The organism is Lysinibacillus sp. TE18511 (assembly GCF_054062295.1).
Window position 1 is genome coordinate 1 of record NZ_JBSSFD010000017.1, and the last position, 57,671, is coordinate 57,671.

Annotated in this window: 56 protein-coding genes (1 of these 56 running past the window's edge); 18 read left to right on the top strand and 38 right to left on the bottom strand. The window is 37.6% G+C overall.

The annotated features are described in order from the left end of the window. Positions 1 to 486: 486 nt before the first annotated feature. The 3 genes from ACVWXS_RS13570 to ACVWXS_RS13580 all read right to left on the bottom strand — a co-directional run bounded on the left by ACVWXS_RS13570 (position 487) and on the right by ACVWXS_RS13580 (position 3,131). Entirely contained in the window at positions 487 to 1,716 is a 1,230-nt protein-coding gene (locus ACVWXS_RS13570) for an EAL and HDOD domain-containing protein (protein ID WP_374965327.1), read from the bottom strand. 308 nt (positions 1,717 to 2,024) lie between these two features. After that, positions 2,025 to 2,672, bottom strand: coding sequence for a VTT domain-containing protein (locus ACVWXS_RS13575; protein WP_374967658.1), 648 nt, complete (start codon positions 2,670 to 2,672; stop codon positions 2,025 to 2,027). A 243-nt stretch (positions 2,673 to 2,915) separates the two neighbouring features. Continuing rightward, the gene (locus ACVWXS_RS13580; RefSeq protein WP_456958589.1) at positions 2,916 to 3,131 is read right to left on the bottom strand and encodes a hypothetical protein; all 216 of its coding nucleotides are present in this window, start codon (positions 3,129 to 3,131) and stop codon (positions 2,916 to 2,918) included. A gap of 17 nt (positions 3,132 to 3,148) precedes the next feature. Here ACVWXS_RS13580 and ACVWXS_RS13585 point away from each other — a divergent pair, with 17 nt between their 5' ends. Further along, positions 3,149 to 3,394 (top strand): hypothetical protein, encoded by a 246-nt coding sequence (locus tag ACVWXS_RS13585; protein WP_456958590.1) that lies wholly within the window; start codon positions 3,149 to 3,151, stop codon positions 3,392 to 3,394. A 134-nt stretch (positions 3,395 to 3,528) separates the two neighbouring features. Here ACVWXS_RS13585 and ACVWXS_RS13590 read toward each other — a convergent pair whose 3' ends face one another. From ACVWXS_RS13590 to ACVWXS_RS13625, 8 genes are all read right to left on the bottom strand, one after another. Beyond that, positions 3,529 to 5,091 (bottom strand): fatty acid--CoA ligase family protein, encoded by a 1,563-nt coding sequence (locus ACVWXS_RS13590; protein WP_423472644.1) that lies wholly within the window; start codon positions 5,089 to 5,091, stop codon positions 3,529 to 3,531. A 143-nt stretch (positions 5,092 to 5,234) separates the two neighbouring features. Continuing rightward, entirely contained in the window at positions 5,235 to 7,169 is a 1,935-nt protein-coding gene (locus ACVWXS_RS13595) for an FtsX-like permease family protein (protein WP_402985372.1), read from the bottom strand. Next, positions 7,141 to 7,917, bottom strand: a complete 777-nt coding sequence (locus tag ACVWXS_RS13600) for an ABC transporter ATP-binding protein (protein ID WP_068985996.1) — start codon at positions 7,915 to 7,917, stop codon at positions 7,141 to 7,143. The genes ACVWXS_RS13595 and ACVWXS_RS13600 overlap by 29 nt, the downstream gene beginning before the upstream one ends. 12 nt (positions 7,918 to 7,929) lie before the next feature. Then, positions 7,930 to 8,364: a hypothetical protein gene (locus ACVWXS_RS13605; RefSeq protein ID WP_374965321.1), complete on the bottom strand. Its 435-nt coding sequence runs from the start codon at positions 8,362 to 8,364 to the stop codon at positions 7,930 to 7,932. Positions 8,365 to 8,375: 11 nt separating this feature from the next. Continuing rightward, positions 8,376 to 9,359 carry a sensor histidine kinase gene (locus tag ACVWXS_RS13610; protein ID WP_456958591.1) on the bottom strand — a complete coding sequence of 328 codons (984 nt, stop codon included), beginning with the start codon at positions 9,357 to 9,359 and terminating at the stop codon, positions 8,376 to 8,378. Further along, a complete protein-coding gene (locus ACVWXS_RS13615; RefSeq protein ID WP_368637097.1) occupies positions 9,359 to 10,063 on the bottom strand; it encodes a response regulator transcription factor in 705 nt (234 codons plus the stop codon). The genes ACVWXS_RS13610 and ACVWXS_RS13615 overlap by 1 nt, the downstream gene beginning before the upstream one ends. A gap of 104 nt (positions 10,064 to 10,167) precedes the next feature. Beyond that, positions 10,168 to 10,326, bottom strand: coding sequence for a hypothetical protein (locus ACVWXS_RS13620; protein WP_456958592.1), 159 nt, complete (start codon positions 10,324 to 10,326; stop codon positions 10,168 to 10,170). 247 nt (positions 10,327 to 10,573) lie between these two features. Beyond that, positions 10,574 to 11,566, bottom strand: a complete 993-nt coding sequence (locus tag ACVWXS_RS13625; RefSeq protein WP_427420500.1) for a lipoate--protein ligase — start codon at positions 11,564 to 11,566, stop codon at positions 10,574 to 10,576. 143 nt (positions 11,567 to 11,709) lie between these two features. On the opposite strand from ACVWXS_RS13625, the gene yhfH reads away from it, so the two are divergent. Continuing rightward, positions 11,710 to 11,835 (top strand): protein YhfH, encoded by a 126-nt coding sequence (yhfH, locus tag ACVWXS_RS13630; RefSeq protein ID WP_012292204.1) that lies wholly within the window; start codon positions 11,710 to 11,712, stop codon positions 11,833 to 11,835. Between the two features lie 337 nt (positions 11,836 to 12,172). On the opposite strand, the gene ACVWXS_RS13635 is transcribed toward yhfH, so the two are convergent. The 6 genes from ACVWXS_RS13635 to ACVWXS_RS13660 all read right to left on the bottom strand — a co-directional run bounded on the left by ACVWXS_RS13635 (position 12,173) and on the right by ACVWXS_RS13660 (position 18,774). Continuing rightward, on the bottom strand, positions 12,173 to 14,362 hold the full coding sequence (locus ACVWXS_RS13635; RefSeq protein WP_456958593.1) for a YhgE/Pip family protein: 2,190 nt from the start codon (positions 14,360 to 14,362) through the stop codon (positions 12,173 to 12,175). Positions 14,363 to 14,509: 147 nt separating this feature from the next. After that, on the bottom strand, positions 14,510 to 15,082 hold the full coding sequence (locus ACVWXS_RS13640) for a TetR/AcrR family transcriptional regulator (RefSeq protein WP_374965316.1): 573 nt from the start codon (positions 15,080 to 15,082) through the stop codon (positions 14,510 to 14,512). 124 nt (positions 15,083 to 15,206) lie between these two features. Beyond that, entirely contained in the window at positions 15,207 to 15,740 is a 534-nt protein-coding gene (locus tag ACVWXS_RS13645; protein ID WP_456958594.1) for a FixH family protein, read from the bottom strand. Between the two features lie 3 nt (positions 15,741 to 15,743). After that, positions 15,744 to 17,132: a sensor histidine kinase gene (locus ACVWXS_RS13650; protein ID WP_368637092.1), complete on the bottom strand. Its 1,389-nt coding sequence runs from the start codon at positions 17,130 to 17,132 to the stop codon at positions 15,744 to 15,746. Then, positions 17,129 to 17,812 (bottom strand): response regulator transcription factor, encoded by a 684-nt coding sequence (locus ACVWXS_RS13655; protein ID WP_083227090.1) that lies wholly within the window; start codon positions 17,810 to 17,812, stop codon positions 17,129 to 17,131. The genes ACVWXS_RS13650 and ACVWXS_RS13655 overlap by 4 nt, the downstream gene beginning before the upstream one ends. Before the next feature lie 2 nt (positions 17,813 to 17,814). Then, entirely contained in the window at positions 17,815 to 18,774 is a 960-nt protein-coding gene (locus ACVWXS_RS13660) for a YncE family protein (protein ID WP_374965312.1), read from the bottom strand. A 181-nt stretch (positions 18,775 to 18,955) separates the two neighbouring features. On the opposite strand from ACVWXS_RS13660, the gene ACVWXS_RS13665 reads away from it, so the two are divergent. Continuing rightward, positions 18,956 to 20,041, top strand: a complete 1,086-nt coding sequence (locus ACVWXS_RS13665) for a glycosyltransferase (RefSeq protein ID WP_456958597.1) — start codon at positions 18,956 to 18,958, stop codon at positions 20,039 to 20,041. Between the two features lie 191 nt (positions 20,042 to 20,232). After that, entirely contained in the window at positions 20,233 to 22,152 is a 1,920-nt protein-coding gene (locus ACVWXS_RS13670; RefSeq protein ID WP_456958598.1) for a beta strand repeat-containing protein, read from the top strand. Between the two features lie 253 nt (positions 22,153 to 22,405). Here ACVWXS_RS13670 and hemY read toward each other — a convergent pair whose 3' ends face one another. From hemY to hemE, 3 genes are all read right to left on the bottom strand, one after another. Next, entirely contained in the window at positions 22,406 to 23,827 is a 1,422-nt protein-coding gene (gene hemY / locus ACVWXS_RS13675; protein WP_456958662.1) for a protoporphyrinogen oxidase, read from the bottom strand. Between the two features lie 14 nt (positions 23,828 to 23,841). Then, positions 23,842 to 24,762: a ferrochelatase gene (gene hemH / locus ACVWXS_RS13680; protein ID WP_374965310.1), complete on the bottom strand. Its 921-nt coding sequence runs from the start codon at positions 24,760 to 24,762 to the stop codon at positions 23,842 to 23,844. Positions 24,763 to 24,926: 164 nt separating this feature from the next. Beyond that, a complete protein-coding gene (gene hemE, locus ACVWXS_RS13685) occupies positions 24,927 to 25,976 on the bottom strand; it encodes a uroporphyrinogen decarboxylase (RefSeq protein ID WP_456958600.1) in 1,050 nt (349 codons plus the stop codon). Between the two features lie 233 nt (positions 25,977 to 26,209). Between hemE and ACVWXS_RS13690 the strand changes: the two genes are divergently transcribed. Together ACVWXS_RS13690 and ACVWXS_RS13695 are read left to right on the top strand one after the other, a co-directional pair. Further along, positions 26,210 to 26,728, top strand: coding sequence for an antibiotic biosynthesis monooxygenase family protein (locus ACVWXS_RS13690; protein ID WP_368637086.1), 519 nt, complete (start codon positions 26,210 to 26,212; stop codon positions 26,726 to 26,728). Positions 26,729 to 27,004: 276 nt separating this feature from the next. Beyond that, positions 27,005 to 28,165, top strand: a complete 1,161-nt coding sequence (locus ACVWXS_RS13695) for an amidohydrolase (RefSeq protein WP_427420492.1) — start codon at positions 27,005 to 27,007, stop codon at positions 28,163 to 28,165. A 204-nt stretch (positions 28,166 to 28,369) separates the two neighbouring features. Here the strand turns inward: ACVWXS_RS13695 and ACVWXS_RS13700 are convergent, their stop codons facing one another. Both ACVWXS_RS13700 and ACVWXS_RS13705 read right to left on the bottom strand, forming a co-directional pair. Next, complete coding sequence (locus ACVWXS_RS13700; protein WP_456958602.1) at positions 28,370 to 29,554, bottom strand: ABC transporter permease; 1,185 nt, start codon at positions 29,552 to 29,554, stop codon at positions 28,370 to 28,372. Next, positions 29,538 to 30,287 carry an ABC transporter ATP-binding protein gene (locus ACVWXS_RS13705; protein WP_068986013.1) on the bottom strand — a complete coding sequence of 250 codons (750 nt, stop codon included), beginning with the start codon at positions 30,285 to 30,287 and terminating at the stop codon, positions 29,538 to 29,540. The genes ACVWXS_RS13700 and ACVWXS_RS13705 overlap by 17 nt, the downstream gene beginning before the upstream one ends. A 104-nt stretch (positions 30,288 to 30,391) precedes the next feature. Here ACVWXS_RS13705 and ACVWXS_RS13710 point away from each other — a divergent pair, with 104 nt between their 5' ends. Further along, a complete protein-coding gene (locus ACVWXS_RS13710) occupies positions 30,392 to 30,808 on the top strand; it encodes an HIT family protein (protein WP_402985356.1) in 417 nt (138 codons plus the stop codon). Positions 30,809 to 31,459: 651 nt separating this feature from the next. Here the strand turns inward: ACVWXS_RS13710 and ACVWXS_RS13715 are convergent. Together ACVWXS_RS13715 and ACVWXS_RS13720 are read right to left on the bottom strand one after the other, a co-directional pair. Beyond that, a complete protein-coding gene (locus ACVWXS_RS13715; RefSeq protein WP_423472618.1) occupies positions 31,460 to 31,759 on the bottom strand; it encodes a hypothetical protein in 300 nt (99 codons plus the stop codon). A gap of 110 nt (positions 31,760 to 31,869) precedes the next feature. Then, positions 31,870 to 32,109 (bottom strand): hypothetical protein, encoded by a 240-nt coding sequence (locus ACVWXS_RS13720; protein WP_456958605.1) that lies wholly within the window; start codon positions 32,107 to 32,109, stop codon positions 31,870 to 31,872. Here ACVWXS_RS13720 and ACVWXS_RS13725 point away from each other — a divergent pair. From ACVWXS_RS13725 to ACVWXS_RS13750, 6 genes are all read left to right on the top strand, one after another. Further along, positions 32,108 to 32,320 (top strand): hypothetical protein, encoded by a 213-nt coding sequence (locus ACVWXS_RS13725; RefSeq protein WP_456958607.1) that lies wholly within the window; start codon positions 32,108 to 32,110, stop codon positions 32,318 to 32,320. The two genes, ACVWXS_RS13720 and ACVWXS_RS13725, sit on opposite strands and share 2 nt — an antisense overlap. 923 nt (positions 32,321 to 33,243) lie before the next feature. Continuing rightward, the gene (locus ACVWXS_RS13730) at positions 33,244 to 33,774 is read left to right on the top strand and encodes a tryptophan transporter (RefSeq protein ID WP_456958608.1); all 531 of its coding nucleotides are present in this window, start codon (positions 33,244 to 33,246) and stop codon (positions 33,772 to 33,774) included. A 154-nt stretch (positions 33,775 to 33,928) separates the two neighbouring features. Continuing rightward, positions 33,929 to 34,324: a YtxH domain-containing protein gene (locus ACVWXS_RS13735; RefSeq protein WP_456958610.1), complete on the top strand. Its 396-nt coding sequence runs from the start codon at positions 33,929 to 33,931 to the stop codon at positions 34,322 to 34,324. 157 nt (positions 34,325 to 34,481) lie between these two features. After that, entirely contained in the window at positions 34,482 to 35,042 is a 561-nt protein-coding gene (locus ACVWXS_RS13740; protein ID WP_068986017.1) for an HTH-type transcriptional regulator Hpr, read from the top strand. 185 nt (positions 35,043 to 35,227) lie between these two features. Further along, positions 35,228 to 35,773 (top strand): DUF3267 domain-containing protein, encoded by a 546-nt coding sequence (locus tag ACVWXS_RS13745; protein WP_456958612.1) that lies wholly within the window; start codon positions 35,228 to 35,230, stop codon positions 35,771 to 35,773. Between the two features lie 70 nt (positions 35,774 to 35,843). Next, a complete protein-coding gene (locus ACVWXS_RS13750; protein WP_068986019.1) occupies positions 35,844 to 36,029 on the top strand; it encodes a hypothetical protein in 186 nt (61 codons plus the stop codon). Positions 36,030 to 36,424: 395 nt separating this feature from the next. Here the strand turns inward: ACVWXS_RS13750 and ACVWXS_RS13755 are convergent, their stop codons facing one another. Then, the gene (locus tag ACVWXS_RS13755) at positions 36,425 to 36,544 is read right to left on the bottom strand and encodes a YjcZ family sporulation protein (protein ID WP_083227091.1); all 120 of its coding nucleotides are present in this window, start codon (positions 36,542 to 36,544) and stop codon (positions 36,425 to 36,427) included. A gap of 144 nt (positions 36,545 to 36,688) precedes the next feature. Between ACVWXS_RS13755 and ACVWXS_RS13760 the strand changes: the two genes are divergently transcribed. After that, a complete protein-coding gene (locus ACVWXS_RS13760; protein ID WP_456958613.1) occupies positions 36,689 to 37,675 on the top strand; it encodes a peptidylprolyl isomerase in 987 nt (328 codons plus the stop codon). A gap of 214 nt (positions 37,676 to 37,889) precedes the next feature. Here ACVWXS_RS13760 and yhaM read toward each other — a convergent pair whose 3' ends face one another. From yhaM to ACVWXS_RS13775, 3 genes are read right to left on the bottom strand one after another with little or no spacing between them, the layout of a single operon-like run. Continuing rightward, complete coding sequence (gene yhaM / locus ACVWXS_RS13765) at positions 37,890 to 38,828, bottom strand: 3'-5' exoribonuclease YhaM (RefSeq protein WP_068986021.1); 939 nt, start codon at positions 38,826 to 38,828, stop codon at positions 37,890 to 37,892. Then, entirely contained in the window at positions 38,825 to 41,716 is a 2,892-nt protein-coding gene (locus tag ACVWXS_RS13770) for an AAA family ATPase (RefSeq protein ID WP_456958615.1), read from the bottom strand. The genes yhaM and ACVWXS_RS13770 overlap by 4 nt, the downstream gene beginning before the upstream one ends. A gap of 5 nt (positions 41,717 to 41,721) precedes the next feature. Continuing rightward, entirely contained in the window at positions 41,722 to 42,936 is a 1,215-nt protein-coding gene (locus ACVWXS_RS13775) for a metallophosphoesterase family protein (RefSeq protein WP_374965298.1), read from the bottom strand. 375 nt (positions 42,937 to 43,311) lie between these two features. Here ACVWXS_RS13775 and ACVWXS_RS13780 point away from each other — a divergent pair, with 375 nt between their 5' ends. Further along, complete coding sequence (locus ACVWXS_RS13780) at positions 43,312 to 43,497, top strand: YhzD family protein (RefSeq protein ID WP_368637074.1); 186 nt, start codon at positions 43,312 to 43,314, stop codon at positions 43,495 to 43,497. Between the two features lie 137 nt (positions 43,498 to 43,634). On the opposite strand, the gene ACVWXS_RS13785 is transcribed toward ACVWXS_RS13780, so the two are convergent. Next, positions 43,635 to 44,417, bottom strand: a complete 783-nt coding sequence (locus ACVWXS_RS13785; RefSeq protein WP_456958618.1) for an enoyl-CoA hydratase — start codon at positions 44,415 to 44,417, stop codon at positions 43,635 to 43,637. A 138-nt stretch (positions 44,418 to 44,555) separates the two neighbouring features. On the opposite strand from ACVWXS_RS13785, the gene trhO reads away from it, so the two are divergent. Continuing rightward, positions 44,556 to 45,527 carry an oxygen-dependent tRNA uridine(34) hydroxylase TrhO gene (gene trhO, locus ACVWXS_RS13790; protein ID WP_456958619.1) on the top strand — a complete coding sequence of 324 codons (972 nt, stop codon included), beginning with the start codon at positions 44,556 to 44,558 and terminating at the stop codon, positions 45,525 to 45,527. 83 nt (positions 45,528 to 45,610) lie between these two features. On the opposite strand, the gene ACVWXS_RS13795 is transcribed toward trhO, so the two are convergent. Together ACVWXS_RS13795 and ACVWXS_RS13800 are read right to left on the bottom strand one after the other, a co-directional pair. Continuing rightward, positions 45,611 to 45,844, bottom strand: a complete 234-nt coding sequence (locus tag ACVWXS_RS13795; protein WP_456958621.1) for a hypothetical protein — start codon at positions 45,842 to 45,844, stop codon at positions 45,611 to 45,613. Between the two features lie 96 nt (positions 45,845 to 45,940). Then, positions 45,941 to 47,689, bottom strand: coding sequence for an FAD-binding dehydrogenase (locus ACVWXS_RS13800; RefSeq protein WP_456958622.1), 1,749 nt, complete (start codon positions 47,687 to 47,689; stop codon positions 45,941 to 45,943). An 875-nt stretch (positions 47,690 to 48,564) separates the two neighbouring features. Here ACVWXS_RS13800 and serA point away from each other — a divergent pair. Then, the gene (gene serA / locus ACVWXS_RS13805; RefSeq protein WP_402985514.1) at positions 48,565 to 50,172 is read left to right on the top strand and encodes a phosphoglycerate dehydrogenase; all 1,608 of its coding nucleotides are present in this window, start codon (positions 48,565 to 48,567) and stop codon (positions 50,170 to 50,172) included. Positions 50,173 to 50,426: 254 nt separating this feature from the next. Here serA and ACVWXS_RS13810 read toward each other — a convergent pair whose 3' ends face one another. The 6 genes from ACVWXS_RS13810 to ACVWXS_RS13835 form a co-directional block, all read right to left on the bottom strand. Continuing rightward, positions 50,427 to 51,215, bottom strand: a complete 789-nt coding sequence (locus ACVWXS_RS13810; protein WP_456958624.1) for an HAD family hydrolase — start codon at positions 51,213 to 51,215, stop codon at positions 50,427 to 50,429. Between the two features lie 278 nt (positions 51,216 to 51,493). After that, positions 51,494 to 51,742 (bottom strand): DUF3006 domain-containing protein, encoded by a 249-nt coding sequence (locus tag ACVWXS_RS13815; RefSeq protein ID WP_456958626.1) that lies wholly within the window; start codon positions 51,740 to 51,742, stop codon positions 51,494 to 51,496. Next, positions 51,729 to 51,899, bottom strand: coding sequence for a hypothetical protein (locus ACVWXS_RS13820; RefSeq protein ID WP_402985336.1), 171 nt, complete (start codon positions 51,897 to 51,899; stop codon positions 51,729 to 51,731). The genes ACVWXS_RS13815 and ACVWXS_RS13820 overlap by 14 nt, the downstream gene beginning before the upstream one ends. Before the next feature lie 9 nt (positions 51,900 to 51,908). After that, positions 51,909 to 53,048, bottom strand: coding sequence for a glycerate kinase (locus ACVWXS_RS13825; RefSeq protein ID WP_456958628.1), 1,140 nt, complete (start codon positions 53,046 to 53,048; stop codon positions 51,909 to 51,911). Between the two features lie 210 nt (positions 53,049 to 53,258). Then, positions 53,259 to 54,764: a coproporphyrinogen III oxidase gene (locus tag ACVWXS_RS13830; RefSeq protein WP_402985334.1), complete on the bottom strand. Its 1,506-nt coding sequence runs from the start codon at positions 54,762 to 54,764 to the stop codon at positions 53,259 to 53,261. 180 nt (positions 54,765 to 54,944) lie between these two features. Continuing rightward, the gene (locus ACVWXS_RS13835) at positions 54,945 to 55,865 is read right to left on the bottom strand and encodes a copper amine oxidase N-terminal domain-containing protein (protein WP_456958630.1); all 921 of its coding nucleotides are present in this window, start codon (positions 55,863 to 55,865) and stop codon (positions 54,945 to 54,947) included. A gap of 289 nt (positions 55,866 to 56,154) precedes the next feature. Here ACVWXS_RS13835 and ACVWXS_RS13840 point away from each other — a divergent pair, with 289 nt between their 5' ends. Further along, positions 56,155 to 57,231, top strand: coding sequence for a hypothetical protein (locus ACVWXS_RS13840; RefSeq protein ID WP_456958631.1), 1,077 nt, complete (start codon positions 56,155 to 56,157; stop codon positions 57,229 to 57,231). A gap of 67 nt (positions 57,232 to 57,298) precedes the next feature. Here ACVWXS_RS13840 and ACVWXS_RS13845 read toward each other — a convergent pair whose 3' ends face one another. Continuing rightward, on the bottom strand, positions 57,299 to 57,671 hold the 3' portion of the coding sequence (locus tag ACVWXS_RS13845; RefSeq protein ID WP_456958633.1) for a ribonuclease H family protein. It continues 290 nt past the right edge of the window; the window shows 373 of its 663 coding nt (coding positions 291-663); its start codon lies off the right edge, out of view — the gene reads right to left on this strand; the stop codon is at positions 57,299 to 57,301.

Below are 57,671 nucleotides of genomic sequence, written 5' to 3' on the forward strand. Positions count from 1 at the left end.
CGGACACCCTTGCTCTTGGCTAACCTCTACTTCTGTCTTCGGGGTTCGGGACTTACACCCTATAGTTCATGCGCATGCCAGGCGCACACAAAAAAATAAGCTACCTTTAAAATTTTAAGGTAACTTATCAGGTGTGTTGATTAACCACTTTTATCCACCCTAATTAAATTAGAAGGCTCTGATTTCCACTGCGGGCTACTCGCTTTCCTGCGGGAGTCGAGTAGCCCTACGCTACAATCAGTTAAAAATGGGGATATATTAGCAAAATAGCCACATAAAAATCCTTTATCGCTCAATAATATACCTATTTTTTCCTAGCCAACACGCCTGGTAGCTTATTTCTATTTTTTTGGCTCTTCACCAAAATATGTACTTGACTGCATCTTTTGTTTCAACAGGGCGCTTTTTTCGCGAGTATTGGACTGAACCTCTCAAAGCTCCATGTAGATTTATACTTTTTAATCAAGAACAGATTTTTTGGTCCAATTAGAAAGATTTTTCTGCCCATTCCATTGCTTCTTGGTATAAAAGATCAATGTTTGTTAAATCAAAATTGAGTTGAGGAGCTAATACTTCTAAGCTTGACCAATCTAATTTATCTAACGCAATACTAAATTCAAGATAAGGTGTCATTTCAGTTGAATTACCTAAAATCGTTTCTGATATAGCTTCTGAAAAAGGTAACTGTTGCAAAATAACATTCATCGGTCTTTGCAATAAAGTATCTATCAATGAAAACATCCCAATTAAAAAATATTCAGAAAAGTTCTTCTTATAGGAAAGCTTAGCTAATTTCTCACATACTTTTGCTCTAAATAACGATGTACGCATGACTTCTTTAAAAATATCATTATCAGCATTCATATCAATTTCTCGCATCGCTAATAAATAAATCCACTTTCGTAAATTTGATACTCCAAGTAATACAATCGCTTGTTTGATCGAACGAACCTTGGATTTAGAGCGCTTCTCTGAATTATTAACCATTTGCAATAATTTATACGTCAATGAAATATCACGCTCAATATTTTCAGCTAATAACTGGATATTAGGTTCCTCTTCTTTTAATAGGGTAATAATATATAAATATTGAATCGTATTAGCTGGTATATCGGTTGCTGTAATTATTTCGGGCTGCTCAAAAAAATAGCCTTGAAATAATTCATAGCCAGAATGCTTTGCTACTTCAAATTGATTACGTGTCTCGACCTTTTCAGCGAGCAATTTTATGTGAGGGAAATTTTCTTTCACTTTATTTTCAATTTCCATTCGCTCCAGTAATGGTGACAATAAAAAATCAACTTTTATATAATCGATATAAGCAAATAACTCATCATAAACTTGTACTTCATCATTCAAAATAAAATCATCTAATGCAATAGTAAACCCATATGATTTCAATTCAATGACTCTCTCTACTAACTGAGGTGTAAGAGGGACGTCCTCTAAAATCTCAATAACAACTTGTGATGGATTCAAGTATTCATTTATCTGACTCATCAGCAAGTTTTCTGTAAAGTTAACAAAACTAGGCTTACCTTTTGTTACCTCTTCAATACCAATTGAAAGAAATGAGTTTACTAGTACGTCAATTGTTGCAGCATCTGGATCTACCTTCGGAAAAGTATTCACGTTTTTGCTACGATATAATAATTCATACGCAACGATTTGTTCATGAAGGTTAAAAATAGGCTGTCTGCCGATAAATACTTCCATTTCGTCGCCCTCCATTTTCTAGTAATCAATATTATAACATTTTTCATTCCTGTCTGCTTATCATTCAAGGAATTGTCTAAAAGTCTCCTTACAATAACTAACACCCTATATAGGACAATGGCTCATCACCATAACGTATGGTTGATTTCCGTTCCGGCTGTCAGCTTCCTAGAGTTGCCCAACCTCAACTCCAATCAACTTATACATGGCATACGTTTTAACAAATGTCATCCTTAATTTTTGATGATGAGCTAAAAAAATAAGAACAGTCCTAAGTGATTTTTTATCACATTTGGACTGTCCTTTTGTTATTTTCCACTTGCTTTTGATTTAATAGCACCAATAACTGCTGGTACAACTGAAATAAAGATAATTAATATAAGAACCGTTGAGAAGTTTTCTTTAATAATCGGAATATTACCAAAGAAATAACCTAGGAATGTACAGCTAAATACCCATAACACTGCACCTACAACGTTATACATTATGAAGTAGCTATACTTCATTTTACTTGCGCCGGCAATAAACGGTATGAATGTGCGGATGAATGGCATAAAACGCGCGATAACAATTGTTTTACCACCATGTGTATTAAAGAATTTTTCTGCTGCCTCCATACGTTCTTTTTTAACGACTCTACCAAGGAAGCTCTTTGGTGGAATGGATGTTCCTACTTTATGACCAATATGATAGTTCATCGTATCTCCCAAAATTGCTGCTGCTAAAAATACTGGAATTAGGATCCACATATCAAATGAACCCATTGCTGCTGCAAACGTACCACTTGCAAAAAGCAATGAATCACCTGGTAGGAACGGGAAAATTACGACACCTGTTTCAACAAAAACAATTGCAAATAAAATTAGATAACTCCAATTACCAAAATCACGAATGATTTCCTCTAAATGCACATCGATATGCATAATAAAACTAATTAATTCCTTGATGAGTTCTATCATTTTTCTGTATACTCTCTTTCAATTAAATTTTCTAAAAGCTTTGACGTAGCTAAACACCTAAGGGTTCCATTTTTGTTTACAGTCTGAGATGTTACTCCCTCACTATATGACAAGCCTTTAAAAAGTATGTAGTTTTCACAAGTTTGATTTTATCACTTACAGACTTCTACACTCAACTTATTTAATTTAGAGACCATACCTTTTCAAATAGATCAATTATGCAATAAATAAGAGCTAGGGCTATTCACCATAATCGAACGGAAAAAACTTATAACAGTGACGCGATTGTAAATCTGTTGCCGCTGACACTTCGTTTTCGCGCAGTAAACATTTGCCACTGACACTTCGTTTTCGCGCAAAAACATTTGTTGCTGCCGCTTTGCTTTCGCACATATAAAAAAACATTGTTGCTGAAGTTTGCTTTAATATATTAAAGTGAAATGCCAGAAGAAACATGCTATGTGAAGTGTTGATTGGAGTGGAGGCTGGGCGACTCCTTGGGGATCAGCGATAGGGGAACGAAGGCTAAGAGCATCACGTCCTGTGATAACGCCTTCGTGACCAACATCGTGTTGGCCCGAGACCCTGGAGCAAAGCGAAGCGGCTCATCGGACGCCCCCAGGAAGCTCTGCTCTGCGCGAAAGCGAAGCGTCAGCGGCAAAGCGCCCAGCCGGAACGGAAATCAACCCCTTATTTTGCCGAACGGCGTTCACTTTTGAGATACATAATAATTTATAAAATCTTTACGTTATCGCTGATTGGAGTAGGAGGCTACTCGACGCTCTCCACAGAAAAGCGCGAGAAATCAACGTTTCTAAAATTGATTTCTCGCGCTTTTTCAGGTTTTGAGCAGTTATGTCCTAGCCCCTACTTTATTATCTTTTAATGACCGACGCAAAATTTTCCCTGTCGTATTTTTCGGTAATTCATCCATAATTTCGATTACTTTAGGAACCTTGTATTTCACCATATGTTTTGCACAGTATGCAAAAAGGTCGTCTGTTGAAGTTGCATCCGCATCTTTCAAGACAACATATGCATGAACTGCCTCTCCTAAATTAGGGTCTGGGAAGCCTACAACTGCCGCTTCTACAATATTATTATGAGCAAAGAGTACTTCTTCAACCTCTCTTGGATATACATTAAATCCGCCTACAATAATCATATCTTTCTTACGGTCAACGATGTAGAAGTATCCTTCTTCGTCAACTTTAGCTAAATCCCCTGTATATAACCAGCCATCACGTATAGCCATCGCTGTTTCTTCAGGCAATTTATAATAGCCCTTCATAACATTAGGTCCTCGAACAATTAGTTCCCCTACTTCGCCAACAGGCACTTCTTGGCCATTCGCATCCACTACCTTATTTTCAACATTGGAAATGTTTGTCCCAATAGAACCTGCTTTACGATCACGATCCAATGGGTTAAAGCACGTCACCGGTGAAGCTTCTGATAAGCCATAGCCTTCCGAAACACGCACATTAAATTTCTTCTCGAAATTATGTAATAGTGCTACAGGTAAAGACGCGCCACCTGAGATCGCTAGGCGTATTGTTGAGAAATCTTCAGGGTTGCCTTCTGGTAATTGATACAAGAAGTTATACATAGTTGGTACACCTGCAAAGACTGTTGCTTTTTGTTCCTTTGTTAAATTAAAGACTTCAGCTGGACTAAAACGTGGTACAAGTAAAACTGTTGCTCCACTCAATAAAGGTGCATTCACGACAACAGTTAACGCAAATACATGGAAAACTGGTAATGTAGCAATAATACGATCATTTGCTCTATAGCCTAAATAATGCGCCACATCTCGAGCATTAGAATAGACATTTTCATGAGTCAGCATTGCGCCCTTTGGAGTACCTGTTGTACCTGAAGTATATAAAATAATTGCATTATCGTCGTCAGCTACATCTATTGGTTGGCAAGTGCCCGATGCACTGGCTATAACTTGTGAAAACAAATGCGTTTTTGCCTGTGCCTCTTCAGATAAAGTAGCTACTTTTTCAGCAACATCTGCTGTTGTTTCACAAACAACAAATGTTTTTACTTGTGGGAAAGCTTGTACACCCATTTCTACTAACGGAAGAAGTGCATCAAGAGCAATAACAGCTTTTACATCACCATTATGCAAAATATATGAAATTTCATCCGGTGTATAAATTGGATTAATCGGAATTGCGGTTGCCCCTATACGCATTGTTGCATATAACGCAATTAAATAATGTGGTGTATTGCCGAGTAAAAACGCCACATGGTCCCCTTTTTCAACCCCTAATTGTTGTAACCCCTTAGCAAAGCGACCAACTGAGTGTTCAAACTCACCGTATGTCGTATCTTTCCCCATAAAATGATACGCAATTTTATCCGGCTGCTCTACTGCTTGTTGACGAACACATGAAACTAAATTCAATTACACCATCCCCTTATCGTATAAAATGAATCGTTATTCAGTAATATTATATAAGAAATATATCTAAAAGACAATGAAACTTTTTATTTCATGTCAAAAATTACGTCAAATAACTCATTTTTTTCTCTTTCACGCATTTTTTGTCATGAACGAATATGCGAGATGTATCGCCAACGAATCAAATAAAAATAGATTACTTGTATTAAAACAAAAAAACCAAAAGCAAAGAAAACTTCTTTTACAATCGAAATATTAGCAATATCCTTTAAGATGCCTTGAACCATAATAAAAGCAAAGGCACTATGCATCATTGCAACACCCCACGGCAAGAAAAACTGTGGGAATAAATGGCGATTCACAAGCTTTTTGAGCTCTGTATCTGTTAAGCCCATTCGCTTTAAGACATCGAATTTACGCTTTTCTCTTTCAAGAGAGGCATGCAATTTAAAGTAAACAAAGCTACCTGCTGCTAATAAAAATACACTTGCTACTAAGACACCTACTAATGTAAATAATGAATAGGTAGCTAGTATATAAGAATAATTTAATCCTGCATTTTCAAAGTAATACGGGCTAAATTTACCCTTCTTTTCAATAGATTGAGATGCTGTTAACTCGTCTATGTCCTGGCCGATATCTTTCGATTCTATCCACTGAGGAATATAGAAAGTAAATAAGTGATAGGTTGGCTGCAAAACATCTTGATCGGCAATCGGCTTAATAAGCCTTGCAAAATCCTCGTCACTTATCACGATTGAATTTACGCTAACAATAGAGCCTGGGAATACTATTTTAGGATATACACTATCAATAGTTAACGGGATAGCGTTTTCTTCTAACACCGTATGCACAACTTTATTTTTTAATTTTTTCAAGGATTCTTCTGAATAGGGTATAAACACTGCCTGTCCTGAAGACAAGTCAAGTAATGGATAACTAAAGGACGACAGCAATACATTCATATCTGATTCTCTAAAGACTTCAACCTCATTATTAGTAAAAGAAGACGTTTGCTTTACAACAACAAAGCGAGATAAATGGTAGGACAGACCTTTCTCCTCTAATTGAATTCGTAAAGAGTTGATATGATTTCGTTCATACGGATTGTCGACATCTCCCTTATAGACAAGCCCTAGAGGATTTAAGCGATCATACTGTGTCGTATAAGAAGACATCGTTGCTAAAACACCGACAGATAAAAATGCCATTGTAGACACCATCGTTACAACAAAAAACATTTTCACATTATCCTTCATAATATGTGTTTGCTCAGCTAACGAAAGGAGACGATAGCGTTGCCAATGGTATTCGCGTTTGCCTCGAGCTTTATCTATAAAACAAGGTACTGTATCACTAAAAAAATAATATGTTCCAAAGGCTGCTGAAAGCGGGATTAATAATGATAAACCAATTAATGATGTATTCGACACGACAAATGCTAGCACATAGGCTGATAAAATAAGAGCAATCCCATATACTGCACGTTTTTTTGAATAGGTTGAATCACTATTTAAATAAGCACTTTCCTTAATAAGGTCGCGTAATTTTCTTTCACGTGTAAAATACACACTGATAAAGGAAATCACTACAAAAGCACTTGTAAAGACACCTATTGTTAGTAAAAATGGCTGCCACGATACATACAAAGGCAACTTATCTAAATGTAAAATTTCTCGGACAATCATGAAAAAGAATTTGGAGAATGAGAAACCAAATATTATTCCAACAATAATAGAGGCCGAACCAATAATCATTGTCTCCAAAAAGACAAGCTTATTCATCTGGCGTCTTTCCATTCCTAGATGTAATAAAATAGCAAACTCATGGGATCTAGCCTCTAAAAAGGCACTCATCGAATAATATAAAAAGAATAATGTAAAAAGGACGAGCACAACTTCTGCACCGACCATCCCAATTAACGATACCTCTCCTAAAATTCCTCGTTCAATATCCGGATGAAACATGAGCATTGAATAGATAAAAAACACAGCCACAGAAAAAAAGCTAGCCATGAAAAAGGCACCATATATGCGGCTGTTCCGTACGACATTACGGTAAGCGAATTGTCGAAAGGTCACCTACTTGTCCTCCTCCTAGTAAGCTCAAAACATTTAATATTCGCTGGAAAAACATTTGACGACGATCATCTTTGTAAATTTCATTGAAAAATTCCCCATCTTTAATAAATAACACGCGATCACAGTAGCTAGCTGCAATTGGATCGTGTGTTACCATGACGATTGTCGTTTGTTTATCTTGATTGACTTTTGTTAAAAGTTCAAGTACATCACGCGAAGAATTGGAATCCAAATTGCCGGTCGGCTCATCTGCTAAAATGAGACTTGGGTTATGAATAAGTGCTCGACCAATAGCTGTTCTCTGTGCCTGTCCACCTGATATTTCATTTGGACGTTTATGCAAGAAAGAGTTTAAATCAAGCTTTTCCACAATGCTTGCAAGACGCTCCTCTATTACTTCTAATGGCTGTTGATCTAATGTTAATGGCAGCACAATATTCTCTTCCACGGTCAGCATATGCAAAAGATTAAAATCCTGAAAAACGAAACCAAGTTGTCTTCTTCTAAAGTAGGCAAGCTCTGTTGCATTCAGCATATGAGGATTCATGCCATCTACAATAATTTCTCCACTAGTTGGTTCATCAATCGTAGAAATGATATTTAATAATGTTGTTTTTCCACTTCCCGATGGACCCATGACTGCTAAAAACTCACCTTCCTCTACATCAAAGCTTAGCTGATTTAGCGCACGATGAGTTACTTTACCTTCATATACCTTCGTCACGTCTTTTATTTGTAAAATAGGCATACTTTATTCACCTTATTTCTTCATTAATTCCATAGATTCTGGTAAAAGCCATTGCAATACTACCTCAAAGCCAATTTGAAAATGTGGCTCTGTTAATGATATAGCGGACTCATTGCCATCCTCCTCCACTAGACTTAAGCAATGATCCCCAACAATTACATCCCAGGCATCAATTTCACCTTCGATTATTTCTCCATAAATCGTATAATGCCCACTATACATCACTTGTTCACCTTCTACAGGAAAAGCATTAAGTAAAGTTGGTTTATGTAAGTCTAGCCCTAGCTTATCTGAAAAATTCATGACTTCTTCATTAAGCAAAAGGCTAGCTTTTCGGAAATTTTTACAGGATAAACATAGACAAACATCGTTATGCGATTCGTATAATGCCTCTGTTTTTTCAGTTTTGACATTTAAAACCCACTTATCAAAGTGTACTTCTTTCATCTCTGCTCCCCCTAATTCGTAAATGTCACTGTAACAATTGTTCCTTTCCCTACCTCTGATGTAATGTTTAATTCATGACCGAGTTTTTCACAGATTTCTTTAGCTAAATATAAGCCCATCCCTGTAGATTCCCCGGTTTTACGTCCATTCTCACCAGTAAAAAAGGCTTTAGTGACACGAGAAAGATCGGAAGTTGGAATACCAATACCTTCATCACAAATGGCTAACTGTACGTAGTCATCCTTTTTAATGGCCGAAATCGCTATTTTTTTATTTGCTTCAAATGTATATTTAACTGCATTGGTTACGAATTGCCCGATAATAAAACGAAGCCATTTTGAATCACTCGCTACGATTATGTCATCCTCAATATGAATTTCTGGGAAAACTCGCTTTGTAATAAATAAACGTTTATTTTCATTAACAGTTGCAGTTACAATCGTCTTTAAAGCAACCTGTTCTACTTGCATATCCTCTTCAAAATTTTCTAACCGAGCATTTACAAGCACCATATCCAAGCCTCTGCGCAGGCGATCAATTTCCTCCTGCACATTCTTTTTATCGAGAGGACGCTCATCTTGTAATAAGAGCTCAATAACAGAAATTGGTGTTTTCATCTGATGTACCCATTGATTAATAAACTGATCATGTCGTTTGTGGCCAGCATATAACGATTGGAGCTCATGCTGGTACAGTCGATATAGTTCATGCATATATTTCTCTACCTGTACCCCCTCAGGTGATTTAGCGTTTTTTTGTAACACATCCTCCATGGTTTTAGGAAGTTGCGATATTTTTAATAAATAACGTTGGCGCATTAAATAGCGGATCAGTAAAAATGAGGCTAACAACACTAAACTAATACAGAAGGAATAAATAGCCGTATCGACATTTCGAAAGCCATCCAGCCAATATAAGACCATGATGAAGCCGACTAAAAAGAACTGGAATACGATGAACGATGCGTAATCACGCAAAAATAATTTCCAGCCCACTATAACTCACCTGCACTTAATATAAAACGATATCCTGCCCCGCGTACCGTTTCGATAGATGACGTAATATGATAATCCGCTAGCTTTTTACGTACTCGCGTCATATTGACGTTCAATGTATTTTCATCAACAAATGCCTGATCGTCCCAAAGTTCTTCTAATAGTTGCTCACGCGTCACTACTTTTGGTGCATTGCCCATTAACAGTTCTAAAATGATACATTCTTTTTTCTGAAGAGGAATTTCTAAATCATTTTTATGAAGCTCCATTCTTTCTAAATGAAGAACAAGCTGTCCTTGTTTAATTGTTCGTTCCTCTTGCCTTACTGCATATTCACCATATGTACGACGCAAATGACTACGGATTTTAGCTAGTACAATCTCATAATTAAATGGCTTCGTAATGAAATCATCGCCCCCATTTTCAAGCGCGAATATTTGATCCATTTCCCCAGAACGAGCTGAAATAAAAATAATAGGACAAGTTGTATCTTGACGTAGTTGGCGACACCAATAGTAGCCATCATACGAAGGTAAATTTATATCAAGCAACACCATATGTGGATTAAATGCTGTAAATTCTTCAATGAGGTGGTCAAATTCTTTAATCGTTTCAACTTCGTATTGATATTTTCTAAGCGTTTCTGCGAGCAATGACGCAATCTTTACATCATCTTCGACAATAAATATTCGATGCTTCTCCATACAAAAACTCCTTTCTATTTATATTGTATCAAAAAAAGGTCCGACGACATAATTGTCAACGAACCTTTTTGTAGCAAAAGTTAACACGTAACGACTTATAGAAATCATTTGTACGGCTTATCATCAAAACGTGAGGTTGATTTCCGTTCCTGTTGGCGCTTTGTTGCTGCCGCTTCGCTTTCGCACAGAGCAGAGCTTCCTGGGGGCGTCCGATGAGCCGCTTTTGTTGTTGCTGTCGTTGCACTTTCGCACAGATAAAACATTGCTGCCGCTGCGTTAGCACTACGCTTTCACACAGGAAACATCCGCTTCGCTGCAGGGTCTCGGTGATGGACCAAAATATATTGGAAAATCACTTGCATGGCTCATACCAAAACATGGGGTTGATTTCCGTTTCAACTGAGCGCTTCCCTGGGGGGCGTCCAGTCGGAACGAAGATCAACTTATATTCATGGCAATACGTTTTAACAAATCAATAAGGACATTTACCAACTTCTGCACAAGCTTTTCTTAATATACTAATTGTAGAAACTCTTCTGTCATAATTCCACCAAAATATGTTGGAATATCAATATCCGCTAATGCTTCAGCGATTGCAGTTCGATCATAGTTTGTCCCAACTAAACGTTGTTCAACATCTGCCATGTCGCCAACACCAAAGAAATCACCAAAAATATGTGCTTCTTCGATAATTCCATGATTCACTTCTAAGCGAATATCAATACCTCCAGTTGGGAAACGATGTGTTTTTTGAATATTGAAGCGTGGTGATTTGCCATAGTTCCACTCCCATGTTTGATAACGCTCAGCAGATAGCTTGTGTATATTTGTCCAATCTTCTTCCGTTAGCTCATAGTAGCGAATATTTTCTTCGCCACCGAAAATCGATTTTAAAATTTCTAGACGGAATTCTTCAACCGTCATCTGATCCTTTAAAAATTCAGAAATATTAGCTACTCGCGAACGAATCGATTTAATGCCCTTTGATTCAATTTTATCTTTCTTCACCTTTAAAGCAGATACAACAGCATCAATTTCTGTATCAAACATTAAAGTACCGTGGCTATACATACGGCCCTTTGTAGAAAATTGTGCGTTGCCTGAAACTTTACGTCCTTCCGCTAAAATGTCGTTGCGACCTGAAAGTTCAGCGTGAACACCCATTTTTGCAAGTGCATCTACAACCGGCTGTGTGAACTTTCTATAATTCATAAAGCTTTCGCCATCATCTGTAGTGATAAAACTGTAGTTAAGGTTCCCTAAATCATGATACACTGCGCCTCCACCTGAAAGACGTCGCACAACAATTATTCCATTATCCTCCACATAATCTGTATTAATCTCTTCGATTGTATTTTGATTTTTGCCAATGATGATTGAAGGTTGATTTATGTAAAAAAGCAGCACTGGCTCCTTCTCAACATCCATCGTTTTCAATAAATACTCCTCAATGGCAAGATTAATGCGTGGATCATGAATCCCTTTATTATCAACGAATATCATAATTACATCTCCTCCTTCACAAAATATCCATATTTATTTTAACGCAAATTAGGCATTTAGTGTTGACGAAAAGCATCTGTTATAATACACTAGAAAATATCAGAACAGTAATAGTACAGATGAACTTAAAGGAGGAGTCCACAATGTTAGAAAACGTAGTTGAATTTTTCAAGAACCTACCTGCAAAACAATGCACAGAATGCGGTGAAAAAATTGAAGAACAAAGCGAATGCTACAGCAACACTTGTGAAAAATGTAACCACCTATAAGCATTTGCCTATTCTGTAATTGTCATATACGTGCCCCACACGTACTAATAATGACACCCCTCATCATTTTTTGATGAACCCTTAATTAAATCTCTTACACTTACAAAAAACAACAGCTGATACGCTCATATCAGCTGTTGTTTTTTATATAATTTTTTTCACCTATGAAGTTCTTCCTTGGAGCTGAGCAGTTCCCATGCTACCCGAGCAGTTCTCCCTGTCACCTGAGCAGTTTCCCATGCTACCCGAGCAGTTTTCCCTGACACCTTATTTAAAGCACTTGTCCAACCAAAAAAAGACACCCACCATACATGGGTGGGTGTCAAAAGTGTTATTTTTAGTTTTCTTCGGCTACTTTTGAGTAACGTTTTGCATGTAGTAACATGAAATAACCGAATGTAATAGCTAAGAATACTACTAGGAAACCTAATAGAATTCCGTAGTTTTGCATTAAGAATGACATATCACCAGTAGAGATACATGTTTTAAATGCTTGAACAGTATATGTCATTGGCAATAGTGTATTAAATACTTGTAATGGTTCTGGAATTAACTCAAGTGGGAATGTACCCGCACTTGTTGTAAGTTGTAAAATTAATATAACAATCGCCATGAAGCGTCCTGGATCACCGAAAATGGACACTAACATTTGGATTAAAGCTAAGAAAACATAGCTTGTTAATAATGCTGTTAGGAAAAAGTGTCCTAAACTGTATACTTCAAGGCCTAAACCCCATTTTACTATAACTACTGTTCCTATACTTTGAATTAAGCCGACTGTTGCTAAAACTGAGACTTTACTTGTAAACCAAGCTGCACCATTTTTTGGACGAATTGCTGGTTCTACAAGTGGGAAAACGATAGAGATCATTAATGCACCAACAAATAAACCAAGAGAAATAAAGTATGGTGAGAAACCTGTTCCATAGTTAGGTACATGGTTAACAGATTCTTTTTCAATCTCAACTGGGTTACCTACCATATCATATGTGTCTTTATTTACATGAACTTCGCCTGCTTTTTCACCTGCTTCACCTAATTCGCTAGATAAAGTTGATGTACCATTTGCAAGTTCAGATGAACCATCTGCAAGCTCTGCAGAACCTTGTGCTAACTCACCTGATTTTGATGCAAGTGTTGATGTACCTTGATTCAATGCTGTTGAACCACTTGCTAGTTCATTTAAACCTGAAGCTAATGCTTTAGAACCTGTTACGGCTGTATTCACACCAGCATTTAATTCACCTAATTTTTGTGCAAGCGTTGCATTACCAGCTTGGAGACCTTTTGCTCCTTCGACTAATGCACCGCTATTTGCTGTTAATGCATTAGCACCCGCTAACACTTCTCCTTGACCTGCTGCAATTTGAGTTGCACCAGAACTTACTTGACTAGCACCTGCTTGTAATTTTTCTGTACCAGCAGATAAAGAATTTAAGCCATTATGCACACTGGCACTTCCTGCTTGTAGCTCTGCTAAAGATTGCTTTAATGCTGCAGCTTCCTCTTCAGGTAGTGAAGCCATCATGCCTTGTAATTGATTGGATAAAGCTGTGATACCTTCTTCTACTTTTGCAGAACCAGCAGTTAATTGGTTTGCTGCACCATTTAATGCGCCTGCATTGTCAGCAATTGAAGCTGCACCTGAACTAATTTGTTGTTGTTTTTCATTAATTGTAGATAAACCTGCTTGCACCTTCGCTACACCTTGAGTATATTGCGATAAACCTTGCTCAAGGGTTGTTGCTCCAGTTGCTGCTTGCTGTGCACCTTTTTGCAACTGTCCAGTTCCGTCTTCTAATTTTACTAAGCCAGAAGATAAATCATTAGCGCCTTTTGCAGCCTCTCCAGCACCTTTAGTAATTTTATCTGTACCATTTGACAATTCAACTGTACTTGATGCTAATTGCTCAAGATAACCTTTTAAATCTTTCGCACCATTGGCTAAAGATTTGGCACCTTCATCTAGCTTACTAGAGCCATCAGCAGCCTCCGTAAAGCCATCTCCCATTGTTGTAATTGTATCAAATAAATTTTCTGCATAAGTAGTTGAAACTTGTGTATTTACTTCCGCACGTATCATTTCCATTGCTGAATCACCAATTTGTGCACTTAGGAAGTTTAATCCTTCATTTGGAATATAGTTCATAACTAATTTAGAAGGTTTGTCATCTAATAACGTAGTGGCATGCTCAGAGAAATTTGCTGGAATTTCTAAAATCATATAGTAATCTCGACCATTTAAGCCTTTTTTAGCTTCTTCTTTGGTTACTTCAATAAAGTTAAACTGCTCACTTTTGACGAGATTATCGACTAAGTCTTTCCCTACATCTAATTTAACTCCTGCCATTTCAGCACCTTTATCTTCATTGACAACGGCTACTGGTAATTCAGGTAGGCTTTCATATGGATCCCAGAACGCCCATAAAAACATACCTGCATACATAACCGGGATAAATAATACAGCGATTATTGAAACAAGCATTTTTCTTGTTTTAAAGATTTTCAGCCACTCAGCTTTAATCATAAGTTTTCTTCACTCCTAAACTGTTTGACCAAAAACGTCAATTGGTCATTTTTATTCAAAAAAAAATCTAAGCCCTCTTATGGGATAAATTTGCTCCTAGGCTTTCACTTGATTCAGTATTTTAATTTCCCTATTATCCCAACCGAATCAAGTTAAAATTAACCCACGGAAAATTGTTTCCTTGAAAAGATTCAGTATCTTTTCTTCTGGAATAATGTCGCCATGTAACTCATGCCAATCAACAATAAATGCTAGATACGCCTTTAGCAACAGATAGCTTACCAATTCTGCATCACAGTCTCTGATTTCACCTTTATCAATACGTCTTTGAATTAACTCAGCAACATACGATAAAATTTCAGTCTCAATGCGAATTAAAACTTGTTTGACTGCCGGCGTTCGCAATTCTTTTTCCTCTTCTAATAACTTCGCAAATAAAAGATGTTTTTCACGGAACTGTAGCATTCTCATTAAAGCATTGTGTGCATTTTCCATAAAGCCAGCTGATGCATCCAACACTGCATCCGCCTCAGCCTTCATGTCTCGTACTAGTGACATGGCTATCTCTTGAAATAAAATTTCTTTATTTGCAAAGAATGTGTAAATCGTTCCTTTACCAACATTAGCAATTTTCGCTACTTGCTCCATCGTTGTCGCCTTGTAACCAAACAATGTAAAAGATTTTGCAGCTGCTTCAAGAATTTCCTGCCTACGATCCATTAGTAACATCCTTTCTTTGTTAAAGTTATGTACTTGTTTTGTACACCGAAAACGACAATGACCAGAAAACCATTTCGGTCATCTGGTCATTATCATATTCCTATTTGAAAAATAATGCAAGCATTTAATGATGATTTTCTTCATTTTTTTCGTGTTCACTATGCTCAGCGTCATCTGATGTATCATTATCTTGATTCATCATGTTATGATCCATGCTATTACTTTCCTTTTCATCCTCTGGTAAAACCTTCGTCATATCAGGTTTCCCAGCTGTAATTTGTTGCTTCGGCATATTATGAATTCCATTAGCAGAAGTTGTATGAGCAAACATATAATAAACACCATCGTGGTCAAATGTAGTCGTTGCTTTATAAACGCCATCTTTCTCTAATTTACCGTCCATCATTTGGCTTTCATCGCGTTTACCAGATTCCCATACCTCAAATTGTACAACTGCATCATCCACTTTTTTGCCACCTTGTTCAACCTGCGCAGCAAGTTCAATCGTTTCATTAATTGCTACTTCTTTCGGTGTTAAAATTTCAACCTCTGGAATTTGAGGCATTTCTGGCTCTTTCAAATCTGCTGACTCTTTCTTGTCTCCGCACCCTACTAACAATGCAGGTACTGCGACTAATGCCAATAACCATTTTTTCATGTGTTACTCCTCCATTAACGGCAACATAATTTTTACAACTGTGCCTTTTTCAACTTCACTTGTAATGTCAATTTTACCATCTAACTGCTTCAACAATTGTTCAACAATCGACAAGCCTAGTCCACTGCCACCATCAGCTCGACCTCGTGCTTTGTTAACACGATAAAAACGCTCTGTTACATGCGATAAATCCTCCTGTGGAATACCGATCCCGTAATCCTTTATAGTAATTTGCGCATGATCATTATTTTCAATAGCCGTGATTTCAACTTTTGACTGCTCATATGAATAATTAATAGCATTTTCAATAATATTAATAATAATTTGTTTCAGCTTTACTTCCTCAGCTTTGATGATTAACGCATCATCAACATCTAAATGAAGTGTAATGCTTTTCTTTTTTGCCTGATGAGTTAATATTTTTTGAACCTCACGTAATGTTTCGGCAAGAGGAATTGGATATAAAGTTATTTCTGCTTGTTCATTTTCCATACGGGCGAGTTGAAGTAGTTCATTTGTCAAACGTTCCATACGATTCGCCTCACGTACAATAAGCTGGATCGTTTCCTCTTTTTGATTTTCTGGAATAATGTTTTTCTGTATTGCTTCACTATACCCCTTCACATAGCTAATGGGTGTCCGTAACTCATGTGAAACTGTTGCTAAAAACGTTTTTTGAGCCTCATCCTCTTGTTGTATAGCCTCTGCCATTTTGTTAAAGGTGCTGGATAACTTCCCAACTTCATCTTTTGAATGAACTGGTACACGTGTCCCGTAGTTTCCATATGACATTTGCTCGACAGCCCTTTGCAAATTGCTTAATGGTCTCATAATATGACGAATTCCTTTATAAATTAAAAAGCTGATTACAATTAAAAAAATAAAGGCACTGACAAATAAGAAAATGACCTCATTATTTGCTAACTCACTAATTTTTACTAGAGGAAAATAAATATAAATAATCCCTTCAAGTCTATTTTGATCTACTAATGGAAGTACTACAGAAATTAGCTTTCTATCAAATCGGGGCTCATAGCCGATTTTTTGCACATATTCACCTGCAAGTAATTGCTGTCGCTCCTCAGGGCCAATTAATGTTTCGTAATCAATATCAAACGGTACACAAGCACTTAGTTCACGTGGATTTCTTACTGCAAAAATATTCAAATTCGAATAATTGGCATAATGTTCAATATCTGCAATAAATTCATCCGTTACCTTACCACTGGTATACATAGTTTGTAGTTTCGTTCCAACTTCTACCATCATTTCTCTCGTGTCTTCTACATAAAGTCGTTCATATAAATAATCCGTCAGGACATACATAAAGAAAACGGTAATCATTAAAAATGCGAAGATTAATAACAAAATGCGTGTTGAAATCTTTCTCATTCGCCAGGATCAAAACGGTAGCCCACTCCCCAGACGGTTTGAATATGCCCCGCGGCTTCCTTTCCAAGCTTTATACGTAAGGTTTTTATATGCGTGTCAACCGTTCTTGTTCCCCCTACATAATCAATGTCCCAAATGCGTTCTAGTAGTTGCTCCCTTGTATATGCATTCCCAGGATTATTCATAAATAAATGCAATAGTTCAAATTCCTTTAAAGTAAGCGGAACACTTTTTCCATCTACAGATACCTTACGTGCAATCTCATCTAACTTAATAGGTCCAATCATCACATATTTTTGCTGCAAATCTACAATATTAGTACCGCTTCTTCTTAATACAGCATGGATTCGCGCAACTAGTTCATCATTTGTAAAAGGTTTTACAAGATAATCATCTCCGCCAAGTGTTAGACCTTTTACTTTATCCTCATTTGCATCACGTGCTGTCAGGAAGATAATTGGTACATTCGACATCACACGTATGCTTTGACAAACCACAAAGCCATCTTCATGTGGCATCATTACATCGAGTAAAACCAAATCAATTTTTTCGCGCATAATAATATCATAGGCTTCTGTACCACTTGCTGCTGTAAAGGTCTCAATTTTTGAATTATTGAGCATCATTTCTATTAAATTACGCATATCTTGTTCATCATCAACAATTAATACAGTTGTCACATTTATTCCTCCCTCACTAACAGTTGAAATGCACCGTTCCCCACATCAACTGTTTTTTTCACCTGACCTTCTTTTATAAAATACAAAGTATGGTCATCATAGCCAGCGACAACAATATAATCTTTAAACTGATTTACGACAAATGGATTAGCGCCTACCTCTTGCTGCCATTTCACATTTCCATCAAAGTCAGTCACATATAATTTATTATGGCCATGACTAACAACGAGGACAGAATCCTTTGTTTTGGTTAATCCAACAGGCATTAATGGCATTTCTATCTCTCCATGTTCCTCACCTGTTGTAAGATCATATTTTTTCACAGTACTATTCGGTTTGCTTCCTGCTCCATGACCACCTATCCAAAGCTCATTTGTCTCTTCAAGAATTGCTATCCCATGTGATGATTTTTGAATCGGCCACTCTTGCTCAACCTTTAGATTATCAATGTTTAACACCGATAATTTCGTGTCTTTATAATTTATCACATATAGCTTATCTTTATAGGCCGCCATTGACATAGGATAATTACCAAGCTTTTGTGTTGCAAGCTCGTTGCCCTTCTCATCAAAGCTTGTCACAGTATTTGTTTTGCTATTCGTAATAAAAAACTGTTTTTTATTTTCGACATAGTACGCATTCGTTGTACCAACCTGTACTTTTTTGGAGTAGAGCTTCTTCCCGGTTGATAATGTATAGACGTCAATTTCATTCAATTGATGACCATACAATAACACATGATCCTGTCCGAGCAATATTGCCCCTGAGTAAGCTTTGTCAAATAACCATGTTGCTATGACATTACCTTGTTCATCTATAAAATCTAATGAAGGTTCTTGTATATTTAAGGACGCAATAAAATTCTGATCGCGTTCAATAGGCTCAAGCGAATTCTCCGTACATCCTGCTAACCATACAATCTGTACTAAAGAAAAAATGAAGAATGCCCATTTTTTCAACATCATCACCTCTGTTTCTTAACTATACTTCACAATTGTGAAATCCGAGTGAAACTTGAGAGGTAAATTTATGACAAACAAATAAAGTAATTTTATCTATTATTATGTAATGCTTCATCAACGAGCATTTATCCAACCAAAACTTATAGTAGTACATAGATTATGGTAAGGAGGGATCGACTTTATGGTGTCAATTAGCTTATGTATGATTGTGAAAAATGAAAAAGAAGTTATCGGTAGATGTCTAGCATCTGTAAAAGACTTAGTCGATGAAATTAATATTGTAGATACTGGCTCTACCGACAATACAAAAGAAATTGTTAAACAGTTTACAGATCGTATTTTTGATTTTGAATGGGTTCATCATTTTGCAGCTGCAAGAAATTTTTCATTTCAACAGGCAACGAAGGAGTACATTTTATGGCTAGATGCGGACGACGTGTTATTAAAGGAAGATCAGGAAAAATTGAAAGCCCTAAAAGATTCCTTAACCTCTGATATAGATGCCGTTTCGATGAATTATCATTTAAGCTTTGATAATCAGGGAAATGTCATCTCCCTATTAAGGAGAAATCGTTTAGTAAAAAGAAATAAACAATTCCAATGGATAGGTGCGGTACACGAATATTTAGAAGTTGGTGGCAAACTTTTGGCTAGTGATATTGCTGTCAGTCATTTACCACTCAGCCATGATCATACGCGAAATATTAACATCTATAAGCGATTAGTTGAATCAGGAGAACCACTCTCTCCACGCGATACATTTTATTATGCAAACGAGTTATTCGATCATGGTCAATTTGATGACGCAATATTTTACTATGAAACATTTTTAACTTCGAAATTAGGCTGGATAGAAGATAATATTCGAGCCTGCTACAAATTAGCAGATTGTTATTCCAATTTAAATGATCCAGAAAATAATTTGAGCTCCATTTTAAGAAGCTTTGAATATGATATTCCTCGTGCAGAAGCGTGTTGCAGACTTGGCTTTTATTTCATGCAACAATCAAAAAATTATGAAGCGATATTTTGGTATGAGCAAGCGCTTGCTATCAAGCAAAAAACAAACGCACCTTTCCAAAATAAACCCTTTTCCACTTGGTTGCCTCATTTACAACTTTGTGTCCTCTTTGATCGGTTACAACAATTCGAACTTGCCAATGCGCATAATGAATTAGCAAGAACCTTTTTACCAAATGATGAAAAAATTCTACACAATAAAGCTTATTTTGATCGTATTTTAAAGAAGGAAAATGAAAAATCTTAACTTCCTTCTATATAAATAGGTTAGTTAGTATCTAAGTGCTTATATTCCATTAACAGAAGTATTAGGTTAACTATACAGTGATTAATAAATTCTTTTATTGCCTCTCGATATATTTTGCATAACCAAGTAGATAACTGACTATTTCTCCTTTTCTCTCTATGAATACGCTATTTGAGAGAGGGGGTGAAACAATGCATTTTGGAAATTTTATAGATAGAGTTTGCAGTAAATGTAATACATTCCCATGTTGTTGTAGAGGTGGTCCTGTTCCAGGCTGTCCTATTTGGCCTGTTAAACCTACCGGACCTACCGGAGGAATTACAGGTCCTACTGGGGCAACAGGTGTTACTGGGCCTACTGGCGCTACCGGGGCTACTGGCGCTACCGGCGTCACTGGACTTGCTGGGGCAACAGGTGTTACTGGGCCTACTGGCGTTACCGGAGCTACTGGTGTTACTGGGGACACTGGCGCTACCGGCGTCACTGGACTTGCTGGGGCAACAGGTGTTACTGGGCCTACTGGCGTTACCGGAGCTACTGGTGTTACTGGGGACACTGGCGCTACCGGCGTTACTGGCGTTACTGGCGCTACTGGCGTTACTGGCGCTACTGGGCCTACTGGCGTTACTGGGCCTACTGGCGCTACTGGGGCTACCGGCGTTACCGGGGCTACTGGTGTTACTGGGGACACTGGCGCTACCGGGGCTACTGGCGTTACTGGCGCTACTGGCGTTACTGGACCTACTGGTGTTACTGGACCTACTGGGGTTACTGGGGACACTGGCGTTACCGGGGCTACTGGTGTTACTGGGGACACTGGCGCTACTGGCGTTACCGGGGCTATAGGTGTTACTGGACCTACTGGGGTTACTGGGGCTACTGGCGCTACTGGTGTTACTGGGGACACTGGCGCTACTGGCGTTACCGGGGCTACTGGTGTTACTGGGGGCACTGGCGTTACCGGGGCTACTGGTGTTACTGGGGACACTGGCGCTACTGGCGTTACCGGGGCTACTGGCGTTACTGGCGTTACTGGTGTTACTGGGCCTACTGGCGTTACCGGAGCTACTGGTGTTACTGGGGACACTGGCGCTACCGGCGTCACTGGACTTGCTGGGGCTACTGGCGTTACTGGGCCTACTGGCGTTACCGGGGCTACCGGCGCTACTGGGGCTACTGGTGTTACTGGGGACACTGGCGCTACTGGCGTTACCGGGGCTACTGGCGTTACTGGCGTTACTGGCGTTACTGGTGTTACTGGCGCTACTGGCGTTACCGGGGCTACTGGTGTTACTGGGGGCACTGGCGTTACCGGGGCTACTGGTGTTACTGGGGACACTGGCGCTACTGGTGTTACCGGAGCTACTGGTGTTACTGGGGCTACTGGTGTTACTGGACCTACTGGTGTTACTGGGGACACTGGCGCTACTGGCGCTACTGGCGCTACTGGCGCTACTGGCGCTACCGGCGTTACCGGGGCTACTGGCGTTACTGGAGACACTGGCACTACCGGCGTTACTGGCGCTACCGGCGTTACCGGACCTACTGGCGTTACTGGGGCTACTGGCGCTACCGGGGCTACTGGGGCTACTGGGGCTACCGGGGCTACTGGACCTACTGGACCTACTGGGCCAGCATTTACAGAAGGATTCTCAGCATTTGCGAATGCTATATCTGTAAACAGTTCTTCTATAATCACTAACTGGAGTGTTGCATCTCCATATTTTACAACACCAGCATTCAATCCAATGACTGGAGTTTTCACTGTCCCTACAACTGGAAGATACGCTTTTGAAGCTACCATTAACTATTCAACAACCGCAGCAATTTCCGTAGGTTTAGGGGCAAGTATTAATCCATCATTTGCTATTCGTCAAAACACTGCAACAAATTTAATAAGCGGGTTATTCCCTGTATTAAATGTAGCTGTAACCTTATTAACTTTACGCGCTATTCTTGGTAATGGCACAGTAACATTGGCTGGAGAAGTTAATTTAAATGCAGGCGATACCATTGATTTATTCTACAATGCTAATGGTTTAACAGTAGGACTTACTCTTGGAGGAGCTAACTCCGGTGGTATTGTTTGGTCCTGTCACCGAATTTCATAACAGATTGTACTTTTGTTAGCCTTCTCTATAAGGATGGCTAAACTGGGAAAGTCAATTACTTTCCCAGTTTTTTAATTGAGATCATCGGAGGATTTAAACTTTCTCATCCTACAAATGAATAAAAATGGTTAGTCCATACACCTAACAATTCATATCTTCTATCCGTTTGTTCTATTGTATCCATCGATAAAAAAAGTAGTACAAACTATATTTTCAGTTTGTACTACCTAGTGGTAATTTTTAATCTATATAATCACATAAACATTTCCATTAATATTTCATTAGCAACGTTCTTACCTTGCTCAACGCACTCTGGTATAGATATTCCTTCGAAGGAACTTCCTGAGAGCTTAACAGTCGGGAAATGTTCCTGTAATTCTTGCTTTACACGCTCTATCATCGCCTCATGACCTACCGTATACTGTGGCATGGCATTTTTCCAGCGGGAAACTACTGTCATCAACGGTGTTCCATTTACACCAATTGTTTTCATTAAATCCTGCAAGACGGTCTTTTCAATTTCAGTATCAGATAACGCTACAATTGTCTCATCACCCACTCGTCCAATATAACTACGTAACAGCACGTAATCATTTGGTGTTGTGCCAGGCCACTTTCGATTAATCCAAGTGCAAGAAGTTATTGAAAAATCACTATTTCGAGAGACAAAAAATGATAATGCATCTAAATCACCTAACTGGTCTTTTTTAAAGGCCATTGTCACAGTAGCAATAGTTGCTGCCTTCATCGTACTCAATTCATTTAATAGCTGGTGTTTGTTGAACATTTTTTCTGCCATATTAAATGGTGTGGCAATAATAACAGCATCTGCTTTTAATTGTGTAAAATTATTTAACACAACTTGGACAGTACCATCTTTACCATGTTCTATTTCTTCAACTTTAACACCCTTCATAACTGTCCCAGGAAGTAGTGATTCTTCAAGCTTTTCGATAAGTGTCTCAAGACCATTATTAAATGTTTGAAAAATCCCCTTATCTTTCGAGATGCGATGGTTACTTAAAAAATTCGTACCAGACTTTTTCATACCAATCAGTAGGCTACGATATTTTTGTTCTAATCCGTAGAGCTGCGGGAATGTTAAACGCATGCTTAACTGCTCAATATCACCAGCAAATGTTCCTGCAAGTAATGGCTCTACTAGATTTTCCACAACTTCAGCACCGAATCTTCTTCTAAAAAATTGCCCTAATGGTTGATCATCATCTTGTGCAGAACGGGCGATGAAAAAATCACCCGCTGCACGGACTTTACCGCTGAGTGAAAACAAACCTGATGTAATGAATGACGAGATAAGCGGTGTTGCCCCAGATAAAAGATTACTCGGAATTGGATATAATTTACTACCAACAGCAATATAATTCGGTCCTGCATTGCTTGTAATCAATTCCTGTTCAATTCCTAAATCTTTTGCTAGAGCATATACATAGTTCTCACGATCAAAAAAAGATTCTGGCCCGCGCTCAATAATAAAGCCATCTTTTCGCAGTGTTTGTATTTTTCCGCCAAGACGTAATGACGACTCGACAAGTACGATATCTAACGGCAATTCTTTTGCGCGTGCTTCTTTTTGCAAATAGAATGCAGCTGTGAGGCCAGTAATGCCACCGCCTACAACAACTACCTTACGTCTTTTCTGAGTCACCAACATCATCACTTTCTTTTCGCTTAGCTTAATTTTTTATGAATGGCATCAACCATTGCATCAATAAATAATGGGTGTGTATTTGGCATTGCTGGACGATAATAGTTCGCGCCAAGTTCATCACAAACAACTTTACATTCAAAATCGTTGTCATATAAAACTTCTAAATGTTCCGTTACAAAGCCCACTGGCGTGTAAACGAACGAACGGAAACCCTTTTGCTCGTATAGTTCACGCGTTAAGTCTTGAACATCTGGACCGATCCAAGGTTCTGGTGTTTGTCCTGCTGATTGCCAGCCAACTTCTACATTTTTTACACCTGTCGCTTCTTGGATTAGTCGAGCTGTCTCAATTAATTGATCCTCATATGGATCGCCTAACTCTTTAATTTTCTCTGGAAGTGAATGTGCAGACACAATTAAACATGCTTTTTCGCGTTCTTCCTCAGACATTGCTTCAAATGTTTCATTCACTTTAATTTTCCAATACTCAATGAAATTTGGTTCATCATACCAAGATTCCACAGACGTAAATGTTAAACGACCTCCAGCCGCTTCTGCTGCACGGCCATTATATGATTTAATAGAGAACGTTGAGAAATGAGGTGCTAATACGATAGAAACCGCTTCTTTAATCCCCTCTGCTACCATTCCTTCGACAGCATCCTCAATGAACGGGTGGATATGCTTTAAACCGATAAATAATTTGTATTCCACATCATCTTGTACTTCATTTAAGCGTGCACATAAAGCTTCGGCTTGTGCTTTTGTAGCAGCCGCAAGTGGCGATAAACCACCAATTGCTTCATAACGACTACGTAAATCTTCTAAATGCTCTTCTGATGGTTTGCGACCGTGTCGGATATGTGTATAGTAAGGTTCGATGTCTTCTTCTTTATAGGGTGTTCCGTATGCCATTACTAATAAGCCTTTAATTTCTTTCATTAACTTTTTCACCTCTAAAAATAGTTAAAATTAAATTTTTTCTCATATACTAATGTGACAAAAAGAAGCTGTCCAATTCATCAGATTGGACAGCACCCTTTCTTATGATGAAATCAGAACATCATTCATAGAAAAGGATAAAACCTTGGTCACTTCTACATTATTTAAGAACGTGCTTGGATTTGTTGAGCACTATATTCATGAATAAGTGCCGTTAAACGTTTTAACACTGCTGGGTCTACCTCTGGGAATACACCATGACCTAAGTTAAAGATATGTCCAGGCATTTCTAAACCTTGATCGATAATATCTTTCGTACGTTTCTCAATAACAGACCAATCAGCAAGTAATAGCGATGGATCTAAGTTACCTTGAACTGGTTTTGTAATCCCGTTTATGCGTGCTTCTTTAATTGGTAAACGCCAATCTAGGCCAACAACATCGATTGGTAAATCATTCCACTCTTTCGCTAAATGACTTGCACCAACACCAAACTGAATTAGTGGCACATTTTCTTTTTTCAACTCAGCAAAAATACGTGTCATAATCGGCTTAATGAATACACGATAGTCTTCAACATTTAAAGCACCGACCCAAGAGTCAAATATTTGGATAGCTTTTGCTCCCGCTTCGACTTGGGCAGAAACATCAGAAATAATCATGTCAGCTAACTTGTCCATTAATGCAAACCAAGCTTGAGGCTCTGATACCATAAATGACTTTGTTTTATTATAGTTTCTTGAAGGGCCACCTTCAATCATATAGCTTGCAAGTGTGAATGGTGCCCCAGCAAAACCAATTAGTGGTACATTCAGCTGCTCTTCTGTTAACATTTTTATCGTTTCTAATACGAATGGTGTATGTTCTTTCGCATTGAATTCACCTAATTTTTCTATATCAGCGATTGATCGAATAGGGTTTGAAATGACAGGACCTACGCCTGCTTTGATTTCTACATCTACACCAATACCAGGAAGAGGCGTTACAATATCTTTGTATAAAATTGCTGCATCAACATTGTAATTTTCAACCGGTAAACGCGTTACATACGCACAAAGCTCAGGTTGATGTGTAATTTCCTCTAAGGAGTACTTTTCTTTAATTGCACGATATTCTGGCTGAGAGCGTCCTGCTTGTCGCATATACCAAACTGGTGTATGCTCCGTTCTTTCCCCTCGTGCAGCACGTAGAAGTGAATCATTAAAAGTTGTCATGAATAGTTCCTTCCCCTCGATAAAATTCATATCGTAAAATTCTCTTGTTTATTCTGTTATTATTGATATCCGTTTTCAATAGTAAACGCTTCCTCTGTTATTGTATAGTTTTCCTAGTGAAATGTCATAAAATTGTTCTTTCTAAGAGCATTCTTTTTTGACAAAGCGTTAGACTTACACTTAAATGGAGATAATCACACTATATTTTGAACATTTATAAGGAGGGCAAATTTATGTATATTTATTTAACTTCTGGTACAGGTGATTTTTTAGAACAGTTAAAAAATAAATATCCAAACGAGAAGATGATTTTAATACACGGAGAAGGAAACTCTGTGCTTATACATGAAACAGAAGGGAAATCTGTATTTACAACACCACGGAAGTTTGAAGTACTAGATTCAGTAAATAATTTAGAAGAACGCGGCTTCTTTGTCTTCAACAATATTCCCGTTACCGATGAAGGTCGACCAGTTTTTGAACATCGCTTTTTAAATCGAGCACGTGCTATAGAAGATGAGCCAGGCTTTGTAGCATTTCGACTACTACGTCCAATAAATAGTGAAACATATATTGTAATGACACAATGGAACGGTCCTCATTCATTCGAAGCATGGAAAAGCTCAAAGGCCTTTACATCAGCGCACGCAGAACGTAAAGAGCCAACAGGTGTGAATCAGCAAAATATTTTCTCAGCAGCTTCCTATGTCACAACCTATAGTGTTGCCCCGAAGGAAGAAGACGAAGCTTAGTTTTTTAAGCTTGAGGGTATTCGCTCCTCTTCCGCGGATATTCTCACCAGGAGCGCGGATATTTGCTCCTCTTCCGCGGATATTCCCACGAGGAGCGCGGATATTTGCTCCTCTTCCGCGGATATTCCCACCAGGAGCGCGGATATTTGCTTCTCTTCCGCGGATATTCCCTCCAGGAGCGCGGATATTTGCTCCTCTTCCGCGGATATTCTCCCAGCACGCGCGAGTATTCACTTCTATTATATTGGTAATACATTCTGTTTAAGGAGGTTTACTATGAACCAACATCTACGTGAAAAGGTTGATGCACATTTTGATGAAATGGTGGCTATTCGCCGTCATCTACATATGCATCCGGAGCTAAGCTTTCAGGAGCAAGAAACTGCAAACTATATTATTCAATTTTATAAAAAGTTAGGCGTGCCAGTGGAAGCTAATGTCAGTGGTTATGGTCTGATTGCACGGATTAAAGGAAGCAAGCCTGGTAAAACGATTGCTTTACGAGCAGACTTTGATGCACTTCCTATACAAGATGAAAAAGATGTACCTTACAAATCAACTGTGCCTGGCGTAATGCATGCTTGCGGGCATGATGGTCATACAGCTACTTTATTAATTATCGGTAAGCTTTTGTGGGAAATGCGCGATGAATTAACTGGAGAATATGTTTTAATTCATCAGCATGCCGAAGAGGCTGATCCAGGTGGTGCGATTGGTATGGTACAGGCTGGAGCTTTGAACGGAGTCGATGCTATTTTTGGTACACATCTATCTTCCAGCCATCCAACAGGTATGATTGGTTACCGTGTAGGTCCGGCGATGGCCGCTGTTGATAGTTTTGAAATAAAAATTCAAGGTAAGGGTGGTCACGGTGCTCATCCACATCAAACAAAGGATGCTATCGTTATTGGCTCTCAACTTGTGATGAATTTACAACAACTTGTCGCTCGTAGAGTTGATCCGACGGAATCGGCTGTTTTATCAGTTGGTTCATTCGTAGCATCTAATGCCGACAATATTATTGCCGATACAGCCTATTTAAATGGAACAATTAGAACGTTTAATAAGGATGTTCGTGAAACGATGGAGCGTGAGTTTAAACGGGTTATCCAAGGTACAGAAATTGCCCATGATTGTACAATTGAACTTGATTATCGTCGTGGCTACCCTGCAGTTGTGAATCATGAAAAGGAAACACTATTCGTGCGTAATATTGCACAGGATATTTGCGATGTGGCAGAGATTGAAGCAACTATGGGGGCCGAAGATTTCGCTTACTACTTAGAAGAAAAGCCAGGTACATTCTTCTTTACCGGAGCTGAACCAGCTGAATATGCCCCACATCATCATCCAAAATTCGATATAGATGAAAAAGGTATGCTCGTAGCGGCAAAAGTATTATTAACAGCCGCACTAGACTATCAATTTGTAGAATAAAAAATAAAGCTCATTTCTCCAATCAAAGAATTGGAGAAATGAGCTTTTATAATTTGCTGATCACCATAACGTGGGTTGATTTCCGTTCCGACTGAGCGCTTTCCTGGGGGCGTCCAGTCTCCACTCCAATCAACTTATTCACATTGCATACGTTTTAGCAAAATGTCATCTACCTTTGGTGATAAGGCGAAATTAACCATATTATTAAGCTTTTGAGATCTTAGCAGTCAATTCACTTATAACCAAAATTATAATGAAGGTTACATAAAACATTGGCTGTGTGACCCCACATAGACCAACAATAATAGCTTGAACAATCATTGCGAGACGTACAATTTGTTTGACCGCAACCTTTCGCGCATCATCTGGTAATGGATAAAGCATGTCCATGCGGAATTCACCACTTGATAATAATGCCTGCTTTAGCTGTATCGTTGTAGCAAAACTCAATGCACCTGCAACAATCCACGTAACTACAGGAATATCTACAAAAGCTGCAATAACAGCTGAAATTGCTGTTAAGCGTAGCCATAAATAAAAATGATCGTCTGTACGCACAAATGTCCGGAACACCAAGTACTTTTGAGCATTGCCCTTCTTGTATGGCACAAATTTATAAAGCCAGTCAAGCCAACCACGACGACGGATGCTGCCACGTAAATGTGGAACGTCTGTGAAATAATTAGCAAAACGATAGAAACTCATCATGCGATTTTGTTCTAGCTTCACAAAATGCTCGTACGGCACAGGCTCACCAGCACATTTTTTTCTAAATATGACAATATACACACACATAATAGCCACTGCAACAATCGCTAAAAGAAGTTGCATATGAAGCCCCATGTACACAGCAACACCAAAGATAACAGCTCGAATTAGCCTGTCCACCCAAATCATTTGACCACGTTCACTATAACGATAGCTATATTCACCCTGAACGCTCAAATACTTCAATATAATAATAAGGAAGAACACTGCCCAAACTTCAAATGTTGTTAATTCAGTAACAGCTTTTAATAAAGGAATACTAACGATATAAACAATTGCCACAACCCAAACCTGTGACCAAAACGTCCACGCTAATGCCTTTTTAAAATACTGTGACATTTTTGATTCTAAAGGTAATAAATACACTTGGTCAGGCTCTCTCAAAAGTGAAGTTGGACGACTAAATGCTAGTAAAATCCCAACTACCACTGCAATTATTACCTCTGCCGGAAAATCAGGCTGAACAATTTTCAGCCATTCACTATATTGATAGCCCCCTGCTCCAATAAGAAATACTAGTACAATCGCTATATGCCCCGTAAAAATAAATCGCATATATTTTTGCACTTCACCTATATAATGCATGAAGCGAGTGGACCATACATCACGCAAGTTCTTCATGGTCGCGCTCCTTTGTCATTGCAATATATAAGTCATCTAATGTCGCATGTGGCATCGCAAATGCCTTGCGTAGATCCTCCATTGTCCCTTGTGCTCGCACACGTCCTTCGTGCAATAAAATTATGCGGTCACAATGCTTTTCAGCGGTCGATAAAATATGTGTGGACATTAATATAGAAGCGCCCTCTTTTTTCTTTTCATCCATTTGATCAAGCAATGATTGAATGCCAAGCGGGTCGAGTCCCACAAAAGGCTCATCAATAATGTAAAGACTCGGGTTGACTAAAAAGGCGCACATAATCATAACCTTTTGACGCATCCCTTTTGAGAAATGAGATGGGAACCAATTCAGTCGTTTTTCCATTCGAAATTCCTTTAATAATAATTGTGAACGAGCTGCAAGTGTTGCTTCATCTAGCCCGTAAGCCATTGCGGTTAATTCTAAATGTTCACGTAATGTTAACTCATCATATAATACAGGTGTTTCAGGAATATAGGAAAATGCTGTACGATACTTGTCCGTATTTTCCTTTAACGTCACACCATTTAAACGAATGTCTCCTTCTTTTGGAAGCATCGTTCCGATAATATGCTTAATCGTCGTACTTTTACCAGCACCGTTCAAGCCAATTAAGCCAACAAGCTCTCCTTTTTCAATCGTAAATGATAAATCTTTAATTACAGGCTTTCTTGTATAACCACCTGTCACATGTTGTACTTCTAATACCGTCATGCCCTCACTCCTCTTCTTGTTTATATTTTATCAAAAATTAGCAAATGATACAGTTATGAGTATGATAGAATGTATTTACATATAAAATAAGGGGGAATTTTCGAATGAGCGATTGCCTATTTTGCAAAATCATTGATGGATCTATTCCAAGTACAAAAATTTATGAAGACGAACATGTCTATGCATTTACGGACATTTCACCTGTAGCTAAAGGCCATACACTATTAATTCCAAAACATCACTGCAAGGATCTATTCGAAATGCCTGAGGCTGTGGCTAGCAATTTATATGCAGTAGCACCGAAAGTTGCAAATGCTATTAAAGCTGCTTTTAATCCAATTGGACTGAATACAATTAATAATAATGGTGCTGCAGCTGGTCAAACTGTTTTCCACTACCACTTACATTTTATTCCGCGTTACGATGAAAAAGAAGGCTTGGACTTAAATTGGCAAACACAAAAATATACACCCGAGCAATTAACTGAAGTTGCGGAAAGCATTAAAGCTAACCTTCAATAATGGATATTCTAGTTCAAGATAGCCACTAGCTTTAAGGATTTCACGATATAATCTAATCATGTTCTTATAACAATGTTTTAATGAGGAGTAATGAATAATAAAGATATTATCGCATATGGACTTATTATTATCCCATTATTAATTTCAATTTATTTTTTATCAATCCAGAAATGTTAGTTCCAGCTGGATATGATTTAGCGTTGGATGGATACGTAATATCAATTACGTTAATGTTTATATTTATTTCATATTTAATAGCTAAATTAGGATTTTTTATACTTAAACAAAAAAACAGCTAATATATTAGCTGTTTTTAATATTTTATTGCGATTTTTTGAAAAAAAGTGTTCAACTTGTAATTGCAATTTAAGTTTTAAATTTTCTTTGAAAAATAAACCATTATTAATGAAATAGAAGAAATATAAATTGTAACTAGCAAATTCAATACTTCATATACATTTAATTTTAAAATCCCATCTGTATTAAAAATAAACATCAATATTCCAATTACAATTATAATCACAAAATAATTTACAAACATAGACTTTGATACGATTGTTTTAGCTCGTTCATCTCTAGGGTAAAGATGCGGAGATAAATATGCTAACGATAACTGATTAATTGCTAACCCAACTGTCTTTAATTTCAACATCACGTGTAAAATTTTTTTAATTTTCCTGGTGAAGTTTTATTCATAATAAATCCAGCAGATACTAATCCTATTAAAATAATTATAATCGTCAAAATATTATCTAACCAACCTATTTGAATACTATTCGTTAGTTTTGAACCACCAATAATTATTATAGCAGCAACAATCCAAGCGAATAAAAATCCTACAATGTACTGTAACCATTCTTTTTTTGAAAGCAGCTTAAAAAGAGCTCTACTTTTATAAAATTTCATAATTGAGAAAAACAATAATAAGAAAAACATTATATATCCAATCATTACAATCATCCCTTTTTTGAAAGTTTAATTTTAATTTACATAATCATTTTAAGGTGGTCATCATTTGGTGTCAAAACTAAAAAAGAACGGCTATTTTGCCGTTCTTTTTCCTATTCAAAACAAGCCGCCATTACTGCTGTTATACCTAGAAAATCTAGTAATGCACCTTTTACATCGGAAGCTAGACCTTCTGATACTTTATCCATTGCTTTGTACATTGCACTAGTTTTTGAGTGTCCACCTACACGATATTTATCGTACCACTTTACTATTTCTTTTGCAGCTTTCGAAATACCACCAAGCTTTTGGATAGCCCACTTTATTTTTGTTATTTTTGTGATACTAAACATGTTACCTACAATTGCTACACTTATTGCAGTTGCACACCCTATTGCACCACGCGTCATTATTTCAGAGCCAGTATTAAAAATTAAATTATTATTTTCATCTAATGTAACATGTATTGATGTATTGTTATCAAACCATTGTTTTGCTGCTTCAGGTCCAGGTATTAGTCTAATATTATATTTTCTTTTATTTGTAGTTCGGAATCAATTATGACCCATTCAAAAGTATCGTCTTCACTAAATTCATTAGTATATAGAGGGACCCCAAAAGTAAACTCAATTCCAGAGGGCAGTGTTCCTTTAAAGAAAATAAATACATTTTCTTATTCAATTTTAAATACCCCCTTTTTAATTTTTTCACCGGTATATTCATAACTTATCATTCACGATACTAATTTCAAAATTAATTTTTGTTGATAATTGAACAAAAATTGATAAAAGTCTGAAAAATACTGTTACTACTGAAGTTTCCTATAATGACTATACGGAGCTTTTTTGAAAATTATAAGGGATTCGAAAATATTGAGATTATATTCAAACCATACTGAAAAAGTTGATCTTCCACAAAAAAGTGGTGCAAATCGACTTTTTTAATTTTCTAAACCCAATATAAGATAGATTTATAAAAATGAATTTCTTTTGTTTTTCAGTGCCCACGATTTTATCACCCAAAACGTTTGACGATGAATATTTTTGAATTTTATCAATTTTTGTTCTGTTTATGACAAAAATTGATTTTACATTTATAGCTAATAAACGTTTTTTAGAGAAATCTTTATTCAGGATTTTATACACGTTGCAGCCAGTAAACTAGCCTTAAAACGTTGTCAAACCAACGATGTAACGGAAGAAGAAATTTCAAAAAAACTAGGGATTTCAAAACAAGCTATCAATAAAGCTAAAAACCAGGCTTTTCAAAAAATTGGCAGGAGTATCACATCCATTATGCCTCGGCATAATTGTAGCTGTCGCTTTGCTTTCGCTACAGAAAACACTCGCTGTAGAAAGCTAAATTGTCAGAATTTTGTATTGCAATTTAAAGATTTATAGCGTACAATCACAAATAAGTTTCGCTAACGGTCATGAGGACACGTTAGGAGACAAAAAAAGATTAGCATAGTCGAGGAGAGATTAGAAATGAATACAAAGAATTTAGTATTAATGGCACTTTTAGTTGGTGTCGGTGCTGCCCTTTATGTAGTTACACCAGGTATGGTAAACGGCATGAAGCCTGATTTCATGCTAACAATGATGTTTATTGGCATTTTATTGTTCCCTACTGTTAAAGAAACGTTTTTACTTTCTTTAGTAACAGGTGTACTTTCAGGATTGTTTACAACGTTTCCTGCCGGTCTTGTTCCCAATATTATCGATAAAGCAGTTACAGGTTTTGTCTTTTTAATTGCCTTACTTGTACTAAAAAAATTGGTAAACAATTTCATAGTATCGGCTGGCTTAGTTGGTTTAGGAACAATTTTATCTGGAACTGTCTTTTTAGCAGTAGCACTTTTTGTGTTCAACGCAAATGTTGGTGCAACATTCACTGTTCTATTTGTAGGTGTTGTATTACCTGCTGTGGCATTTAATGTCATCGCTTTTATAATTATTTATCCAATAGTTACAAAATTAGTGAAACGTTCTAAATTCAATACAGCTATTTCAATGTAATAAAAAGGTGCTAGAAAACGCACTTTAATCTAACAAAGGAAGCTAAACCGTGATACAAAATCACTCGTTTAGTTTCTTTTTTCTTTTTGTATATGAGCATTTCATGGTTTAATAGTAGATAACACATGACAATTACAGAAATGAGGTATTCGATATGAAAGCAAAACCATTTTTATTTGGACTAGCAGCTGGGATCGTTGGCGGGACAATCGCTGTACTTTTTTCAACTCCTCAATCAGGACAGCAATTACGTGCTAATTTGCGTGCAAATGCTGAAAGTACAAAGGACAAACTTTTAGATGTAAAGCAGCAAGTAGATACAGTGAAACATTCTGTTAATTCACTAACAAATGAAGTGAAAAATAATATACCACAAATAGTAAATGATTTAAAACAAACCATTACTACATTTGCAGAAGAAATCGAGCCATCAAAGAATAACTTACAACAAGAAATAGAAGCATTACAGAATTCAATAAACGAAATCGAGAAGAATGTCGCGCAAATCACAGAAAATGGGAAAAAATCAAAAGAAAAAGTTAGAGACTAAAGTCCTTCTAAACCATCAAAAAAATCTATATTTTTATTAAAAATAATTGCTATAATATCATTTTTTAACCACTTTTCAATTTTTTAATTTTTCTAACTTTAAACTTTTTTTCTTTATTGCTATAATATTTTTAAAATGTTAAAGAAAGCAGTAGGTGATGGCTTTGTCAGAGGAATTATATACTCAAAAAGAAGCGATGCTTTATAGTCAAAGAATTGCGCAATTATCAAAAGCCTTATGGAAAGCGGTTGAAAAAGATTGGCAGCAATGGATTAAACCCTACGATTTAAATATTAACGAACATCACATTTTATGGATTTCGTATCATTTAAAAGGGGCTTCAATTTCCGATGTAGCAAAGTTTGGGGTTATGCACGTTTCAACAGCTTTTAATTTTTCAAAGAAGTTAGAAGAGCGTGGATTCCTAAAGTTTTCAAAGCGGGATGACGACAAACGTAATACGTATGTCGAGTTAACAGAAGCAGGTACAGAACTTATTGTTGAAATGAACAGTAATTATCATAATACTTATCATTCTGTGCTCGAAGGCTCGTTAGCTTTAAAAGACTTATATGGTCGCTTCCCAGAATTTTTAGATGTTATGGCTGTTATTCGCAATATATATGGAGAGGACTTCATCGACATCTTTGAGCGTTCCTTCCAACACTTCCGTGATTCCTTTGACACAATGGAAGAACGTTCAACTGTAAAGGGATGAAAGTGAGAGCCAAACGGGCTTTTAGGGGCAGTTACTCGGCAAATTACTGACTTCCGCTGAAAGCAGTTAAAATACATGCTAAAAGAGGTATTTCAGAAATTTCTGAGATACCTCCTTTTTCTTGCATTCTAACAAAAATCAATTTACATTAAATAGGACCCGTTCTATTTAGGAGTTGATAAACTATGCATTGTTGGAAAATTTTAAACCTAGAACATCATTACGGAACAACACGTATTATAATAATGGCTGTATTTGTTTTTTTAACCGTCTTTTCTCTTTCCTATGTGACATTTAATTTATTTAATGACGAGCACTATACAGATCATTTGTTTTGGCTATTTGTTATTGCTATATTAGCACTTTATCCAATTCATAAATTCTTTCACTTTCTAGCATTGTATGATTTACGTCAGCATTTAAAATTGCGTGTGCGTACCCAATTTTATGTTATTCCTGTTCTACACATGCGTATTCATGAACCTTTATCGAAAAATCGTTATATTTTAGCTTTACTCACGCCATTTATTGTTATAAATACAAGCATTTTAATAGGGACACTGCTATTCCCTGCGTATACCCATTATGGTACATTGCTTTTAGCTTACCATTGTAGTCTATGTTTAATTGATATTTTGTATGTGAAATATTTATCAAATTCACCTAAAGACTCCCAAATTGAAGAAACACCAAAGGGCTATGAAATTTTAGTGCCACCCACTATTCACTAAATTGCTTGTACTTGTGTTTTATTGACGTTTTTTGATATGCTATTAATACTGAAAGAGGGGAGGAATAGACTTGCTATTAATGATTGTAGTTCTATTCTCGGTATTCTATTTATTTCAAATCAACCGCATGACATATGCACTGTGCATGCGACGTGAAATTCCCGAAGAAAAACATCCAAAAATATTCCGAACTATAAATATACTTATTACAATTTTACTTGTCTCATTCTATATCGAAATTTTATATGCAGTATAGTTAGAAAGAAAAGTATATCCACGGCCCGTCCACTTGCATGGTGTAAGTTTGACACCACATGTAACAACGCGTTCTGACCAATCTTATTTTCTGGACGTGACCTTAAGCGTGCGGCGCGAATGCCTATATTGTTAAAAAAAGCTAAGGAGATACCCTTAGCTTTTTTTCATTTTCCCCCACATATAACTGACAGTAAGACTAGACTTCAAACTGCTAGGGGTAAACGAGAGTAGTTAGGTTGGGAGCGACTTCCAGTAAATGCCCGATTGGTTCGGGCCACCAGGATGTTGGTCACACAAGCATTTTCACAGGATGTGAAGGTTTTAGCTTGTGTTCCTCTATCCTTTAGGAAGAGGGAAATGAAGTCCCCTCAGAATGAAGTTTTACTTTATCAATTAATATAGGAACGCTGCACCGACAATAATTAATAAAATAAATAACACAACTATTAAAGCAAAGCTTGAGCCTGAACCATAGCCGCCGCCGCCGCCACCGCCGTATCCTCCGCTGCCCATAACTTCACCCCCTTTCTTTTCTATATCCTATGCGCTTCAAAATTTGAATTATAGGCTATACTCAAGGGGGGAACCATTTTGTTTTTAATACGTTTATGTTATAGTAAGCAATGGACGAAACCACGTTAGGAGAGAATATCTACTATGAAAAAGACAGTTTTATCTGTAACATTAGCTGCTTCGGTATTAGCACTTGGTGCTTGTAGCGGAGAAGACAAAGAAACAGTTGTTACTTCAAAGGCAGGCGACATTTCAGTTGCTGACTTTAATGAAACAGCAAAAACTTTAACAGGCTCATTTGTAATACAACAAATGGTGTCTGAGAAATTATTAGCTGATAAATATGAAGTAACAGATAAAGAAATCCAAGAGGCTTATGACAATATGGCTACACAATTTGGAGATAACTTTGACCAAGTTCTGCAACAAAGTGGCTTAACTGAAGAAAGCTTTAAAGAAACTTTACGATTCCAACTTCTTCAAGAAAAGGCTTTAAAAGATAAAGCTATTAAAGAAGAAGATGTAAAAAAATATTATGAACAAATGAAAACAGAGTTAAATGGTCGTCATATTTTAGTGGCAGATGAAAAAACAGCTAACGAAGTCATTGCCAAAATTAAAGGTGGCGCTCCTTTTGCGGATGTAGCAAAAGAATACTCAACTGATACTGGCTCTGCTGAAAAAGGCGGAGAGCTAGGTTGGTTCTCTGTTGGCACAATGGTAGATGAATTTAATGATGCTGCCTATGCCCTAGAGTTAAATACATTAAGTGAGCCTGTAAAAACAAGCTTCGGTTACCACATTATTGAAATTACGGACAAGCGTGATGTAAAAGATGTTGGCTCATATAAAGAAGAAAAAGATAATATTAGTTCACAAATGCTAGCTAAGTTAACGAATACAGGTGAAGATAAGCAGATCCTTAAAGATATCGTTGCAAATCTAGCGAAGGATGCTGATGTAAAAACATCTGATAAAGATTTCAAAGCAGCTATAGCGGACCTTTCAACAACAAGTGAAGAACAAGCTAAAAAAGCTGAAGAAGAAGCTAAAAAAGCTGAAGAAAAAGCAGCTAAAGAAAGTAAAGAAGAAAAAGATAACGCTGAAGATACTGAAAAAGAATCTAAATAGTTATTATAGTACGATATGAAAAAGGGTTACGCTGATACAGGCGTAACCCTTTTTATATGCTGTTTCTTTGAAATAAAGTTTTCTTGTAAATACATCTGTTGAAGCAAATGAAAAGGATTCATTGTGAATGTTATTTCATTTTTTGATTGAAGAGATAAAGCATTCACATCTCTTTTACAATCATCCCCCAACCGTGATGAGACTCAAATCTACATTACTTAATAGCCGGCTTATAAAATGATCGATTATCTAGCGGGAAAAGTCTCTCAGTAAATTCACCTGGCGCAGTTTTACCAAGTGCTCGTGTTAGCATATTCATCTTTGCATCAATATTATCAATGTAATGCAAGATTTCCGCTTCTTGAATCATTGGTTTTTTCGGGCTGCCCCATTCTTCTTTACCATGGTGGGATAGCACCATATGTTGCAATAGCATTACTTCTTCGCCCTCGATCTCTAGTTCACTAGCAATCTTGGCAATTTCATTGACCATAATAGTGATATGGCCAAGTAAGTTCCCCTCAACAGTGTACACTGTTGCAACCGGTCCTGATAACTCAACAACCTTGCCAATATCGTGCAAAATAATTCCTGCATATAACAAATCTCTATTTAATGTAGGATATAGATCAGCAATAGCTTTACCGAGCTTCAACATTGACACCATATGATCCAGTAAGCCTGATGCATAATCATGATGATTCTTTGTTGCAGCTGGATAAACTAAAATAGCATCCTGATGTTTTTTAATAGCTGCTCTGGTAATTCGTGATATATTCGGATTTTTAATATCAAAGAAAAATTGTGTCAACTCTTCATATAATTGTTCTTTTGGAGTTGCTGAGGAAGGAACTAAATCATTAATAGCAATTCCCTCCTCTGGTTTTGCTACACGGATCGCTTTTATACGCAATTGACTTTTGCCACGGTAGTCATGAATTTCTCCACCCACACGTACAATTGCCTCAGCTTGGTACATTTTTTCGTGCTCTTCATTTGTATCCCATAGCTTCGCCTCAATATCTCCACTTTTATCTTGTAATAACAGTGACATAAATGGCTTCCCAACTGTGGTAACCCCTTTTGTCGCTTGTTTAATTAATAAAAATTGATCAACCGATTCTCCAACCTGGAGCGTCGTAATACCCTTCATGTTGACGCCACTCCCCTTTCATTTGCTAGTGCTCCTACATCGACAATTTGGTCTTTCTGCCAATGTTCGAGCATCGCGTCATGGCAAGTAAAATATAAAATTTGACGTTCATATCCTACTTCTTTCATTAATTGTACCATTTTGTCTGTACGGTTTCGATCAAAATGGACAAAAGGATCATCCATAATAAATGGAAATGGGGCAGAAGCTGTAAGCGTTTTGGCCAGTGCCATGCGCAACGAAATATAAGCTTGCTCCTTCGTTGCCTGTGATAATTCTGCCATTTGATAACGTAATCCAGAAACATCGTGTGCAACAAAATAGCCTTCATCATTAATTAGAAGCTGATCGTAACGTCCACCTGTTAACAAATTAAACATTGCATTAACCTCTGTCAAAACATGAGGTAATTTTTCTTCTCTTAAGCGGAATAATGTTTCATGTATCGCAGTAGTCAAGGCTTTTTTTGCAGCCCATTGCCCAATCAGCTGCTGCAACACTGATTTCTCTTGTTCAAACTGTTGAAGCAATTGACCATATTTCTCGTCATTTAGAAGATGCTCCTTCTGAATTTGTAGTGTCGCTCGTTGTTCCAAGCAATGATCTATTGCTAACTGCATTGCGCCTCGCTCCTCCTCTAAAGCAAGGAGTTGTTCATTAAGCTGTTCTTCGTCGATTAATGATTGTTCGTTGTCTACATCCAATGAGACTAGCTGACTCTGAATTGCTTGAAGTTCTGTCTTTATTTTTTGCTGTTGCTCAAATTGTTCATGAATTTCATAATAAACCTTCTCTGATTGAACATTCGCAGCATTAAATAACTGAGTTACTTCAGACTCATAGTTCTCTATATGAGATTGCACACTTTGAATTTTGGTTTGAAGGCTAGCCAACTGCTCTTTTGTTTGTTGGGACATTTGCTGCTCCTGTTGCAAAGTAAGGAGTGCGGTGCGTAAATGCATAAAAATTTCCTGCTCACTATATTCCGCCTTTAACACTCGCTGTGCTTGTTCTACTAGCTCATTTTTCTCCGCTTGTATCGTTTGTAGAAGGGTGCATGTACTCTTCTTCTTCGTTACCAACTCTTGAACACTACGTATGCGCATAAACAGCTCTGGTAATAGTGTTTTTGGTACATTCCCCTCTAGCTTATAGCGCCCTAAAAATTGTTGAAGCGACAGAGTGGCTTCTTCGATCACCAGCTCAGCCTGCTGAATTTTATATTCAAGTTTTACATATTGTCGTTCTTTTTCTTGCTGTTGCTCATTTACATGTAACCATCGATCCTCAAGTCTTTGTTTTTTTAGCAGTATGGTCTGAGCAATATTCTCCTCCTGCTCTAATTCACGTATTTGCTGACTATGTTGTTTACTTGGTGCTTCATGTGCTTGTCTAGCAAATTTTAAATATAAGGTAATGAACAGCGACATAACTGCGCCTATGACAATTACAGCCATATTTTTTTCCAAAACACCATAAATAAACGCAAGTATACTTATTGCTAACATTATGAATATGAAAACACTTGGTTGTTGCTGTTTCGAGCGCTGTGACCTTCCCAAACGCAACTGTTCAAGCTTTCGCTTACGCTGGGGCCACCTTGCTAAAATATGTTCTTCCTCAGTGGATAATGACTCCTGTTTAAGCTGTTGTTGCTGTTGAGCGACTGCATCTAATTCTGCATGTACTTGTTCTAACGAACGCAGATGAAATTTTAGCTCTTCTTCCGCTTCTTCTAATAGGCTTAACTGCCGTTGAAATTGTTCCTCTTGCTGTAATGATACTGTTTCCTCAAGCAAAATATCCTGTGCTGTTTTTTCCTGTACACCTAATAAACGAAACTGTGCTTCTATTTCTTGTTCAAGTAAATACAGCTCGTCCATTAAGTTCTGTTCCTTCACAACTACCTGATTCCATGTTGCTTCTTTATTCAAAAGTCGAGACATTTCAGAAATAGTTTGCTCGTCCACTGTTAACTGCAGTTTATTTTGTAATGCCTGATACTGCTCCTTCAATTGTTCGATTTGTAGTGTTTCATGCACAAGCCGATCCTTTAATTGCTCATAACGCCGGATCCCTTCTGGTGGAAATTGCACATGTTCGTAGCTTTTTAGCATCTGCTCAAAAGCCTTTTGCTGTTTCATAAGTGGCATTGCCTGCTTGAGAATTGTTAGCTGTTGCCAATTTTGCTGTTGCGTTTTTTGCTGACTATATAAACCTTCTAGCCTTTGGGCGAGTTGTTGTAATTGCAATAATTTATATTCAAAGGTCTGAATATTGTCTTGTTCTTGTTTAATTGTGCGTTCCAGCTTTTTTAAATGTTCTAATTTTTGATTAATCAGTGGCACCTTACCTGATTTTTTAAAAAGCTCACTAGCATCTTTGTCCAATTTCTTTTCTAGTGACGATAACTGCTGAATCCCTGTTGTCCCAGAAGCAAGTAATAAATGCGTCAACTCTTCCTCTGACATTTTTTCAATGCCCTGTAGCTCATGTAATGAAAAGGAAAAAATTGACTCAAAGGATGCTCTTGAATAGCCATATAATAGTTTTGCTAGAAGCTCTTCATGCCCCGTTGTTCCGTCTTCCAGATAAACTGTAACATCGCCAACTGCCTTCCCTTTAACACGTTCTATGGTGCATTGCCCATAGGACGGATGACAAATCGTAAGCTGGCCACCAAATTTAGTAGATATCTTTGGCTCATATTTACGTTGCACCTGTTGCCTCGTAGGAAAACCAAAAAGCATTTGTAAAATAAACTGTTGAATAGTGGTCTTGCCCGCCTCATTCATACCATAAAAAATGGTAACACCTTCATGTAAGGAGATTGTGATGTTTTCATGCTTACCAAAGCCATAAATTCGGATTTTTTTTATCGTTAGCATGCTATTCACACCCTTTGAATTTCTTCTGCTAATAACTCTTGTGCGTTGTGCATTAATTTTTTTATATCCTGCTCCGTTAAAGGCTCAATTAGTCTTGCACCACCAGCATGTTGATACAGATCCTTTAAAATATCCTTCCATTCCGAAATATCCCATTGCTCCATTAAGTTCATTACAGATTCAGTTGCGGCAGTATGCTCATACGATGCTGACGATTGATGTAACATGAGCTTTTGCACCCAGCACATCGGTTCAATCCCATCCTCTGCTTCTCGAATAGTTTCTAGCCATGTATCTACTGTGGCATGTTCAAATAAAGATTGTGATTGTTCATCTATATTTTTTAAGTGGAGCTCAACTACAGATGCCCCATACTCTAATCGATTGTGCGTTAGTGCTTCTTCACATTTTCTTAGTAGTTCATTGGCATGAAACACATTCGTACAATCCACCTCTACCGTGTTATAAACAACAGCAGATGTCGGTACAAATTCCATGTCAGTAGTGTTTTGGGATAAGGTTACATCATAGAAGCCTTTTACTCCCTGCTCTTTCCGATGTCGGCTTTGAATATTACCGGGATAAACAATCGGTGGATTTTGGTGTAAATGTTGTCGTTTATGAATATGTCCTAAAGCCCAGTAATGATAGTTTTTTTCAAGAAGTTGATCTTTTGTGAAAGGGGCATAAACATCATGTGTTGTATCGCTAGCCTCACTACCATGAAGCATACCAATATGAATAACATGCTGGTCCTGCGCAACAGGATAACTATCAATCATTGCTGTCTTTATATGGCGTTCACCATAACTGAAGCCATAAATATTAACTTGTTGACCACGTATGTTTAACTGTACAACACTCGTCTCAGCCGGTAACTCATAAACATTGCTAGGTAAGGCAAAGCGCGTCCAAGCACCATTTAAATGATCGTGATTACCATAGCTTAAAATGACAGGAATATTATGCTGAAAGAGTTTTTCCATTGCCTCTTGAAATCTTCTTTGTGCCTGTAAACTACGATTTTCACCATCATATATATCACCGACAATCAGTAAAAAATCAGGTTTTTCCTGAATAGCTTTCTGAATAATTTTATCAAAGGCTTCAAAAGTACTTGTTCGAATTTTTTTAAAATTATAATCAGGTAAACCAAATAAGCCCTTAAATGGACTATCTAAATGTAAATCTGCCATATGGAAAAAACGAATTTCTGACATCCAATCACCTCAAGTAATAGATAATTTATACCTTGACGTCACAATGTCCAGCTTTTTTTTCTAGTGCAATCTTTTATCACTCGCAAAGTAGTATTTAGCACATCAAAGTTGCTACTAAATCATTTTACAATCGCTCTCTGTCTCTTTTTTATGCTGAAACATCCGTGAATCACGCCAAAACCGAATATTTGTTCTATTTTATCATACTTCTCGCTTGATGAGAAATGTATTCATAGAATATTCATCACATCAATAGTATTGCCTTATTTTTTCCACAACTTTCGTAATTTATCAAAATATTCGCTAGTTTTACCGTGAAGTTTATAAACCTTCTATGTATAATGGAATTATATTTAAGTAAAAGGTGGGGTTTGTATGAAGAATTATCGTTTTACGGCTTTCGAACAAACTGGGGAAACATTATTTGATGAAACTTGGACATTCGAAAACGATGAGGCTGCAAAAATTAACGGTCAACAGCAAATCATGGAAAAAGGTGTTGCCAACAAAACTCATCGTCTTGTTAATGCCTCAGGAAAATTAATCTTATTCCATGTCTAACAGTGGCTAGTAAAAGGCACGTAGTAAACTTTACTACGCGCCTTTTACTACTTTGAATTGACTGCCCGTAAATGCCCCATTGGCGAAGACTAATAATCAGTGCGGATTCAGAACCCCCTACTAATTAAAGTTTCACTTTATTTTCCTACGAAAACAGGCGCTCTTTTCTCTACAAATGAATGAATTCCTTCTAAATGATCAGCCGTTTTACGCATTGCTGTCTGCCCCGCTGCTTCCATCGATAATATACTCTCTAATTGAGGTAAATTTTGAGCATGTAGAATTTTTTTAGTCGTAATCATCGATGCAATTGGAGAAGCAAGCATTTTTCCAACTAGTTGGTCCGTAATCGCAAAAACAGTCCCATCTGGTGCAACGTAGTCAATTAACCCTTCATCATGTGCTTCCGATGCAGTTAATACCTTGCCTTCCCAAATCATTTGTTTAGCTTTGACAGTACCCACACGTTCCTTCATAAAGAAATGACCGCCACCATCAGGTACGAGCCCTATACCTATGAAATTCATAGCGAGTTTACTATTTTCACATGCCACAACTATGTCAGCCCCTAACGCTAGACTAAAGCCTAATCCAGCTGATGCTCCATGAACTGCCGCAATGACGATCATCGGTAGCTGGTAATATGCTTTGACAATACGTGTTAAATAAACCATTGCCTCATTAATATTTAGTGGCTTATTTGGATCTAGCATTGCTTTAATATCGCCACCTGCTGAAAAGACTTTTCCTTCCCCGCGAATAACGAGAACTTGTATTTCTTGCTCTTGCTGTAGTGCTTCAAAGCATTCGGCTAGTTCACGCATCATCACATCGTCCATGGCGTTCATGGCATGTGGTCGATTTAATGTTAATGTTGCACGTCGTTCTAATTTTTCTAATGTAATCGTTGAAAATTCCATCCTAACACCCCCAAATATGAATAGTCATTCACTATGTACTATTCGAGTATTTTTAGAAAACTCCTTCTATCCTACGCAAATTTGCACTTGATATGCTATATTTAAGGGCGAATAATGATTTGAAGGTGGTTAAGTATTATGACACAGAAAGACTATCGTATATTACTTTATTATAAATATATAGCTATTGAAGACCCTGCGGCATTTGCAGAAGAGCATTTAGCACTTTGTAACGAATTTGGGCTTCTTGGGCGTATTTTAGTTGGATACGAGGGAATTAATGGAACTGTTTCTGGTACAGTCGAGCAAACCGAGGCTTACATGAATCACATGAAGGCCGACCCACGTTTTAGCGATACTATGTGGAAAATAGATCAAGCTGAAGGGCATGCCTTTAAAAAAATGCATGTGCGACCTCGCCGAGAGATTGTACATCTCGGTTTAGAAAATGATATTAATCCTTTAGAAATAACAGGAGATTATTTATCACCAAAGGAATTTATGGAACGTATGAAGGAAGATCATACGGTAATTATTGATGCACGTAATGATTATGAGTTTGACCTTGGACACTTCCGCGGTGCCATACGTCCAGATATTGAAAATTTCCGTGACCTACCCGCTTGGATGGAGGAACATAAGGAAGAGTTTGATGGTAAAAAGATTTTAACTTACTGTACAGGCGGTATTCGCTGTGAAAAATTCTCTGGCTGGTTAAAACGTGAAGGCTATGGAGAAAGTGTTGGTCAGTTACACGGTGGAATTGCCACGTATGCTAAAGATCCTGAAGTAAAAGGGCAGCTATGGGATGGACAAATGTTTGTCTTTGACCGACGTCGCAGTGTACCGATTAATCAGGTTGAGCATGTGATTGTCGGCAAGGATTTCTTCACTGGTGAACCGACAGAACGTTATACAAACTGTGCAAATCCTGAATGCCATAAATTAATGCTGTGCGAGGAAAAGCACGAGGCCTTTTATATGCGCAGCTGTTCAAACGATTGCCGTCGCGCAGAACGTAACTTCTTCGTTGAAGAAAATGGTTGGACAAAAGAGCAGATTGAGGAACAAATCGCTAAAATCGCTGAGGTTCAAAATTCTTCATTATAATAAAAAAGAGCATCGTCCACTTGTGGGAGATGCTCTTTCCTATTCATATTCTAAAATTCCCCATTTAGTATATTTTCTCATCATCATAACGTGGGGTTGATTTCCGTTCCGACTGGGCGCTTTGTTGCTGACGCTTCGCTTTCGCACAGAGCAAAGCTTCCTGGGGGCGTCCGATGAGCCGCTTCACTCGCGTTGCTCGCTCCAGGGTCTCGGGGCAACAGGATGTTGGTCACGAAGGCGTTATCACAGGACGTGATGGTTTTAGCCTTCGTTCCTCTATCGCTGATCCCCAAGGAGTCGCCCAGTCTCCACTCCAATCAACTTATTTACAGGGCATGCGTTTTAATATACGTATCCCAAAATTTCGGTAATGAGCCAGTATGTTGTCGATATTTCTAAAATTCGTATTACTTTTACAGCTTTTCACTTCCATGTATGTGCGGGTTACTCCTTTTACCCGAGTAATTCTCCCTTGTATCAGAGCGGCTTCTTCTCTCACCGGAGCTTTCTAAATTTCCTTTCGCCAAGTAACGCCCTACTTGCCGTCCACTAAATAAACAACCACCAACAAATGTCCCTTCTAAAGCACGGTAACCATGTACACCACCACCACCAAAACCACTCACTTCCCCAGCAGCAAATAAACCCGGTATAGGCTGACCATCCATTCCCAACACAGCACCATCCAAATTTGTCTGTAAGCCTCCTAATGTTTTACGTGTTAAAATGTTTAATCGTACCGCAATAAGAGGCCAATTTTTTGGATCTAATATTTTATGGGGCTTCGCAACGCGCACAATTTTATCACCAATATAGTTTCTTGCGCCGTGAATAGCATTAACCTGTAAGTCCTTTGTAAACTTATTGTCCATTTCACGATCCCTTGCTAAAATTTGCTCCTTTATTTTCATAAAATCAAGACGCTCATTGCCCACCAATTTGTTCATCCCGTCAACTAGTTCCTTTAAATCATTCGCAATAACAAAGTCCTCACCATGATTTTTAAATGCTTGAATCGGAGCAGGTGGACCTGGCAAAACACGTTTTAGAACATCACTAATGCTTTTATTTGTTAAATCAGGATTTTGCTCAGAGCCTGATAATGCAAACTCTTTTTCAATAATTTTTTCAGTTAAAATAAACCACGAGTAATCATAGCCTGTTTTTTGAATGGCTTCTAACGTACTTAACGTATCAAAACCTGGAAAATTCGGCGCGCCAAATCGATTGCCCTCCGCATCAAACCATAATGATGAAGGTCCAGGCAAAATTCGAATACCGTGATTTGGCCAAATAGGATCCCAATTTTTCAAGCCTTCCGTATAATGCCACATGCGGTCTCGATTAACGATACGTCCTCCCGCATGCTCAGTAATTTCTAGCATTCTGCCATCAACAAAAGCAGGGACACCACTGACCATGTTTTCTGGTGGTGTGCCAAGTCGCGCTGGCCAATTTTTTCTGACCAAATCAAAATTTGCACCTATTCCACCGCTAGCCACAATAACGGCATCCGCTTCATAAGAAAATTCGCCAATACCAAGCCTAGAGCTTTTCTCACCGCGATTTGCATAACTTTTAGCCAAAATAGTTCCACTAATCCCTGCTATTCCTCCATCGTGTTGAATAAACTCATCTACACGATGTCTTGCTTTAAAATCTATATAACCATCCTTAATGGCCTTTTTCACTTTTTCAGCAAAAGGCTTTACAATGCCTGGCCCAGTTCCCCAAACAATATGAAATCTAGGTACCGAATTTCCGTGTCCGCCTGCTAAAGAGCCCCCACGTTCAGCCCAGCCGACGACAGGAAAAAACTTAATACCTACAGACTTTAACCATTCATATTTTTCACCAGCTGCAAAATCTACATAAGCTCTGGCCCATTTATGCGCCCACGAATCCTCATCTTCCAAGCGATCAAAGCCAGCCGTTCCTTGCCAATCCTGCCATGCAAGCTCTTTACTATCTTTAATACCAAGCCTTCTTTGCTCGGGTGAATTCACTAAAAATATACCGCCAAAAGACCAAAATGCCTGTCCCCCCATTGAATTTTCAGGTTCTTGATCTACTAATAAAATTTTTTTCTTTGCATCCGCTAACTCACAGGCAGCGACTAAACCTGCCAGTCCTGCACCGACAATTGCTACATCATACATCATTCTCCCCCCTAAAAATCAATCTTACATTACTTACATTCTTCTCCAATTAATAGTTTACCTTCTACACATCGTATTTTTGACAAAAATGTGACAAGAAAAAAATGTTCGCATTCCTTCTCAAAACAAAGAAAGTTTTACTCAAATAAACTATTTAATCCCAATTATTTCCCATATAATTTTAGACCTTTAATATTTACTAAACGCCCATGTAATATGACTTAACACATAACGTTAGCGCTTTCATTGTCCTTTCTAAAAAGACGAACATTAAAACAATAAAATCAAAATAAAGTTCGTTTTTGGTTATTTTTCAGACTTTTGAAGTTAAGTTTTTCAATCTTTTTTAGAAATATCGTTGACAAAGGTGAACAATAAGGTTTATGATGTTAACAAATTTAATCAACGAAAATATAACGACGGAGACACGCTAGTCGCAAGAAAATCCAAAGAGAGCTGATGGTTGGTGTAAATCAGTGATTTCTACGATAATAGTTCCACTCCTGAATAGATAAGCCGAACATTTCCAAAGTAAGCCTATCCGTCACATGCACGTTACGCATATAGCTAAGACTGCAAGATTTCTTTCAAGCAGTGATTAAGGGTGGTACCGCGAACCAATGTTTATTTCAGCCTTTCGCCCCTTACAACACAATAACTGTGTTTGTAAGGCGCGGAAGGCTTTTTTTATCTTGATTACACTTACAAAATCAAGATAAAGCCTCTGGCGGATGTCACGGATTTACGCCAAGGCGAAAATGAGATTGTTTGTATGCTGTAAGATGTAACTGTTTTTACAAAATTCAGACTGTTTCGTATATAAAGAACACTAACATTTTTTAATTAAAAGGAGCTAATTACAAATGACTACATTACAAATGACTACTGCAACAAAAGCAATTAACGTATTTATCGCTGACCCACTAAGTGAAGATGGTATTTTCCCACTTCGACAAGAACAAGATTTAGACTTAAATATCATTGTAGACACTGGACTTGCACAAGAAGAATTAATCGCAAAAATTGCAGATGTAGATGTTTTACTAGTTCGTTCTCAAACAACTGTGACACGCGAAGTAATTGAAGCGGCTAAAAACTTAAAGCTTATCGGACGTGCTGGTGTAGGTGTGGACAATATTGATCTAGCTGCTGCAACTGAACATGGTATTATCGTTGTGAATGCACCTGACGGTAACACTAACTCAGCTGCCGAGCACACTATTGCGATGATGACTTCTCTTGCTCGTCACATCCCACAAGCATTCAATACACTTAAAAATGGTAAATGGGATCGCAAATCTTATGTTGGGGTTGAGCTTAAAAATAAAACGTTAGGTGTCGTTGGCTTTGGTCGTATCGGTGTGGAAGTAGCTTATCGCGCAAAAGGTCAACGTATGAACGTTATGGCATACGATCCATTCCTAACGGATGAACGCGCTAAAGAGTTAGGCGTAACGAAATCGACAGTTGAAGAAATTTGTGCAGCAGCAGATTTCATTACAGTACACACACCACTGCTTCCTGAAACACGTAATCTTATTAACAAAGAGAAATTCGCTATGATGAAAGATGGCGTGCGTATCATTAACTGTGCACGTGGCGGTATTATCAACGAGGATGATTTATATGATGCTATCGTAGAAGGTAAAGTAGCAGGTGCTGCTCTTGACGTATTCGTATCTGAGCCAGCAACAGATCACAAACTACTTACTCTACCACAAGTAATCGCAACGCCTCACTTAGGTGCATCTACAATTGAAGCACAAGAGTCTGTAGCTGTTGACGTATCAAATGATATCATTAAGTTCTATAAAACAGGTACCGTAACTAACCCAGTAAACATGCCATCTATTCCAAAAGAGCTACTTGCACAAGTTGAACCTTTCTTCGAATTAGCTGAAAAGCTTGGTTCATTCTTATCTCAAATTACAACTGAGCCTGTAAAAGAAATCAACTTATCTTATGCTGGTGAAGTAGCAAATTATGATGTACGTCCATTAACGTCAAACGCGTTAAAAGGCTTATTATCTAAAAACCACGGTAACCATGTTAATGACGTAAATGCTCGTTACTTATCTGAACGTATCGGCATGAAAATAAATGAGCATAAAACAACAACTGCTAAAGGCTTCACTAGCTTAATTACGATTGAAATTAAAACAGCCAATGAAACACACACAGTAGCAGGTACATTATTAAATGGTCTAGGTGCACGTATTGTCAAAGTTGAAGACTATGTTGTGGACGTTATTCCACAAGGTCACCTTCTTTACATTAAAAATACTGACAAACCAGGTGCAATCGGCCGCGTAGCAACAAGGCTAGCAGAAAAAGATATCAACATCGCAACGATGCAAGTTGGTCGTGCACAAGTTGGTGGTACAGCTGTCATGATGCTAACAATCGACAATGTTGTAACAGAGGAAGATTTAACATTTGTTGCACAGCTTGAAAATATTGATGAAGTAAAAGCGATTAACCTATAATATAATTGGTTTTTTAAGCAGGGAGTGCAAATTCTCTCTGCTTTTTTTATTGCTCATTATCACCCTCGCTAATGCCGTTGTTCAACTATGTATTGCAATTGCCTTTACATGGCTATATCTTGCATTTAATGCGCATTTTTAGTGAAAGTTTCGATAAAACCTCAATTTGTTTCGATATTTCATCAAAAAGTTTCGATAAACTTCAAGAAACAAAAAATGTACTGATCCTTTGATGAATCAGTACATTTTTTTGCTTATAGTTTATTAATTAACTCTAATAACGCTGTTAAAGAGTCGACCTCATATGTTGGAGTAACAACGTCATTTGGTGCATTGTTTTCACGATTTATCCATACATTACGCATACCTACACGAGATGAGCCTAAGATATCAGTATTTAAATTATCTCCAACCATGATCGCATCATCCGCTGTAATACCCGCTTTCTCCATGACATACTCGAAAATAGAGGCATCTGGTTTCCCTTTACCAAAGTCCCCAGAGATAATAATATGGTCAAAATACGGCGCGATTTCTGGTGTAATTTCTAATTTTAAATTTTGGAGACTCGGCGCACCATTTGTCAGTAATACGAGTTGATACTTCCCTTTCAGCTTATCTAGTACAGCAAAAGTATCTTCATATAAGAATGGAGACACTTTACGTTCCGCCACAAAACGCTCCCCTAGTTCCGCTCCTAGCTTCGTATCATTCATCCCAATGGCTGCTAAACCTTTTGTCCAAGCTTCAGCACGATATCCCGGGACAATATTTTTCATTTTTTGGAAAGAATCTGTTGGATCATCGAATGTTCCCCAAAGCCCTTCGAATGGGTTAATACCAATTAACACCGTATAATCATATGTTTCATAGCCTTCGTAAAGCGCACGTGCTTCCTTACGCACAGCTTCCTCTAGTTCAGCTGGATTCACATTATGTATTGTCGCTGCATATTCACATGTTTTTTCAAATGCTGTTTTAACAGATTTTTTATCCCATAATAGCGTATCATCTAAATCAAAAATAATTGTGTTAATTGACATTGTGTCAGCTCCTAGCTTCCTATTAATATAATTATTTTAGCATATATTCAAAATATTTAGCATAGCATTTTATGCACATTCCTTCTATATCAATTCCCCCTTGACGTAATTGCCGCTGCCGTTTCACTTTCGCGCAGAAAACATTTGCCGCTGCCGTTTCACTTTCGCGCAGAAAACATTTGCCGCTGCCGTTTCACTTTCGCTACATAAAACATTTGCTGAATGAAGATAAAAAACCAGCTGTGAATAAAAGTAATTTACTCACAGCTTGCCAAGTACTATTGATTTTTTCTACGCAATCTATCCATTAAACTTCGTATTTCAGCCTTTTTCTGCTCTGTTTCTTCTTTCAAAATTTCAATATAATAGATGCCGTCCGTTTCTTCAATTTGTACACGATCGCCCACCTGAACCGGCTTATTCATAGCGGACTGTAAAATAATAATTTGCTCCTCTTCCTCTGGGTACTTTAAGAAAACTGCATAGCCATCTTCAATACGGTCTAAGGTGTATTTAGTCAAGCTCACTAATCATTTCCCCTTTCGCATTACGTAATTGCGCGGCGTCCCCATCATTCAGCCAAATCTGTTGCTTTGTCCACTTTAAATAATTTTGACCTTCCCGTGCATTTGTGCCACTTGTGACATAAATCGTTTTCCCTGGCTGCAATTTGCTACCTGTCATTACTCCGGCTCAATCATCTTCCATTTGTACGTAATACTCAAAGATTCTTTTTGTTTTCAGACAAATACAATCATAGGGCTTTTCCATCGCTTGCTGAACAGTGGTATCCCCATCTACTAATGATTCAACAACAGTAAAATAGTCGAGCAATGCAGGTTTATCGTTTTCATCTATAACTCCAGACAATAAGATTGTCTGTGCATTCGCTAATTTCGCAGCTTTCGCCACCCCTAATGGTGCCTTTCCATGTAATGTTTGACGATCTGATTTGCCTTCACCTGTAATAACAAACCCGGCACTTTCTAAATGCTTTTTTAGCTGTACGGCATCGATCACAATATCAATCCCTGCATGAAAACTGCCGTTTAAAAAAGCTATTAAGGCACCTCCCATTCCACCTGCAGCGCCTGCCCCTTTGTAGTCGTGTAGTCGAATGTCAAATTGCTTTTCAACAATATCGGCAAAGTGCTTTAAACAACTATCAAAATAAGCAATTTGATGCGCCTTCACACCTTTTTGAGGCCCAAACATCGCTGTTGCCCCTCGCTCTCCAATTAATGGATTATCAACATCACAGGCAATAATAAATTGTGCTTTAGACAATCGAGGATCTAACTGACCAATATCAATTGAAGCTAAATCTAACAGTCCTGACACTCCATCAGCAAGTAATGTTCCGTCTTCTTTTTTCAATTGCAGTCCAAGTGCTTTTAACATGCCAACCCCTGCATCATTCGTAGCACTACCACCAATGGCGATCATAAACTTCCGAAAACCTTTATCAAGAGCAGCCTTTATAAGCTGTCCTGTCCCATACGACGATGCAAGCTCAGGATTTTTTTCACTGTCCTGTAATAGCATAATACCGGATGCCTGAGCCATTTCAATAACACATGTTTCGTTATCACCAAGCACACCATATCTCGCTTCTATTTCTCTTCCGATTGGATCAAGTACATGTTGCGACATATATTGACCATCTGTTGAAGCAATAAGAGATTCTAGTGTACCTTCTCCACCATCTGCTACTGGTAGAATAACTGTTTCAATCGATGGATCAACGTCCACGATTCCCGCACGCATTGCATTAGCCACCTCGATGGCCGACAAAGTCCCCTTATAGGAATCTGGACTAATAATGACTTTCATGTTATACCTCCACTCAATTCATTTAAGTTAGGCGCTTACAATCATTATAATTCAGACTTAGAACATTCCTGAAATTTTATCGGAATATTTCGTGGATTTATCGGAATGTTTTTTAATTTTATCGGAACATTATGTGGCTTTATCGGAATGTTTTCCTGATTTATCGGAATAAAAAAAAGGCAATCTGAACACCTCAGATTGCCATCACTTTTACAACTTATATAATTCATCTAAAAACTCGAGTTTTTTACCGATTGCATCTTCAAACGTCATGATATAGGCAGCAGGGTCCTTAGGATTATGGAACTGCGTAATTTTCCCTGTTTCGGGATGAACAAATTTAGAGGAGGCTCCACAGCCAATCCCCAAAATTGTCTGTACTTCTTCCATTATGACAATATTATAGATGCTTTCTTCGCCAGCTTTACTGTAGCCGACATTTTCTAAATTACCTAAAATATTTTTTTGACGATATAAATAGTACGGTACATAATCATTTTCCTTCGTCCATACTTGTGCCATATGCATCATTTGCGCAACAGTATCACGGTCTGCTACCTTGTATTTATCCTTGTTACGTGTCATTTCCGAAGCACGCTTAAATGACAATGTGTGTACCGTAAGCGATTCTGGCTGCATTTTTGCAGATTCATCTAAGGAATGCTGGAACTCCTCAATCCCTTCATTCGGTAAACCGATAATTAAATCCATATTAATATTATTCATACCAGATTCACGCGCTAACCAAAACTTATCAATCGTTTCCTGTACCGTATGATGACGACCAATTGCTTTAAGCGTTTCATCTGTATAAGATTGCGGATTAACACTTATTCGATCAATGCCCCATTTTTTTAACACTTCCAATTTTTCAGGAGTAATCGTATCTGGTCGACCTGCTTCAACTGTCACTTCACGAATTGTTTCTGGATGAGGGAACGACTCATACATCGTTTGATACAACGCATCCATTTCATCCGCTTCTATAGATGTCGGCGTACCACCACCCCAATAAATGGACGTGATTTTCATGTCATTTTCCTTCAGCCATTTCCCCATTTCACGTAATTCAATATGCAGCCCATCTAAAAATGTAGTGACACGTCCTTGCTTTCGGTTGCTTCCAATCGCATAGGCTGGGAAAGTGCAATAAGCACATTTAGTCGGACAAAAAGGAATACCGATATAGATACTTATTTCTTTTCCGATATCATCAATATCAGGAATCGTCACTAACTGACGAGCAACTATTTCTTTTAGTAGTGCCACCTTTTCCTCTGACAGACGGAAATCACGAATAAGGATATCTGCGATTTCTTCCTCGCTCTTACCAGCCTTGCGGAATTTATGATAGAGCTTTGTTGGACGCACGCCCGTTAAAATCCCCCATTGTTGATGCATCCCAGTATGCTGTTCGAGCACATCTAAAAATACGTGAGATAAGGCACGTTTCATACGAATATTTAGTTCACGACCTTCAGCCCCAGTATCGTACTGAATACGGTAATCATTCGTATAACTTTTACCATCTACCTCTAGTACCGCTTTTGTCGACAGTGAGAAATCATCGCCAACGTTATATTCGAAAGACACTGACATATCTGTTCCTTCATGCTCTACTTTTAACTTAGAATCCTCAAAAAATAAATTCGCAATATGATTTAATACGCGAATCCAATCCTCAGGATATTTTTGATCTATGTGAATAATTTTCATTTTCTTCGCTCTCTTCTCTCAAAATTACAGTATCAATAGTTTAACAAATTTTTATAACTTTAAGCAAAGCTACAAGTAGAAGTTTAAAATGACGGAATATTCCGTTTGGTTCTAGATCTTAACAAAGAAAAATAGTATGCCAGAAATAATCTTCTAGCATACTATTGACGAGTTCTATAATTATTTTAAATATTCCTCTACAAACTCAACTGGTACATATGTTTTATTCGCTTCTAACAAAGCGGGTGCCGCATTAAGTGGGCGTAATGCTTTGTTAAAACCAAACATTTTTTCTCCACGAGTAAGTGTGTAAGATACATTCCCTTTTGATACAATTGCACCTTTCCCCGTTGACTCTACTGTATAGCCGAGTTTTTCCGCAATCAAACGTAACGGAACCATTTTTGTTCCATCTACCTCATAAGAATCCTTCGCGATTATTGCTGCTATTTCCTCTTCTACAGTATTTTCAGATGAATTTTCAGATTCGTTATCAAGGACAATTACTTTAGAAGGTGTTGTTTGAGCTGGGATACTTCTTGTTGAAGCTGTATAGAAAACAACTAAGTGCTTCTCCGCTAAATCTTTAGCTGCAACTTTCTCCCCCTTCTCATTTAAAAGCTCAGTATTTTCACCAATGTTTAGTTTTAAAACATCATAAGTGTTTGTTAAGTTTTCAAAGAAGTAGTCAACTTCAACAAAGCCAACTTCCTCCGTTTCAACAATGACAACATCAGGGTTGAATTGTGGTGGATAAATTAGTTTTTGTGGCTTGTTTGCAAACGTATAAGCTACTACTTTATCCCCCTCTTTAAGTTCCACTTTTTTACCTGTGTTATCGAAAACAAGTGTATCTTTTGTTATCTCTAAAATATTTGTTTGATCGCCATCTTTTACTGTGAAATATGTAATGTTTTCACTAGCATCGACTTTCTCAACTGTTCCATGTGTATTGTTGAAAATGTGAACAGGATCAATTTGAATTTGTGAATTTTGTTGCTCCGTCTCTGTAGGTTTTTCATTTGCTGAAGCGACTGGTACTACTACACTTCCAAATAATAATGCTGTCATAGCTGCAGGTGCGAATTTTTTCATATTCATATTATCTCTCCTTATTATTGGGTTCATAGGATTAGTAGTTTTAGGATGGAAAAAGTTTCATCTAAAATAGGAAAATTTATAATAAAAGTCATTCTGAAGGTTCATCACCATAACGTGTGGTTGATTTCCGTTCCGACTGGGGGTTTTCTGGGGGGAAGAGCAATTCTGAACAATCAATGTATATCCAAATGTAACAGCAAACAGAATAATTGGATAACATTTCATAAGTTGTTTTTATATAATATAGTCTGTACTAAATAATTTTATCGAGAAGTAAGGAGATGTAGAGTTGAATAAACGGATAATCTCACTCTTGTTTCTAAGTTGTTTGTTATTTGCTTGTGAGGATCAACAAGCAAATACAGCTGATGTTTTAGATCATAACGAGTCAACAAAGGATGACAAATTGACTTATACGATGGAAGAGTGGAAGCAGCAAGCCTTGGAAAGTACATGGTACCAAAATGTAACGATTCCAAGTGAAGAATCTTATGTAGAAATGATCGACTTCGAAGGAGATGAAGTACCAGAGCTCTTCATTGGTTATAACGGAACTAATTACGGTTATATAATCGGGCAATATAATAGTGAAAGCAAAGCTTGGGAACAATGGATTTCCCAACAATATGAAGCGACAATTCATGGAGATATCCGTTTTAAAGGTATTTTCAAGGGAAAAGACAAAAAAGATATTGCATTAATAACGAAATTTACTGCTGGTGCTTCAGACAATTTGGAAGTTCTCCATTTACTAAAAGTAGCAGATGACGGTAATGACATTATTAGTGGCCAATCTTATAGACTCTATGCCGATAGTGATTTAAAAGTAGATACCTCTAAAAATGTCTTTACCATTCAAACAGGAGATTTTTCAGAGCATTTTACACTTCGTGACCATACTGTAACTAGTGAATACAGAACTTCAAACTTGTATTCTGGGTTACCCATCATCCAAAATCCAAAACTGCTAAAATTATTAAACCACGATTTCTTTAAAACTAATATTATTTTTGGAGATACTTACCCTGTAGCTAAGGAAAAATCCGGTTTGCCAAAAAAGGAAGATTATTATGAGGGCGGGCTCTGTTCTTTCTATAATGATTACTTTTTCTGTCTAGCTGAGGATGAGATACCTGTTAGTCATTATTATCTTTCAAATTTCAAAAACGTGACAAAAGAATCTTTGGAGGAAGTTATAAATCAAGCTATTCATATCTCTTCTTATGAGAGATACGAAAATCCTGATGATATCGTTTACTATGCAAATTTTGAATTTGAGAATGTTTATTTCCAAGCTGAATTTAATCATGACCAAAGTAACGCTGAGTTAACCAGTCTTACATTGGGAATCAATGCTTCAGAATAGTTTAGAAGTTAAAACCACCAGTAAAAAATGAACTGGTGGTTTCATTTTGATTGTCTCTCGTTCATGCTTAGTCCTTTACAATTTCCTTTAATCCTGTGATATCTATACCGTTTAATGCTTGAGTTGCCAGGCGATCTGCTTCGGTATTTTCTTTACGTGATATGAGCTTGTACTCCGGCTGGATACTGAGCTTCTCTAGCTTTGCATCAATTTTATCAGCCCAGCTAGATAAATCCTTTTCTAGAGCTGGCCATTCCCCACTCAATTGATTGATAACTACTTGGGAATCACCAGTGAAACAAACAGGCAAATGGTGAACGTTCAATAGTTCAAGCTCCACTATCCCTAAATAAAGCGCAGCGTATTCTGCCTCATTATTCGATTTAAGCTCTGACGAAAAGGCATTTCTTCTTAATCGATATGGCTTGCCATTTTGCTCA

What these genes read in the sequence shown, in the direction of transcription:
- ACVWXS_RS13570 (WP_374965327.1), bottom strand. Translation starts at nt 1,716, where the DNA reads ATGGAAGTATTTATCGGCAGACAGCCTATTTTTAACCTTCATGAACAA.
- ACVWXS_RS13580 (WP_456958589.1), bottom strand. Translation starts at nt 3,131, where the DNA reads ATGTTTCTTCTGGCATTTCACTTTAATATATTAAAGCAAACTTCAGCA.
- ACVWXS_RS13600 (WP_068985996.1), bottom strand. Translation starts at nt 7,917, where the DNA reads ATGCCTATTTTACAAATAAAAGACGTGACGAAGGTATATGAAGGTAAA.
- ACVWXS_RS13605 (WP_374965321.1), bottom strand. Translation starts at nt 8,364, where the DNA reads ATGAAAGAAGTACACTTTGATAAGTGGGTTTTAAATGTCAAAACTGAA.
- ACVWXS_RS13615 (WP_368637097.1), bottom strand. Translation starts at nt 10,063, where the DNA reads ATGGAGAAGCATCGAATATTTATTGTCGAAGATGATGTAAAGATTGCG.
- ACVWXS_RS13620 (WP_456958592.1), bottom strand. Translation starts at nt 10,326, where the DNA reads ATGTTTTATCTGTGCGAAAGTGCAACGACAGCAACAACAAAAGCGGCT.
- ACVWXS_RS13625 (WP_427420500.1), bottom strand. Translation starts at nt 11,566, where the DNA reads ATGATATTCGTTGATAATAAAGGGATTCATGATCCACGCATTAATCTT.
- yhfH (WP_012292204.1), top strand. Translation starts at nt 11,710, where the DNA reads ATGTTAGAAAACGTAGTTGAATTTTTCAAGAACCTACCTGCAAAACAA.
- ACVWXS_RS13635 (WP_456958593.1), bottom strand. Translation starts at nt 14,362, where the DNA reads ATGATTAAAGCTGAGTGGCTGAAAATCTTTAAAACAAGAAAAATGCTT.
- ACVWXS_RS13640 (WP_374965316.1), bottom strand. Translation starts at nt 15,082, where the DNA reads ATGGATCGTAGGCAGGAAATTCTTGAAGCAGCTGCAAAATCTTTTACA.
- ACVWXS_RS13645 (WP_456958594.1), bottom strand. Translation starts at nt 15,740, where the DNA reads ATGAAAAAATGGTTATTGGCATTAGTCGCAGTACCTGCATTGTTAGTA.
- ACVWXS_RS13650 (WP_368637092.1), bottom strand. Translation starts at nt 17,132, where the DNA reads ATGAGAAAGATTTCAACACGCATTTTGTTATTAATCTTCGCATTTTTA.
- ACVWXS_RS13660 (WP_374965312.1), bottom strand. Translation starts at nt 18,774, where the DNA reads ATGTTGAAAAAATGGGCATTCTTCATTTTTTCTTTAGTACAGATTGTA.
- ACVWXS_RS13665 (WP_456958597.1), top strand. Translation starts at nt 18,956, where the DNA reads ATGGTGTCAATTAGCTTATGTATGATTGTGAAAAATGAAAAAGAAGTT.
- ACVWXS_RS13670 (WP_456958598.1), top strand. Translation starts at nt 20,233, where the DNA reads ATGCATTTTGGAAATTTTATAGATAGAGTTTGCAGTAAATGTAATACA.
- hemY (WP_456958662.1), bottom strand. Translation starts at nt 23,827, where the DNA reads ATGATGTTGGTGACTCAGAAAAGACGTAAGGTAGTTGTTGTAGGCGGT.
- hemH (WP_374965310.1), bottom strand. Translation starts at nt 24,762, where the DNA reads ATGAAAGAAATTAAAGGCTTATTAGTAATGGCATACGGAACACCCTAT.
- hemE (WP_456958600.1), bottom strand. Translation starts at nt 25,976, where the DNA reads ATGACAACTTTTAATGATTCACTTCTACGTGCTGCACGAGGGGAAAGA.
- ACVWXS_RS13690 (WP_368637086.1), top strand. Translation starts at nt 26,210, where the DNA reads ATGTATATTTATTTAACTTCTGGTACAGGTGATTTTTTAGAACAGTTA.
- ACVWXS_RS13695 (WP_427420492.1), top strand. Translation starts at nt 27,005, where the DNA reads ATGAACCAACATCTACGTGAAAAGGTTGATGCACATTTTGATGAAATG.
- ACVWXS_RS13700 (WP_456958602.1), bottom strand. Translation starts at nt 29,554, where the DNA reads ATGAAGAACTTGCGTGATGTATGGTCCACTCGCTTCATGCATTATATA.
- ACVWXS_RS13705 (WP_068986013.1), bottom strand. Translation starts at nt 30,287, where the DNA reads ATGACGGTATTAGAAGTACAACATGTGACAGGTGGTTATACAAGAAAG.
- ACVWXS_RS13710 (WP_402985356.1), top strand. Translation starts at nt 30,392, where the DNA reads ATGAGCGATTGCCTATTTTGCAAAATCATTGATGGATCTATTCCAAGT.
- ACVWXS_RS13715 (WP_423472618.1), bottom strand. Translation starts at nt 31,759, where the DNA reads ATGATTGGATATATAATGTTTTTCTTATTATTGTTTTTCTCAATTATG.
- ACVWXS_RS13725 (WP_456958607.1), top strand. Translation starts at nt 32,108, where the DNA reads ATGTTACCTACAATTGCTACACTTATTGCAGTTGCACACCCTATTGCA.
- ACVWXS_RS13720 (WP_456958605.1), bottom strand. Translation starts at nt 32,109, where the DNA reads ATGTTTAGTATCACAAAAATAACAAAAATAAAGTGGGCTATCCAAAAG.
- ACVWXS_RS13730 (WP_456958608.1), top strand. Translation starts at nt 33,244, where the DNA reads ATGAATACAAAGAATTTAGTATTAATGGCACTTTTAGTTGGTGTCGGT.
- ACVWXS_RS13735 (WP_456958610.1), top strand. Translation starts at nt 33,929, where the DNA reads ATGAAAGCAAAACCATTTTTATTTGGACTAGCAGCTGGGATCGTTGGC.
- ACVWXS_RS13740 (WP_068986017.1), top strand. Translation starts at nt 34,482, where the DNA reads ATGGCTTTGTCAGAGGAATTATATACTCAAAAAGAAGCGATGCTTTAT.
- ACVWXS_RS13745 (WP_456958612.1), top strand. Translation starts at nt 35,228, where the DNA reads ATGCATTGTTGGAAAATTTTAAACCTAGAACATCATTACGGAACAACA.
- ACVWXS_RS13755 (WP_083227091.1), bottom strand. Translation starts at nt 36,544, where the DNA reads ATGGGCAGCGGAGGATACGGCGGTGGCGGCGGCGGCGGCTATGGTTCA.
- ACVWXS_RS13760 (WP_456958613.1), top strand. Translation starts at nt 36,689, where the DNA reads ATGAAAAAGACAGTTTTATCTGTAACATTAGCTGCTTCGGTATTAGCA.
- yhaM (WP_068986021.1), bottom strand. Translation starts at nt 38,828, where the DNA reads ATGAAGGGTATTACGACGCTCCAGGTTGGAGAATCGGTTGATCAATTT.
- ACVWXS_RS13770 (WP_456958615.1), bottom strand. Translation starts at nt 41,716, where the DNA reads ATGCTAACGATAAAAAAAATCCGAATTTATGGCTTTGGTAAGCATGAA.
- ACVWXS_RS13775 (WP_374965298.1), bottom strand. Translation starts at nt 42,936, where the DNA reads ATGTCAGAAATTCGTTTTTTCCATATGGCAGATTTACATTTAGATAGT.
- ACVWXS_RS13780 (WP_368637074.1), top strand. Translation starts at nt 43,312, where the DNA reads ATGAAGAATTATCGTTTTACGGCTTTCGAACAAACTGGGGAAACATTA.
- ACVWXS_RS13785 (WP_456958618.1), bottom strand. Translation starts at nt 44,417, where the DNA reads ATGGAATTTTCAACGATTACATTAGAAAAATTAGAACGACGTGCAACA.
- trhO (WP_456958619.1), top strand. Translation starts at nt 44,556, where the DNA reads ATGACACAGAAAGACTATCGTATATTACTTTATTATAAATATATAGCT.
- ACVWXS_RS13800 (WP_456958622.1), bottom strand. Translation starts at nt 47,689, where the DNA reads ATGATGTATGATGTAGCAATTGTCGGTGCAGGACTGGCAGGTTTAGTC.
- serA (WP_402985514.1), top strand. Translation starts at nt 48,565, where the DNA reads ATGACTACTGCAACAAAAGCAATTAACGTATTTATCGCTGACCCACTA.
- ACVWXS_RS13810 (WP_456958624.1), bottom strand. Translation starts at nt 51,215, where the DNA reads ATGTCAATTAACACAATTATTTTTGATTTAGATGATACGCTATTATGG.
- ACVWXS_RS13820 (WP_402985336.1), bottom strand. Translation starts at nt 51,899, where the DNA reads ATGACAGGTAGCAAATTGCAGCCAGGGAAAACGATTTATGTCACAAGT.
- ACVWXS_RS13825 (WP_456958628.1), bottom strand. Translation starts at nt 53,048, where the DNA reads ATGAAAGTCATTATTAGTCCAGATTCCTATAAGGGGACTTTGTCGGCC.
- ACVWXS_RS13830 (WP_402985334.1), bottom strand. Translation starts at nt 54,764, where the DNA reads ATGAAAATTATTCACATAGATCAAAAATATCCTGAGGATTGGATTCGC.
- ACVWXS_RS13835 (WP_456958630.1), bottom strand. Translation starts at nt 55,865, where the DNA reads ATGAATATGAAAAAATTCGCACCTGCAGCTATGACAGCATTATTATTT.